The organism is Gottfriedia acidiceleris, from assembly GCF_002128425.1.
Taxonomy (GTDB): Bacteria; Bacillota; Bacilli; order Bacillales; family Bacillaceae_G; genus Gottfriedia; species Gottfriedia acidiceleris.
The window spans coordinates 1-57,671 of sequence record NZ_NESS01000005.1 but is presented as its reverse complement, the minus strand read 5'-3'; the positions used below and the strand labels follow the sequence as shown (position 1 = coordinate 57,671).

The window sequence follows — 57,671 nt, the reverse complement described above, 5'->3', positions numbered from 1 at the left end:
AGGCACACCAAAAAATCCAAAAAGAATATGGTGAACAGGATGTAAAAGAACGACCTATTTCTGGCACCATAACATTGGATCAATTGGCGTTTCAAATTGAAGGCCGTTGTGATGGATTATTACTTAAGGATGATCAATATATAATAGAAGAAATTAAATCAACAATGAAGGATTTGAGTGAAATAAATGAAAATTCATATCCTGTTCATTGGGCTCAAGTAAAAGTTTATGGTTATTTTATTTGTGAGGAATTACAGCTTGAAGAGATTAAACTTAGACTTACATATATTAATATTTTAACTGAGCAAAAAATCAGCTTCGATCTGTTATTTACAAAGGATGAATTAACAAATTACGTATACAAAATGCTGGAAATTTATTATCCTTTTGCAAAATGGAAATACGATCATATTGAGTTAAGGAATCAGACAATAAAAGAACTAAATTTTCCCTTTCCTTCTTTCAGAAAAGGTCAAAGAAAGTTAGCGGGTGCGGTATATCAAACGATTCAGGAAGGTAATAATTTATTTGCGGTAGCACCAACAGGTATTGGAAAAACGGTTTCAACTATTTTTCCAACTGTTAAAAGTATTGGCGAGAATAGTATAAATCGAATGTTTTACTTAACTTCTAAGACGATTACAAGGACTGTAGCAGAAGAAGCATTTAAGCGCATGACAGATCAAGGACTTTGTATAAAGTGTACGACGATTACAGCAAAAGATAAAATCTGTTTTAAAGAAGAGACGATGTGTCAAAAGGATTATTGTGAATTTGCCAATGGTTACTATGACCGGATAAATGATGCTGTTCTTGATATTCTTTCATCGGAAAAAGCGCTAACCCGAGAGAAAATAGAAGAATATGCTCGCAAACATACAGTCTGTCCATTTGAATACTCATTAGATTTATTAAATTCTTCAGATGCTATTATTTGCGATGTAAATTATATTTTTGATCCTCGAGTATCGTTAAAACGATTATTTGATGAACACAAACGAAGTTCAGTGTTATTAATTGATGAAGCTCATAATCTTGTTGATCGTGCAAGAGAAATGTATTCTGCGAGTCTATTCAAATCTAAATTTTTAGAGTTGAAAAATACATATAAAAATTCAAAAGATGAACTTTATGCCATTACAAATGAAATTAACAAGCGATTCATAGAATTAAGAAAGAAATGGAAGGACGTTGTAAATTCAGTTTCAAAGGAAATAGATGATGATTTACTAGAGTTTCTACATACATTTAATGAAATCGTAGAAATAAAATTACAAGAAATGGACGAGGATGAAAATAAACAGCTGCTACTGGATACTTATTTTGAGTCAATTAACTTCGTCAAAATTGCGGAGTTTTTTGATGAAAATTATGTATGCTACTATGAACTATATAAAAGTGAAGTTCATTTAAAGCTATTTTGCCTTGATCCATCTAAAGTAGTAAATGATGTAATAAAAAGATTTCGCTCTACAATTTATTTTTCGGCTACTTTAACGCCAATACAATATTTTCAAGATATGCTTGGTGACCAAAATCGCGATTATACAATTTCAATCGATTTTCCTTTTCATAGAGAACAACTGGAAGTAACAATTGACCCTCTATCAACCCGATATCAAGATCGTGAACGAAATTTAGAAAGATTAATTGATTCGGTTTATAAAGAAATTACGAAAAGAAAAGGAAATTATTTAGTTTTTTATCCGTCATATCAATATTTAATTCAAAGTACTGAATTATTTAAAGTTAAGTACCCAAATGTTAAAACAATTGTGCAAGAAAATGGTATGACTGAAATTGAACGAGAAGAGTTCCTTTTACATTTTGATAGTCTAAATGAAGATACGTTAGTTGGCTTTGCTGTATTAGGAGGGATATTCTCTGAAGGGATCGATTTAAAGGGGGATCGATTAAACGGTGTCGTAGTAGTTGGTGTAGGATTGCCACAGATTTGTTTAGAAAGAAACATTTTAAAGGAGCATTTTAATTCGGTTGGTAAAAATGGGTATTATTATTCATATGTCTTTCCAGGTATGAATAAAGTAATGCAATCGGGTGGAAGAGTTATTCGATCTGAAACAGATGAAGGGACTTTATTACTAATTGATGATCGATATAAGAGTACGCTTTATCAAAATTTACTACCTGAAGAATGGAAATGAAAAGTTAAGAAATAACTAACAAAAAAAATGATTGATAATTATCAGAGTTTTTAATATACTTAACAATATAATTTAATATTCTTATCAAGAGCGGTGGAGGGACTGGCCCGACGAAACCCGGCAACTCTAGTAAATACTAGAAAGTGCTAAATCCTGCAGGTGAAAAACCTGGAAGATAAGAGCGATATGTTTATTTTGCTGACATAACCACTTCTTATTTTTTAGGAAGTGGTTTTTTATTTGACTAAAATGGAGGATTTATAATGACTAACACAAAAGAGGCTTTAAACACGAATAAAAAATCGATTGAAACAGTAGCTGTTCATGGAAGCAAAGGTTATGATCCATTAACTGGTGCGATTAGTTATCCAATTTATCAATCTGCTACATTTAAGCATGCAGGACTACATCAATCAACTGGATATGATTATGCAAGATTACAAAATCCAACTCGAGAAGAAGTCGAAAATACTGTTGCAAAATTAGAAAGTGCAAATTATGGTGTTGCATTTGCAACAGGAAATGCAGCCGTTACTGCAGTATTAAGCTTATTTAAAAAAGGTGATCACCTAATTGTTTCAGATGATTTATACGGAGGTACATATCGTTTATTTGAAGAAATTTATTCGCCATATGGCCTTGAGCATAATTTTGTTGATACTACTGAAATTGAAAATATTCTTGATGCACTTAAACCGAATACAAAAGGAATTTTTATTGAAACACCTTCAAATCCAATGATGAAAGTAACTGATTTAAAAAGAGTAGTAGAGATTGCAAAAAAACGAGATATTATTGTGATCGTTGATAATACATTTTTAACACCTTATTTCTTTAGACCAATCGAACTCGGGGCAGATATTGTTGTTCATAGTGGAACAAAGTATTTAGGTGGTCATAATGATACTCTTGCTGGTTTTGTTGTGACTAATTCAGACTATACGAATGAACGAATTCGTTATTATCAAAAATCAACAGGTGCAACATTAGCTCCATTTGACTCTTGGTTAATATTAAGAGGTATAAAAACATTACATTTACGCATGGAATACAGTCAAAAAAATGCGATTGTTCTTGCCAAGTTTTTAGAAAATCATCCGAATGTTACTGAAGTTTATTATGTAGGATTACCAACGCATAAAGGGTATTCAATTATTAAAGAACAGGCAACTGGATTTGGTGCAATGATTTCATTTAAAGTGAAAAATTTAAGTTTAGTAGAACAAGTTTTAGGAAGTGTAAAAGTAATTACATTCGCAGAAAGTTTAGGTGGAGTAGAATCGCTAATTACTTATCCACATACACAAACTCATTCAGAAATGCCAGAGGAATTTAAAAGAAAGCTTGGTCTAGATGACCATACATTACGTTTATCAGTGGGTATTGAACATATTGATGATTTATTAAATGACTTAGAAAATGCATTGGGGTGATAAGAATGCAATTTGGAACTAAATTAATTCATAACGGAAATGAAGTAGATCAGGCAACAGGTGCATTAAGTATTCCTATTTATCAGACTTCAACATTCCATCAGTTTGATATCGAGAATTTTGGTAAGTACGACTATGCGAGAAGTGGAAATCCTACAAGAGAAGCGTTAGAAAATACAATTGCAAAATTAGAAAATGGTGTGCGCGGTTTTGCTTTTTCATCAGGAATGGCTGCAATCTCATCTGTATTGTCTTTGTTCTCAGCAGGGGATCATATCGTAATTTGTGAAGATGTTTATGGAGGGACATTTAGAATAGCGACAAAAGTATTAAATCGTTTCGGAATCGATTTTACTTTCGTAGACGCTTCTAATATACAAGAGATTGAAGCTGGCATAAAGCCAAATACAAAAGGACTTTATTTAGAAACACCGTCTAATCCTCTTTTGAAAATTACTGATTTAAGTAGTGCAATTAAAATAGCAAAAGAAAATGACATACTTGTAATTGTAGATAATAGTTTTCTATCGCCATATTTACAAAGACCATTAGACTTAGGAGCAGATATTGTCGTTCATAGTGCTACGAAATTTATTGCAGGTCATAGCGATGTAATCGGAGGATTAGCGGTCGTAAATTCGGAAGAACTTGCAAATGATTTATATACAATTCAAAATTCATTCGGAGCTATTTTAGGTCCACAAGACTGTTGGCTAACATTAAGAGGATTAAAGACCTTAAAAGTTCGTATGGATGCATATGAACAAACGGCATCAAAATTAGCAAACTGGCTTTTAGAACAAGAAGAGGTTGAAGATGTATATTACCCAGGACTAAAAAATCATCCTGGTCACGATGTTCATTTTGAGCAGGCTACTGGAGGAGGAGCAGTCCTTTCATTTACACTAAAAACGCTTGAACAAACGACAAGTTTCCTTCAATCTGTTGAAAACGTTGCAGTTGCTGTTTCACTAGGGGGAGTTGAGACAATTGTATCATATCCTGTAAAGATGTCTCATGCTGCAATACCGGTTGATGTTCGTGAAAGATTAGGCGTTAAAGATACATTAATAAGAGTGTCCGTCGGTTTAGAAGATATTGAAGACTTGATTGTAAGCTTCCGAAAAGCATTAAATGTAAGAGAAAAACAAGAAGTGCAAAGTGTAGGGAAAACAACTAATTAAAGGGAGAAGTAATAAGAGCAACATTTAAATTATATTAAAAATCCCACAATGAATTTTTGTGGGATTTATTTATTTTATATTTTTTAATTTTGCGTTTTTATTTTAGAAATATGTGTACGTTTTTAAGTAGTATTGTTTCTTATTTACTAAGACTATGATAGGAATATTTCCCCGTCACCAATTTCCTCTTGAATTACTTCAGATGCACCAATAAGTGCCAATGCGTTACCAACTAGTTGGATTGAATCAGAAAGCACTATTTTTCTTTGTAACTCAAGTAAATCTTTTTTATCTGAAGTGAATAATTGCTTAGAAACATGAAAAGCTATGGAAAATTGACCAGCTGTGCCAATCCACATTCCCGATAAGATATCTTTTTTCCCTTGAAAGATTGGATCTTTGTCAATTGTATACAATTTTGATAATGTAATCGTTTCATATAACTGTGCAACTGCTTTAACCCATGTTACAGCAACAATTTTCCTCTCAAGACTTGATTGTAATTCTTCATCTTCTAAATTAGTTTTTTGATAATGATCTTTACCATCCTTTTCCTTTATATTTTCTTCGAGCATATTTTCCATCTCCAATATAAAAAATCTGTTATTTATATAACTATTCAAGTTTGCGTGATTGTGTTTCTATCAAATAGGATATTTTCGTATATCAACAATTAACTTTTCGTTAAATTAGGATAAAATACTAAAATTGTTGAATGATCAATCGTTTGATGTCAAATTTATACTCAAGTTTGAATTGTCTAATATTGGATAAAAAAGCTAAATGGCAGATCGTTATTTATTATGAAAAGGTTTCACTTTGTCGATAAACGAATGTTTTTTTAAAAAAATACAAAAAATGTTCGTGTTTTTACTTGAAACGCATTCTTATTGATGGTATTCTATTTTAGGTTGATCAAATGAAATAATTTAAACCTATTTGGAGGTATATATAGATGTATGATGTAATAGTTGTTGGAGCAGGACCAGCTGGAATCTTTACTTGCTATGAATTGACGTTAAAAATGCCTAATGCTAAAGTACTACTTGTCGATAAAGGACATGATATATTCGCAAGACATTGCCCGATTTTACAAAAGAAAATTGAAAAATGTCCACCTGCTGCAGGTAAAAAAGATTTTTCAGGTTGCTTACCAGCTTGTTCAATTACAAATGGTTTTGGTGGTGCTGGAGCTTATTCGGATGGGAAATTTAATATTACAAGCGAATTTGGTGGATGGATGACCGATTACTTATCAGATTCACAAGTAGTAGAATTAATCAAATACGTTGATGAAATTAATTTAGAACATGGTGCGACTGAATCGATTACTGATCCTTTAACAGAAGAAGTTAGAGATATTGAACGTCGTGGATACGCAGCAGGACTTAAATTATTACGTGCACAAGTTCGTCATTTAGGAACGGAACAAAATTTAGAAATTCTAAAAAGCATATATGAGTATTTAAAAACAAAAATTGATATGAAATATAAAACTGAAGTAGAGGACTTATTAACTGAAAAGGTTGATGGGACTCATATCATAAAAGGAATTAAATTAAAAAAAGGTGAAGAATTACATGCCGAGAAAGTTGTAATTGTGCCTGGTCGTGATGGCTCAAAATGGTTAACTGATGTTATGAAAAAACGTCGTTTAAAAATGTCAACAAATCAAGTTGATATTGGTGTTCGTGTTGAGACTTCAAACGTAGTAATGGAAGAGATTAACAAGCACTTATACGAAGGAAAATTTGTATTTAATACTAGCGTGGGTACAAAAGTCAGAACATTCTGTAGTAATCCATCTGGACACGTAGTAGTTGAAAATCATTCAGGAATTATGACCGCAAATGGACATGCTTATAAAGACCCTAAATTAGGAAGTCCAAATACAAACTTTGCCTTATTAGTATCGCATCAATTCGCAGAACCATTTGATAAACCAAATGAATATGCACACGAGGTTTCACGTCTTGCAAACATGCTTTCACACGGTGGAGTAATCGTACAAAAATATGGAGATATTTTAAAAGGTCGCCGTTCTACTGAAAAACGTATTAAAGAAGGCTTCTTAGAACCAACTTTAAAAGAAGCAGTACCAGGGGATCTAGGATTAGTTTTACCATATAATACAATGAAAAGTTTAATTGAAATGATAGAAGCATTGAACCATGTTACACCAGGTATCGCTGCAGAACATACACTTTTCTATGGTGTAGAAGCAAAATTCTATTCAGCACGACCAAAGCTAAATGAACACTTTGAAAGCGAAATCTCTGGTTTATATTTAGGTGGAGATGGAGCAGGAGTTACTCGTGGTTTAGCTCAAGCAAGCGCATGTGGCGTATGGATCGCACGTGACATCGTTACGAAAATCGGAAGTAAACAAAAAGAATTAGTTACTGTTTAATACGTAATTAACAAACCTCTAGTGCAAGTTTTCGCTTTAGGGGTTTGTTTTGTTAAAGTAGGAAAATTATAGTTAATTTCTTGCCTATTTGCTTAATAAGTAATTAACGATACTTTTTTGAAGATGTATAATTTAATTAAAAACTTAAAGGTTGCTGATATCTTGAAATTAAAAGCTAAATATAAAACTTGGATTCGCGTATATAAATTGCTTATTTTTTTAGTAATTTCACTCATTTTAATATCAGTAACATTATTACCAGTTTATACATATGTACGTGTTCTATCTGGAATTTTAGCAGTGCCATTTCTATATATAACTTTCATACTTACTTATTCTGTGTACCAATTTGCACCAATTGGAGGGAATTATCAGTCAAAAATACATGACTTAATTGTGTCAAAACTGAATTGGGATGGAACTGGAAAACTTTTAGATATTGGAACTGGTAGCGGTTCACTGATTATTAAACTGGCAAAGACTTTTCCTACGTCTTTTTTAACTGGAATTGATTATTGGGGAGATAATTGGGAATATTCGAAAGCACAATGCCAACAAAATGCAGAAATAGAAGGCGTCTCTAATCAGATTGATTTTCTGAAAGCAAGTGCTTCAGAACTCCCTTTTAATGAGAATGAATTCGATGTAATAGTAAGCTGTCTTACATTTCATGAAGTAAAAGATCGAAGTAATAAAACAGATGTAATAAAAGAAGCATTAAGAGTGTTGAAACCTGGTGGGAGTTTCGTCTTTTTAGATTTGTTTTTGGATGAAAAAATATTTGGAGATGAAAAAGGGCTTTTAAACGATATAAAAAAATTTGGTCTAAATGAATTGAACAGCTCTAAACTTGAAAAAGAAATGAAATTGCCAAAAATCTTATTGAACAAAAAAGTATTAGGAAATGCCGTGATCTTGAGTGGAAGGAAACTAACATGATCTATTCGATGTACTATGTAGTAAACAACGTTAAAGAATTAGCTAAAATAAAAAAACGCCTAAACAGGCGTTTACAAATTTTTTCGATTTACATTAATTCCATCATAACTAAATAATACGGATTTTCCATCCATTCTTGTCTCAATATGAGTCGTTCTTCCCCATAATTGGTATAAATATGGTAAAACTTTCTCTAGATATTTAACGTCTAATTCAATCTCTTCAAATGAATGCTTTAAATACAATTCACCTTTTTTTTGATAATCTCCATCAATTACAGTTATATAAGGATATCCTCCATTCGTACGCATATTTACCAATTGATCACGTACATTCACCCAGCTTTTATCATTAATCTTATATTCTTTTCCTTGTTTATTAAACAAGTACAAGTCTTTGTTCATCACAAATTCTTTTGATAAATAGTTTCTAATGAAACTAGTATCTGATTCAAGCTCACGTACTTCAAAAATTTTTTCAGTTCCAGAACCAACTTTCACTCCATTTTGTTTCATTTCTTCAGTTGGATTGTTATATCTTTCTTCAATATCCTCAAACATTTTTAGTCCAAAATAGTAAGGGTTTATACTTGTTTTCGAGGGCTGTACTACACTTGCATTTAATTTTGCATATTCAATTGATTCACCAGATGTTAAATCTAACTCTCGCATAATACGTTGATGCCAAAGACTAGCCCATCCTTCATTCATAATTTTTGTTTCGAGTTGTGGCCAAAAATAGACCATTTCCTCTCGTAACATTGTTAAAATGTCTCGTTGCCACTCTTCTAATTCGCTACTAAAATGTTGAATAAATAGTAAAAGATCCTTTTCAGGTTGTGGTGGGAATTTCTTTTTTTGAGGTTTTACAGGAGTAATATTTTCATTTTTATTATCCAAGTTCCATAAATCATCATATGGTCCTACTCGAGGAAGAGGGATGATCATATCATCTTCTAATTGCCACGACAATCTATTTCTTACAATAGAAGGGTCAATATGTTCTTGGATAGCTATAACTGCATTCAAAAATTCTTCTACTAACTTTTTTCCATATTTTTGTTCATATTGTTTAATTCTTTCAGCTGTTGCAGCCATGCTTTCGACCATATCTCGATTTGTATTGCTAAATCGCACATTATTTTTAAAGAAATCGCTATGAGCGAGTACATGGGCAACTATCAATTTGTTTTGAATCAGGCTATTGGTATCAAGTAAAAATGCATAACATGGGTTAGAGTTAATCACTAATTCATAAATCTTACTTAACCCTAGATCATACTGCAACTTCATCTTATAGAATTTTTTTCCAAAGCTCCAATGTGAATATCTAGTTGGCATTCCGTACGCACCAAACGTGTAAATAATTTCAGAGGGGCATATTTCATACCTCATTGGAAAATATTCAAGCCCAAATCCTTTTGCAATTTCAGTAATTTCATCTATTGCATACTCTAATTCACGTAAATTATTTGAGTCCATTATTATTCCCCCTACTATGTGTATTGACAATGTATGATAATTTTTGACGATATATACTATGGAGTTTAAATTAATAATTTCAACATAAAATTTGTAGTTTAAATGAATCTACAAGACAAAACTTCTTTTATGTCGAATTAATCTAATTTAGAAGGGAAATGTGAAATAGAAATATCTAGATTTATTTGGTAAAGTTTTCATGACCAATATACGTGATAGTACGCTAAACCAACTATTGTGGACAATAGAACAGTGATGATAAAATTATTTACATAATAAAAATATGAATGAGGTAATAACAATGGGAAATTGTGCAGATGTTTTAATTGTGATCGATTTGCAAAATGGCGTATGTTACAGCGGTGAGCATTTATTTGAATTGGAAATTTTAATTAGTAAAGTAAATAAAAGAATCTCATTATATAGAGAGCTACATAAGCCAATTATTTTTGTACAACATTGTGATGAAGAATTAGTACAAGGAGAAGAACTTTGGGCTATAAATGCGAATCTAGATGTTCAAGAACAAGATCTATTCATTAATAAAGTACATGCAAATTCTTTTTACAAAACGAACTTAAAGAATCTTTTAGATCAATTAGCAGTCCGAAGAATAGAATTTTGCGGCGCACAAACTGAATACTGTATGGATGCTACAATTAAATTCGCTCATGGTTTAGGTTACGAAAATTTCATGGTACAAAAAGCAACATCTACATTAAATAATCCATTTATGTCTGCAAAAGAGACGATTGATTTTTACGAAAAAATGTGGAACTATAGATTTTTAAATTTCATAGAAGATGAATCTCAGAATATAGGATAAATAGAAGGGATTCTTTTGCGAAAATTTACCGGCTCCGGATTAAAGAGACAGATGAGAAATACTCTCTAGGACTATTTAAAAATCTAGTGAATATAATTTAGTAGATTTGAATAGAAGTGGGGGGATATAATGAAAAGAGTTGCATTTTGCATCTTCTGTTTCTTTTTGTTGTTTTTATCTAATGTATCAACCTCAAATGCAGCATCTGGCTATTTAGATCAAATAGATAAAAATAATAGTAAGGAAGTTCATTATTATGTAAAGAAATCAACTGTGATTGTCGAACAAAAAGAATTTAGTTTAACAAATAGGGACACAAACACAGACGAAAATGTAGTGGCAATTGCTGTAAAATACGATACAGTAAGAGATCATTTCTTTAAAACAGCAAATTATGATACGTATTTACTGGATGAAAAAACAGGAGAAATACTAGATCCAGGAAAATTTGTTTCATCGAAAATATATGATGAATTCATAAATCAACATAAAAATGATAGAGAAAATGATTTTAGATGGAAAAATTCATTAATCGTTTTAGCATTAATATTTATTACGATCATAATTATTCCAATTTTTGCTTCAAAATTAAATGAATAATACGAAGGCTGTTTCGGCAGTCTTTTTATTATGCTAAGTAATACATTGGTTGAACAAAATAAGAAGAAATTTTAAATGAAAACAAGTTAGGAGATAAGAAATTGATCCAGTCAATCGTTCATATAGCATTAGTCGTAAAAGATTATGATGAAGCAATAGAGTTTTATACGAAGAAACTTCATTTTAGTTTAATTGAAGATACATATCAGCCTGAACAGGATAAGAGATGGGTAGTTGTATCTCCGCCTGGTTCTACTGGAACGACCATTTTACTAGCAAAGGCATCGAAACAAGAGCAAGAGCCATTCATTGGCAATCAAGCTGGTGGGAGAGTTTTTCTATTTTTAGGAACGGATGATTTCTGGAGAGATTATAACGAAATGATTTCAAAAGGAATTGAGTTTGTAAGAGAACCGAAAGAACAAGATTATGGTACAGTTGCAGTATTTAAGGACTTGTATGGGAATTTGTGGGACTTAATACAATTTAGCGACATTCATCCGCTTGCAAAAAGAATAAAATAAAAAGTTGTTTGATTAATAAATTTAATAATTGGAGGAACCTTCATTTTGTCGAGGTTCCCCAATTTTCTTTACTAATTTCATAAACATTATAAATGGAATAAATGCATAAATAAAAATACAATAGGAGGAATCATTAAAGATGGTAAAAGATTTAATGTATTACATTTCTTAATCCCCAATATACTTAGTCCTGATGCTAAAATCAATATACCACCTACAATCGTCACTTCATTAAGAAGATCATTGCTTAAGGAATTCTTCATTAGCATAGCAATTAAATAGATGGAACCTTGCCATGTAAATAAAGCGATGCCAGCAAAAATTATTCCGATACCAAAAGTAGATGCTAAAACAATCGAAGTAATGCCATCCAACGTACCATTTGCAAGGAGATACGTATAGTCCCCCTTTAACGCTGCTTCCACAGGTCCTAAAATCGATAATGTTCCAATACAAAATAATAAAATAGCAGTTGATAAACCTTCAGCCAAATTACCTTTAGAATATTTATTAACTAAACTATTAAATCTTGATTCCAACTTGAGCTTTTGCCCAATTAATCCACCTATTGCTAAACTTACAATAAAAAGCACTGGATATTTGCTGGAAGGCAAATGTTGTACAAGTGCGTTTATTCCTAATCCAAAAGCTACTAATCCCATCGCCTGCATGAGTATTTCATGATATTCTTCTTTAATCCCCTTTTTAAAGATGCTTCCGATCATGCTACCTGCGACAATCATCAATGTGTTAAAAATCGTGCCAAACATACATTCATTTCTCCTTTTATAAATAGTATATTAATAAAAAATAAACCCTCTAGTAACTAGAGGGTCAAGTGAGTTTTTATCATTAAGTTTACTTATACGGCAATAAAATTTCTGTGACATACTTTTCTTTATCGTTAGTAAAGCCATAATCAATAAGAGTAATTTCAAAGGAATCATCTAACAGTTCATAATTATACTTTTTCATATAGGTCAATAATTTTTTATAATAACCAACTGCATCGTTATGCGTTCCTTTAAATCGAACTTTCAAATAGTCTCTTGGTGGAATAATTTTGCAAGAAGGAGGTATTTGATCCCCTTCTTCAAGTATCATGAAAATACTAGAATACTTATCCAAAACATTATTATTCAAATTAGAAGATGAGATCGAGATTCCAATTTTACCTAAAAAAATTTCCTCATTAATTCCAAAACTATTCCTTAATTCTGTAATAGGTAATTCAATGTCATCTCCTATAACATATTCATGGCGTAAATATGCTACATGCATTTCAGGAAGTTTTATTTCCGATATTTTATCTAAAGGTGTACTAACAGCATCTTCAATTTGCAAAAGTCGGCGTGATATTTTAGTTTCAATAATCTCTAATTCCTTCTTTTTTTTAGCAACTTCATCTTTTTGCTTTTTTAACATTTCAACAAGAGCATCAATTTCCCTATAATTAAAAAAATCTATAATCTCGTTTATTGGTAAATCTAAAGCTCTCAAATATTTTATTGAATTCAACCTTTCAAACTGCTGTGTTGAATAATATCTATAGTTAGTCTTTTTATCAATAAACTCTGGCCGTAAGAGACCAATCTGATCATAATACCTAAGAGTAGCAATTTTGACTTGGAATAATTTTGATACTTCTCCAATTGAAAAATACTCTTTCATTTTATAAAAACTCCTCTATTTGCCTTAAAACTGATATTTATAATACCCGAATATTTGTTCTTATACAATTATACAATCAATTCGAATAGTTCTCAATTAACCAATTAGGCAAAAAATGCTCAATGTATAAATTAGTAATGATGAAAGTTTAAAAAAAGGATTTGATTCATGATAATAGAAGTATATTGTGAGAACGAATTTGTAATCGAATCGATTAATAGTAGGAGCAGATAAAATGGAAAAAGAGATTTATATCATTAGACACTGTGAAGCTGAGGGACAGCCATATGAAGCGAAACTAACAAAGCGAGGATTTATACAGGCTAAGCATTTAGCTGATTTTTTCTCAAATATTAAAATTGACCAAATTATTTCAAGCCCTTTTTTACGTGCAATTCAATCGATCGAACCGACAAGCCATGCAAAGAATATCGATATTGTGGTCGATGAAAGATTATCTGAACGCAAGCTAAGCTCAAGTGATTTACCAGATTGGTTTGAAAAATTAAAAACAACATTTGAAGATATGGAAGTGAAATTCGAAGGTGGGGAATCAAGTCAAGAAGCTATTAATCGTGGGATAAGCGTTATCGATGAAATCATCAACAGTGAAAATCAAAAAACGATTGTTGTAACCCATGGGAATTTAATGTCTTTAATTCTAAACCAGTTTAATGCAGCATTTGGTTTTGAGAATTGGAAAAATTTAAGTAATCCTGACGTGTTTGTATTGAAGTTTAAGAATAATGATGTTGTTTATGAACGTTTGTGGCAAGTAGAATAAAAAGTTTAAATTTAAAAATACATAAGCTATTAAAAAGAACACTACATTTTCGTTACACAAAATGTAGTGTTCTTTTATTAATTTTTGAAATTATAATAGTTGTTAATGACTTTTATCGCTTTACACGAATTTCTAATTCCTCAAGCTTAAGTGACAATTTTTCTTCATCAATATTAATTTTTAAATCCTCAAATGTATATTCAGCAAAATGAGGTATATCAATTGTAATGGCAGAAAGCTCTTTACTAATAAAAGTAGAGTCTTTCCCAGCTTCTAATTTCTTTTTGTAGCGATTAAATTTAGAATCAAGATTTTCCATATTCTCATACAATTCTTCAACAGAGTTATATAGTTGAATTAATGGAATAGCTGATTTTTCACCTACTCCAGGGCAACCTGGTATATTATCACTAGAATCGCCAAGTAATGCTTTTACATCAACCCATTGTTTCGGATGGATCCCATAATCATTACTGAAGTGCTCTAGGGAGTATACAATTTCACCAGTTTTTTGAGCAATGATTTGAGATGTATGCTCGTTTATTAATTGTAGTAAGTCTCGATCATTACTATAAATATAGCACTTGTTTTTAACAGAATTAGACCAATTATTTGATAAAGTTCCCATTAAATCATCTGCTTCGTATGGTGCCATTTCAAGCTGTGCAATCCCGATTTCTTCTAATACTGTTTTTAAAGTGAAATATTGTTCGATAAGTGGGGTTGGTAGTTCTCCACGAGTTGCTTTATAAAAGTCATATTTATTTCGACGATCAGTTTCTTCACGTTTAACATCCCAAGTAATTGCAAGATGAGTAATGTCATGCTCTTTAATTAAGTTAAAAAGCTTTGGAATAAATACTCTTAATGCATTTATATAAACGCCATCTTTCGTTTTAGAAAGTTGTTCATCACTTCTGCCATAAGAAGTTGCAAAATAGCCTCTACTTAATAAATTAAAGCCATCAATTAATAATAAAGATTGATTTTCCATTTTATAAATCACCTAACATCTATTTATTTAATATAAAAATGATAGCATATCCTACTGTAAATGATAACTAGTGTATTACTGCCAATTACAATGTAAGAACCAATATTAGGCATATTTTATATCATTCATGCAGAGTGACATAAAACTTTCTTTAAAATATTGAATTTTCTGTTTATTATTTAATTAACTTTTACTATAATGGAATTTATATAAAAAAAATGCAAAGGGTAGGTAGTAATATGGAGAAAGTAAAAAGTACTGTTAAGATTGAGGATATTTTAGTTGCCTATAATACGCTGAAAGAAGTTACGAACAAAACACCTTTGCAGAATAGTACAATGCTAAGTGAAAAATATGATTGTAACGTATTTTTAAAACGAGAGGATTTACAAATAATCCGATCATTTAAGCTTAGAGGTGCATATTACAAAATTAGCAACTTGTCTTATGAAGAAAGACAAAAAGGGGTTGTATGTGCTAGTGCAGGCAATCATGCTCAAGGAGTTGCGTATACATGTAATCAATTGCAAGTGTATGCGAAAATATTTATGCCTTCAACTACACCAAATCAAAAAGTATCTCAAGTTAAATTCTTTGGTGGGCCATATGTTAAAGTTATATTAATTGGTGACACTTTTGATATTGCTCATCAAAATGCTCAAAACTATTGCAATGAAAATCAAATGACATTTATTCATCCATTTGATGATTTAGATGTAATTGCAGGGCAAGGTACCGTAGCAGTTGAAATATTGAATGAAATTGACCGTCCAGTAGATTATCTATTCGTAGCAATCGGCGGAGGAGGATTAAGCGCTGGAGTTGGTACATATATAAAAGGAATTAGTCCATCAACTAAGGTGATTGGCGTAGAGCCGATGGGTGCTGCTTCAATGGCCGAATCGATTGCAAATGGAAGAGTTGTCACATTACCTTTTATTGAGAAATTTGTTGATGGAGCAGCGGTTGGCCAAGTTGGTTATTTAACATATGAAATCTGTAGAGATGTACTTGATCAAGTAGTCGCTATTCCAGAAGGTGAGATTTGTACAACGATTTTAGAGCTTTATAATAAAAATGCAATAATTGCAGAACCCGCTGGAGCAATGTCTGTATCAGCTTTAGAATTATTTAAAGATGAAATAAAAGGAAAGAATGTCGTTTGTATCGTATCAGGTGGAAATAATGATATTGACCGACTTCAAGAAATAAAAGAAAGATCTTTAATTCATGAAGGACTTAAGCATTATTTCATCATCAACTTTCCACAACGTTCTGGCGCATTACGTGAATTTCTTGATAAAGTATTAGGACCAAACGATGACATAACTAGATTTGAATACACAAAGAAAAACAATAAGGATAATGGCCCAGCACTTGTCGGAATTGAATTGGCCAATAAATCCGATTACAAAGCATTGATTGAACGAATGAATTGTCACGAAATTCAATTCATGGAAATAAACAATAACCCAACATTGTTTAATTTACTCATTTAGACTTTACAGGTTCATTTCATCAAGTAAGATAGTGAAGAAACCCACAAGGATAATAATTTCCTTGTGGGTATTTTGATTGCATAAAACTAATAATTTGTACGTTTCTCTTCGAAGTTTATATTTTGTCTGCATTTTTTCCATAAGAATATTCTCGAAAAAATTCAACACTCTAAAAATAAGAGAACAATTTCTTACTTTACTCTACTATTAGGCAAATTCATTTTTAAAATTTTCATCTTTTTGTAATTTTACTTACTCATGGATACTTTATGAGTAAGTGTATTTCAAGTTTTCGCCTTTTTACTTACTCAAGAACACCTTATGAGCAAGTCGCTATTTTGCTTACTCATGGACACCCTATTAGAAAGTATTAAATAAAATCATGTCTCTTGACATCATAAATTAGTTAAATTACAATATTTCTAGAAATACTGAAATAAGTGCTGGTCTTTGAGAGGAGGTTAAAGTGGTGAACGATGATATTGCAGTAAAGGTTTATAAGGCATTAGGAGAATCAACGCGATTGCAAATTGTTAAAATACTTGCTAAGCAATCTGAATTAGCTTGTTCAGAAATGAAAGATCAAATAAAAGTATCGGCCAATTCTACATTGACACATCATTTAAAACCATTACTTGATTGCGGCTTGTTAACAGTCCGCAAAGAAGGAACCTTCAGATACTATAGTTTACAACGAGAAGTTTTGGAAAAATATGCACCCGCTTTACTTTAAAAATAAAGCGGTATAATTTTAATTTGTATTTCAGTATTTATAGAAATACCGAATAACTTAAGGGGGAATTGAATATGAGTTTAGTAAGCAAAGATAATACTAGTTGGGGAAAATTAGAAAATGGTCTAGAAAGTAAACTTTTTGAACCAGTAAAAATAGGTGCTTGGAATTTACGTAGTCGTACTGCAATGGCTCCATTAACAAGAAGTTTTGCAGATGATCAAACTGGTGTAGTTGGAGACGATGTAGTTGAATATTATCGTAAACGAGCTGCAGATGGCGTAGGATTGATTATCTCTGAAGGAACAGTTATTAGTTCACGTGGAAAAGGTTACCCAGGTATTCCAGGAATTTATTCTGAGGATCAAATTAAAGCTTGGAAAAAAGTAACTGATGCTGTTCATAAAGAGGGTGGCACAATGATTTCACAAATCTGGCATGTAGGACGTTTATCTCATCATGAGCTTGCTGGAAATATGCCACCACAAGCACCATCAGCGATTCCTGCAGAAGGATTAGTTTCTCGTTATCGTAAGCCTTATGATATGCCTGAAGAAATGACTACCCAGGATATTAAAGAAGTAGTCAATCAATATGCTCAAGCTGCTAAAAATGCTATTGAAGCTGGTTTTGATGGAGTTGAAATTCACGCTGCACATGGATACTTAATCGATCAATTTAATTCAGATATTACGAATCAACGTACAGATCAATACGGTGGTGATCTTCCACAAAGATTAACTTTCATGAAGGAAGTAATAAAAGCAGTTATCGATGCAATTGGTACTGAAAGAACGATGATTAGATTTTCTGCTCATAAAGCTGATATTCCGGGCTATATGTGGGAAGATCCAGAATTCGCAATTCGTACATTTATTGAAGCATTCAAAGAAGTTGGTGCAATTTTATTACACCCTTCAATTATGCAATTTGATCGTATACTTGCAGATGGTAAAACGATGCATCAGCTTGTAAGAAAGTACTGGGATGGAGTTATTATTGGAGTAGGAACGTTAAATCCTGAAATGGCAGAAAAAGCGATTGTTGAAGGAACAATTGATGTTGCTGCGTTCGGGCGTCCTCTAATTTCGAATCCAGATCTTTTACACCGTTTGAAACATGGTGAAGCAATTGAAGAATATGATGTTAAAAAGCATCTAAACGTTCTAATCTAAGTTTTGATTTTTTAGTAGATAGTAGGAAGGGAGTTAATCATGAGCTTCCTTTTCTAAAGTCTAATATTTCGGTATTTGTAGAAATATCAAATTATGTTGAAAGGAATTATTTTATGTCGAATAAAGGAAAAATTTATATTTTAGCAATGATTAGTTTTTTAGTTGGAACTTCACAATATGTTATTTCTGGTATTTTAGATAAAATGGCCGCTGAATTAGGTATTTCTATTGAAGCTGCAGGACAACTAATTACTGTGTATTCATTGATCTATGCAATCGGTACACCAATTTTAATGGCTGTATTAGCTAAAATGGAACGCCGAAAGTTACTTCTATTTTCTTTAAGTGTATTTATTTTAGGTAATTTTCTAGCAGTGGTCGCACCCGGATACGGCTTGTTTATGGTTGCGCGTATTATAATGGCGTTAAGTGCAGGAGTTACTGTTGTTACAGTACTAAGCTTGGCAGCTAAGATCGCACCAGCAGATAAAAAGGCAAGTTCAATTGCCACTGTTGTAATGGGATTTACTGCTTCACTAATCATAGGGGTCCCAATTGGCAGATTTATTGCAGCTGCTTATGATTGGAGACTAGTCTTTCTTGGAGTTGCTATATTCGTTTTAATCTCATTAGTAATTATCGTTAAAACAATTCCAAAAACACAGGGGGATCAACCGATTCCATTATTGCAGCAAATCGCATTAATTAAACAACCAAAAATTGCATTAGCTTTATCGATTACTTTTTTCTTAATGAGCGGATATGGAATCGTATTTACTTATTTATCACCTTATCTTATTCAAACCACTAAGATGAGCGATCACGTTTTAAGTTTTGCTTTATTATTACTTGGTATAGCTAGTTTAATTGGATCTAAATTCGGGGGATTCAGTGCAGACAAGTGGGGAATTACGCTTACTTTAAAACGAGGGCTAGTACTTAATATTTTATCAATCATATTATTATCTTTCATTTCTAGTTCAATCAATACAGTGATCATAATCCTTACATTATGGTCATTTTCCGGATGGTCTTCTGGTGCAACACAACAATTTAACTTAGCAACAATTTCTCCAAAATCATCTGATGTTTTATTAGGTCTAAATCAGTCAATGATGCAATTAGGCTTTGCATTTGGAGCAGCAATCGGAGGGCTAGCAGTTAGTCAACTGTCCATTCGTTCAATTACATGGATGGGTTCAATTCCAGTTATGGTTTCTTTACTCATAACATTTGGATTATCACGTTATTTAATGATTGAAAAGAAAGTCAGACAAGGAGTTAGCACACAAATAAGGGCTTGAATGGACTAATTAGTAATTGAGGGGATTTTTACTTAGTTTTGTGAAAAAATAAATTTACAACTTATAGGGTTGTTTCATATGTCAGATAACTGGCATATGGGCGACCTTTTTTAATGTAATAAAATCTTTTTAGAGAAACTAAGGTTATATTTATCAAGTTTTTATTTGATTTAGTAAGAATAAGAGCATATTTGCCATTTTTTCATTTGAAAGTACTTACTGCTGTATCATTTTAAGCTTAAATACCTTAACAGGTATGGGTAATTTTTTATTTTATTGGCGATTCTTTGTGATTTATTTGTAGATTTACTAATTTTAATTACGGTTTTCAGTTTTTAATTGCTGTTTTGCTAATTTTAATTGTGATTTTCGGATTTTAATTACAGTGCAATGTTTATTTGCAATGCTTCATCTTTTATTTGCACTTCTCAAAAACATAGTTGCAGTACTTCACCATTTATTTGCCCTTCTCAAAGACCTTATTTGCAGTTCAAACTTAAATCGATGTGATTCTTCGCTTAACGCTTTTAAACCACTAGATGTTTTACTAAAAAAACAAATTGAATAATATTGTAATTATAAGAATTTTTATAATAATTTAAATTCAATCTTTTTCGAATAAAAGTATTCCTAATGCAATGTAACCGATTTATAATTAAATTCGGAAAGCCTCAAATAAGTAAAAATAGTACATAAAAAAATTTCCTCTTACAAAAATGGAAAATAATAAAACGATAATTTTTTATATTTATTTAATAATAAATAATAGATGTAAAATGGGGGCTTACTCCTTTTAGATAAATAAAATTAATTAAGGAGCTGGTAATTATGTCAAGCAAGACATTAGAAGCATTTTTAACTCCACAATTAGCTGAGTTAAAAGAGAAAGGGCTCTATAATGAGATTAACTCTTTAGAAGGTTCTAACGAGGCTACTATACAAATTAGTGGTAAAAAATTTATAAATTTATCTTCAAATAACTATCTTGGTTTTGCGACTCATCCTCGTTTAAAACAAGCTGCTATTGAAGCGACTGAAAAATATGGAGTTGGTGCAGGAGCTGTACGTACGATTAATGGTACGATGGATATCCACGATCAACTTGAAAAAGCGATTGCAGAATTTAAACATACTGAGGCTGCTATTGTATTCCAATCTGGTTTTAACTGTAATATGGGTGCTATTTCAGCAGTAATGACAAAAAAAGATGCAATTCTATCTGATGAATTAAACCATGCTTCAATTATCGATGGTTGCAGACTTTCAGGGGCAAAAATTATTCGTGTAAAACACCAAGATATGGATGATTTACGTGAAAAAGCAAAAGAAGCTACAACTTGTGGTTTATATGAGAAAGTTATGTACATTGCAGATGGTGTTTTCTCTATGGATGGAGATGTAGCAAATATTCCTGATATCGTAAAAATTGCTGAAGAATTTGGCTTAATAACATATATCGATGATGCACATGGTTCTGGCGTTATGGGTAAAGGAGCTGGAACAGTTAAACATTTCGGATTATCAGATAAAATTGATTTCCAAATTGGTACACTTTCTAAAGCAGTTGGGGTTGTAGGTGGATATGTAGCTGGTTCACAACAATTAATCGATTGGTTAAAAGTTCGTGCACGTCCTTTCTTATTCTCTACATCATTAACACCAGCAAATGCTGCTGCATGTATTGAAGCAATTCGTATTATGTCTGAAGAACCAGAAAAAATCGAAAAGCTTTGGGAAAACGGAGATTACTTAAAAGCTGGATTATCAAAACTTGGATTTAATATTGGTGATTCTGAAACACCAATTACTCCATGTATTATCGGTGACGAAAATCTTACTCAAGAGTTTTCTAAACGACTATACGAAGAGGGAGTTTATGCGAAGTCAATTGTATTCCCAACAGTACCACTAGGAACTGGTCGTATTCGTAATATGCCAACAGCTGCGCATACTAAAGAAATGCTAGATGAAGTTTTAGCTATTTATGAAAAAGTTGGTCGCGAATTAAACGTTATTAAATAATTTTAAGAATACATTCGATATTTTATTACTATAAGGTGGACTAAGGAATGAAAAAAATATTAATTACCGGTTGTTTTGGACAAATCGGTTCAGAATTAACTATGCGTCTTAGAAGTGAATATGGTCTTGAAAATGTTGTTGCGACAGATATTCGCCGATTAGAAGGAAGTCCAATTTTAGAAGCTGGTCATTTTGAAATTTTAGATGTAATGGATAAAGAAAAAATGTTAGAGATTGCTAAAAAGTATGAAGTTGATACATTCATTCACTTAGCTGCTCTATTATCAGCAGTTGCAGAAGCAAAACCTACATTAGCTTGGGACTTAAATATGGGTGGATTAGTGAATGCTCTTGAAGTAGCGAGAGAATTAAGCTTAAAATTCTTTACTCCTAGCTCAATTGGTGCATTTGGTCCAGCAACTCCAAAGGATAATACACCACAAGATACAATCCAACGTCCAACTACAATGTATGGTGTTACAAAAGTAGCTGGTGAATTATTATGTGATTATTACTTTGAAAAATTTGGCGTAGATACTCGCGGCGTTCGTTTCCCAGGCTTAATCTCTTACGATACAGTGCCAGGTGGAGGAACTACTGATTATGCTGTTGATATTTATTACGAAGCATTAAAAAATAAGAAATATACTTCATTTATTGGTGAAGGAACATACATGGATATGATGTATATGCCTGATGCGATTGATGCAATTATTAAGTTGATGGAAGCAGATCCTACAAAACTTAAACATCGTAATGCATTTAATATTTCAGCGATGTCATTTGAACCAACTCAAATTGCGGCATCAATTCGTAAATTCATCCCTGAATTTACATTAGATTTCGATATTGACCCTATTCGTCAAGGAATTGCAAATTCATGGCCAAATTCAATTGACAGCTCTGCTGCAAAAGAAGAGTGGGGCTTCGATCCTAAATTTGATTTAGACCGTATGTCTGAAGATATGTTAAATAAATTAGCTGCAAAGTTAAACGTAACTCAAGCTTAATAACGAAGAAGGAGACAACAATTGTCTCCTTCTTTTTTTCGATTTCTTTACTAATTCCTTTTTTTGTATTTTGTTAAGTACTTTGACACAAACTTATCATGTATCAAGAATGATAAAGTAAAATGCTGATAAAAAGGAAGTTAGTATATGAACAATTTAGATCAGAAAGCATTACCACTTACAATTAAAGATATTAAAACTGCATATGAACTTTTAGAGGGTAAAGTACGAAAAACACCTTTAGTTAAATCATTTTATTTAACATCAAAGTCGGATGGAGAAATTTATTTAAAACTTGAAAATATGCAATTAACAGGCTCTTTTAAATTTCGAGGTGCATTTAATAAAATTTCGCATTTAACTGAGGAAGAAAGAAGTAAAGGCATTATTGCCTGTTCGGCTGGGAATCATGCACAAGGTGTCGCTTTATCATCAAAGCTACTACATATTAAGAGTAAAATTATCATGCCTTCATCTGCTCCAAAAGCAAAGGTCGAAGCAACAGAAGGCTACGGATCAAAAATCATATTACACGGTGAAACATTTGATGATGCGAAAGACTATTGCGCAAAAGTACGTGACGAAACAGGTGAAACATTCATTCATCCTTACGATGATATTTACATTATGGCTGGTCAAGGGACAATTGGTATCGAAATTTTAGATGATCTATGGGATGTAGATACTGTAATTGTTCCAATTGGTGGTGGTGGTCTAATTTCTGGGATTGCAGTCGCATTGAAATCATTTAACCCTTCAATCGACATTGTTGGTGTACAAGCAGAGAATGTACATGGCATGAAAGCATCGATTGACGCAGGAGAAATAGTAAGTAACTATACTGCTTCAACGATTGCCGATGGATGCTCTGTTAAAGTTCCAGGGAAATTAACGTTTGACATTGTAAAAGAATTAATTAGCGAAATAATCCTTTTGAGTGAAGATGAAATAGAAGTTGCAATGAAGGATTTACTACAGCGCGGTAAAGCAGTAGTGGAAGGTTCTGGTGCACTAGCTACAGCAGCAATCCTTTCAAAAAAGGCATCAAAATATATAAAAGATAAAAAAGTAGTAGCAATCATTTCAGGTGGAAATGTTGACTTAGAAAGAATATCTAGTGTTTGTGAACATTTCTTTGGAAATGAAGTTAAGTGATCATGTTAATTAAAGCCAAAAGAATGGGTGGTCCTCTTGTCGGAAAATAAACTAAGAAGAGAAATGGGGTTTATTGCAGCGTTAACGACCGTAATCGGTACTGTAATTGGTGGTGGGGTTTTCTTTAAAGCCACAGCTGTATATGGCGCAACTGGTTCTGCAAGTTTAGGTTTATTAGCATGGATTATTGGAGGCATCATTACAATTTGTGCGGGATTATCAGGTGCTGAGCTTGCAGCAGCAATTCCAAAAACTGGGGGAATGGTTGCCTACTTAAAGCACACATATGGAGATCTGACTGCTTATTTACTTGGATGGGCACAAACAATCATCTATTTTCCTGCTAATATTGCCGCGCTTTCGATCATATTTGGTACGCAAGCAGTTTCAATTTTTGGGGTCCCTGCCAATTCTAATAAATTCACTGTAACGATTATTGCAGTAGTTACTGCAGTATTTATAACATTAATGAATTTCTTAGGTGCAAAAACTGCTGGTAGTATTCAATCACTTTTTACGTTTTGTAAACTAATACCTCTGGCGATTTTGATCATATTTGGTTTATTACATGAAGGACATGTGACATTTCAATTTTTTCCAATTGAAGTAGGAAGCGATCGAAGTTTTTTGCCAGCACTTGGTTCAGCTTTACTTGCAACGATGTTTGCATATGATGGTTGGATACTCGTTGGAAATATAGCCGGAGAAATGAAAAATCCTAAAAATGATTTGCCAAAAGCAATCGTCTTTGGTTTAGCAGCAGTAATGGCAGTGTATCTTTTAATTAACATATCCTTTTTATTTGTATTAACCGCACAGCAATTAGCTGGTACATCTACCCCTGCTACAGAAGTTTCGAAAGCTTTATTCGGTAATTTTGGTGGAAAACTCGTCTCAATAGGAATTTTAATTTCTGTATTTGGTACGATTAACGGCTACACAATGACAGGAATGAGGGTACCATATGTAATGGCTAGAGAACAAAAACTTCTTTTTAGTAGTTGGTTTGGTAAATTATCAAAAACTGGAGTTCCATATAATGCTGGTCTATTTATCCTAATAGTTGCGATATTAATGATGTTTATAGGTGGATTTGACTTATTAACTGACATGTTAGTATTTGTCATTTGGATTTTCTATACTTTAACATTTATTGCAGTCTATATTTTACGAAAACGGGAACCAAATCTAAAAAGGCCATATAAAGTACCTTTTTTACCTTTCGTTCTCTTAATCGCAATAATTGGGGGAATCTTTATCGTCGTTAATACTCTAATAACGCAAACTATTTTGGCATTTTGGGGAATTGGTTTAACGTTAATTGGACTTCCTGTTTATTACATGTTACGGAAAAAACATGTTGTAGTAGATGATGAATGAAAAGGTAGGAAATTCTCCTACCTTTTTGACTGCTTTCTAATGTAACAAAAGCACCCGTTTATTATCTTGATTCCAAAAGGATCGAAATTGCACTGAACATCAATAAAAAAGCCATAACGATATTGAACTGAGTATGATAGTTTGATAAGAACTTTCGGAAAATTGAACCAAACACACCCCAAGCGTAAGTACCTAAAAAACCAACAAAAGCTAGAAAGAATGAATAGAATAGTAGGCTGACATTGGAACTGTGATATGGAAGGACAAAGGTTGATATAGTAGTTATGCCATATAAAATACCTTTCGGATTTATGAATTGTAACAGCATACCTGTTAAATAACTGTAATTCTTGTCTCCATCAGTGTGATGATCATCATTCTTACTACTAATAATTTTGATTGCCAGATACAACATATAGATTACCCCTAGAATAGTCATTATAAATTCAACTTTTGGAATGAAGTTTTTAAGCAAAAGACTAAAATAAGCACAAAATAAAATAAGTACAAAGAAACCAGAACCTACCCCTAACGAAAATCTAACTGCCCTTTTTAATCCAAATTTGTTAGCAACTAACAATGCCATAATATTATTTGGACCTGGGGTAAAAGCTGTAACAAAGATATATAACAAAAATGATAATAAAGCCAAAATGGAACCCTCCTTTGATTGTATGTTATAATGATTGAAATAGACAATATAACGATTTACTTTATATTGTATGGTATGTACGTTATATTGTAAATACTTTGTTTAGGAGTGTTTTTATGGAAGAAATAAATCAAATCATTGCAAAAAACTTAAAAGCTTATAGAGAATGTAAAAAATTAAGTCTTGAAAAGGTAGCAGAATTTACTGGTGTAAGTAAAACAATGATTGGTCAAATTGAAAGAGGTGAATCCAGTCCTACTATTACAACGATCTGGAAAATAGCAAATGGATTAAAAATTTCTTTTACTTCATTAATCAATAATCCGCAGCCAGATACAAAAGTTATTTCTATGAGCGAGGTTCAAACTCTTGTAGAGGATAATGGGAAATATAGGCTTTATCCATACTTTCCTTTTGAAGATGAAAGACGTTTTGAAGTATATTCTGTTGAGATTGAAAAAGGTGGTTTCCTAAGTGCTGATGCGCATAAGGAAGGAACTGAGGAATTTTTAACTATTTATGATGGTGAATTAACAGTCCGAGTAAATAATGTTGAACATACAGTGAAAAAAGGCGATTCAATTAGATTCAAGGCTGATCGACCTCATTCTTATCATAATTCTGGAGAAACTTTAACTCGATTAAGTATGCTTTTATACTATCCAAATTAAAAACCCCGTTTAATTAAAACGGGGTTTTACCATTGTTTTATGATAGCTTAACTCAGCCAATTGTTAAGATTTACTTATATCATGAAATTTGTTTTCATAAGAATTTTCCACTGTAACATGCAAAAATTTATAAGATGTAATAACACCGATCAGTAAAAACAAGCTTGCAATGATTGGTGGTAAAAGATGATAAAAATCTGTATATCCAATCATAAAATGGACGGCAAAAGCAGTGATAAACGCAGGTAAGCTCCCTAACAATAATGTCCAAAAGATCCATTTTTGATTTTGTCTAAACCCCCATAATGAAATCATGAGTACTAGTAAGCCAACACTTACTAATCCACCTCCAAAACCGGCGCGATCATGTGAAATAACAGGAATTAGGTGTTGATTAAATGCATTCAACTTAGAAGGTGTTATACATAAATAATTTAAATCTGTTTTAACAAAAGTAGTAGTGACGCCTACAAATGAAATAATACATCCTCCGATCATAATCGAAAAACCTAATATAATAAAAAATAATTGACCGATTAAACTAATCTTCCAATCTCTATTATTAGTTAAATTTTGAGATTCTGGACTTCTATTTATACCTCTGGTTTTAAAAAAGCCAATTAAGAATGGTATTAATAAAACTACCCAAAATAAAGCGTGTAACCAGTCAAAGTACCCATATCCTATAAATAAGAATATCGCTAAAAAACCTACGAACGCACTAGTATTAGATGCTTTCTTTGCCCAATGATATTGATGTTTAATTCCATTTCTGGCTAATGACATGAACAAGATTCCACCAGACATAATCGTCCCAGAAAGTGTCATCCGATCATGTGACATAAAGGGGAGAATTCGATCATTAAACTGTAAAATTACATTTCGATTAATCGTTAAAAATTGCTCATCATATGGAAGGACAATGGAAGTTAAACTAATAAATAGAGCAAGTAATCCTCCAATAAACATGAAAAGTCCAAATAAAAAGTACCATATCCATCCATCACTTAAACTAGTAACTGCTTTTTTCCTTCTATACATTATTGCTTCATTGATCCGTTTTGGTAGACCAGGACCACTGAGCACATATCCATGAGTCAAAAATACTAATGCTGCTCCAGTATCAATTAACTCAATTGCATCAATAGGTTCAACGATTCCGCCTTTTGTAAAAATTGGTTTCTCAAACTGACTTGATTTTAACTTTTGAATTGTATTGATTAAATTATTTTTTTGCTCTAAATCAGTAGTAATTGGAATTTCTTCAATCAATATGGAATCGAATGGGGAATTTTCTTGTTTAAGAAAAACATCTATTTCATTTGAATAAATTGATAGACAAATAGGTTTAACAGAAGTCCAATTATTTTCTAATAAGTCTTTGGCTAAGTGAAGATCTACGATGAATACATCAACAAAACTAGAAAGCCTCGATTCAATCATTTTAAATTCATCAAAACTCCCAACTATTCTAGCAAAAATAGGAACCTTTTTATGTAACTTTGAAAGTTTATTAATTGTTTGTTCTACGGTTAATACTTTATTTTCTTCAGATCCGATTATTTGATTATGTTTCAAATCAATGAGCGGGCTTTTGCTTGTAGTAGTGTCGTGTATAGAAATAGGGCCAATTTCAATCACACCAAATCCTAAATTCATAAAAGCATTTGTGCCAGTAAGATATGGGTCAACCTTAGATGCTAATCCAATTTGATTTTTAATTCTTAAATTATGAATCTCGTTTTCAAGTGAACTGTCAGTATTTAAATGACCGAGAAATTCGATTAGATTCGGACCAAATGGTATAGTTGAGATTTTATTCATGCTACTATGAATGAATTCTCTTGATGCTTTAGATGGAAGCTTTGAGAGCATTGGTTTAAAAATTGTATGATATGACCAATCAGGCATAGTATAACCTCATTTATTTTAAGATTACTTATAGTTTACTTTGACAAATATAAAATGAAAACACTTTCTTGTAAATTTGTGAATTGATTCACAACGCGTTGGAATTTTTGTATAAATATGGTATAAATAAAAAGAGTTACCTACTTTCAAAATTAGTAGGACAAGTAAGGAAAAGGTTGTATAGAAAGGCGTATATGTGATTACAATGGTAAATATGCAAAAAGTGATAGTCATCGTTGGTCCTACAGCAGTAGGGAAAACAAAACTAAGTATTGAACTTGCAAAAGCTCTTGATGGAGAAATCATTAATGGCGATGCGACACAAGTTTATAAAGAATTGAATATTGGAGCAGCTAAAATTACAGAAGACGAAAAAGAAGGAATTCCTCATCATTTAATTGATTTCCTTGATCCAAAAGATTCTTTTACGGTTGCTGATTTTCAAGAATTAGCTAGAGAAAAAATTAAGGAAATAGCAAATCGAGGTAAAATTCCAATTATTGTTGGAGGTACGGGATTATATATCCAAAGTGTATTAACTAAATATGAATTTGCTGAGCAAGAAGGTGATGAGCTTTTAAGAAACCAATTAGAGGGCTACGCGATGGCCTTTGGGAATAAAGCATTACACGATCAATTAAAAGAAATTGATCCAGAAAGTGCAAAGCAAATACATATGAATAATGTCAGAAGAGTAATCCGTGCAATAGAAGTTTTCAGATTAACGGGACAAAAATTTTCAGAGACCGCATTTAAAAAAGAGCCAGAGTATTTATATGATGCAGAAATAATAGGATTATCGATGGATCGAGAGCTACTATACAATCGAATTAATTTACGAGTTGATCTAATGTTGGAAGCAGGACTAGTAGATGAGGCAAAATTGCTCTACGACAAAGGTATTCGAAATTGTCAATCTGTGCAAGCGATTGGCTATAAAGAGCTTTACGATTATTTTGAAGGAATCTTAACGAAAGCAGAAGCAATCGATTTAATTAAACAAAGCTCAAGAAGGTATGCAAAAAGGCAAATGACTTGGTTTAGAAATAAAATGAACATCCACTGGTTTGATATGGATGGACACAATTTTGATATAAAAAAACTGGAAATTTTAGCTCTACTTGAAGGAAAGGGCTATTTCATCTCGAATAAATATATGTAGAGGTAGAAGAGGAGGAAAAGGACATGAAAACATCAATCAACATTCAAGACCAGTTCTTAAACCAATTACGTAAAGACAATCTAGCGGTTACAGTATTTTTACTAAATGGATTTCAAATCAAAGGTAAAGTAAAAAGCTTTGATAACTTTACGGTATTGTTAGATGTTGAAGGAAAGCAACAGTTAATATATAAACATGCAATTTCAACGTTTGTACCATCTAAAAATGTACAAATTGAAATGTAAAATAAATTGTAAAAAAGAGCATTGATCTTATGGTCAATGTTCTTTTTTAATATGTAGAAATGTAAAACGAATAATTATATTATGTAAACTAAAGAGGAGAATTCAAATGTATGTTCCAAAAGAATTTAAAGAAACGGATCTAAATCAATTAATAACTGAAATGAAGAAAAATAGCTTCGGAATATTATTATCAAATAATGACGAGGCAAAAATAAATGCAACTCATTTACCATTCATCATTCAAGAAGAGCAAGAGAAATTAATTTTAATTACACATTTAGCTAGGCCAAATCCTCAATGGAAAACGATGAATGGAAAGGAATCTTTAATAATTTTTCAAGGGCCTCATGCATATGTTTCTGCTTCATGGTATGAAGAAAAAAATACAGTTTCAACTTGGAACTATACAGCAATTCATGCTTATGGAAACGTAACAACAATTGAAAATAAGGATGAAATGAGACAAATCGTATTAAAAACAACCGACTATTTTGAAAAAGGACAATCAAAACCTTGGAAATATGAAGACCACACAGATTATGTTGAAAAATTACTTTCAGGAATAGTTTGTTTAAAAATAGACGTAACAGAGTTAATTGGTAAAAAGAAGTTAAGTCAAAATCATTCGAATGAGAGAAGAGAAAAAGTAATTAGAGCTTTGGAAAATGAAGAAAAATATTCTTCGAAAGAAATCGCAGAACTTATGAAAGCTAAACTAAATGCAAGTTCTTAAAAAAGAAGTATAGAAGGAGTTATGATTATAGAAATCATAACTCTTTTTTATTTGGGCGTTCATTTTCTTCAAAAAATTGAAAGTACCTTTTTAAAGAAACTGATGTCTTTAGTCCAACTAATTGTTGAATATCTTCCACTAATAATCCTTCTTTTATTTTCCGTAGAATAAAAGTGTTTCTTAAATGTTGAGAACAAAGTCCTTTTCTAAGCCCGGCTCTTTTGACTTCTAACCTAAGCATTTTTTGAAATGCAATTTCAGTTAGTGCTTTTGGGGAATCAATATCGTAAACCCAATGGAATGTCATACGGTTAAAATCAAATGCAACAAAGAGCGGATGAGTTGAATGATAATGAGGTCTTACTGGCTCGGGTATCGTGACAAAATAATTATATAAGAGCATTCGATCTTCTTTTGTGAGAATTACTGTTCTTTTAATCCCTTCCTTGCTATGGACAACAAGTTCATTTAAAGCGAAGTTTATGTCTCTCATTTGTAAATCAATTAATTCCTTCAAAGTTAGTCCATAAAAAAGCATAAAACGAATCATAATTTCGTTGCGATCCATTAAAAATGGTCTAACTTTTAATTGTTTTTCTGACAAATCTGTAGTGGATTGAACAATTGATAGTAATTTTTTTTCTTCTTCTTGTGTGATAAAATCGTCCGTTGAAAGAGCGCGTGAAGGTCCAGCTAAATAGTTAGTGAATGGAATGATATTTTCGATTGTAGAATTTTTAGAATGTAAAAACTTATAAAATTGATTTAGTACGACATAAATTCGGTGCATCGTTTTCTCGTTATATCCACGTTCAGATGTTAAATAATAGAAATAATCATTAAAATTTTGAACTTGTAATGTACTAAAACTGTCATTAACTTTTTTAAAATATCGGAAACATTCTTCCAAATCATAGCAATATCGTTTTATAGTAGATTCTTTTCTTCCCTTACTATTTAAGTGAGAGGCAAATTGCAAGATGACATCATGTAAAGTAGCAGTCGTTAAGTTTGGGATTGTCAAATTTATCAACTCTTCTCTTTTTCTATAATTATATCAAATAAGTTAATAGAATTTAGTAAAATTTAGCAATCTTAACCATTTAAAAGTAAGTCTTTAGAATAAAAGTTTTGAATTTAATTGTTCGTACATATAATAGTAAAAACGTAATGTAGGAAATTCCTTACAAAAAGCGAATAAACGAAAAATAATGAGACTTTCGTGGAGAGCTATTTATAGATGTAAAATAAATGTGCGACAGAATAAAGAGAGGTGTCATGTTTGGAGCAGCCAATTCGATTAAAAGATAACGGCCAAATAAATGTTGTACTTAATACAGTGAAAAGGGGAGAGGTTTCTCCAAATCCAAGTATCGAAACAGTGAAACAGCCTAAACATGAATTATTAGTTGAAATAGAGGATCAATTAAGGCATTTAATTGGGATGGATGAAATAAAAAAAATGATTCATGAAATTTATGCTTGGATATTTATTAATAAAAAAAGAGAAGAATTAAACTTAAAAGCTGAAAAACAAGTATTGCATATGTTGTTTAAAGGCAATCCAGGGACTGGAAAAACGACTGTTGCAAGGATTATCGGTCAATTATTTTTGAAAATGGGTGTATTGTCAAAAGGCCACTTAATTGAAGCTGAACGAGCTGATTTAGTCGGTGAATACATTGGTCACACTGCTCAAAAAACTAGAGATTTAGTAAAAAAAGCAAATGGTGGCATTCTTTTTATTGATGAGGCATACTCACTAGGCCGTGGTGGGGAAAAAGATTTCGGAAAAGAAGCGATTGATACACTTGTTAAACATATGGAAGATAAGCATGGTGACTTTGTACTGATCTTAGCTGGTTATTCTTCTGAAATGGATTATTTCTTAAGTTTGAATCCTGGACTAAAATCAAGGTTTCCATTCATTTTAGAATTCCAGGATTATTCAGTAAAGGAGCTTCTAGATATATCAAAAAAGATGTTTGTTGACCGAGAATATATTCTATCCCGGGAAGCGGAATATCGATTACGAGACTTTATCCAAAAGGCAAAACTTGAAAATCGGGCTCATTTTAGCAATGGACGATTTGTCCGTAATATTGTTGAAAAATCGATCAGGACACAAGCTACAAGATTAGTATCTGAAACCGAATTTAATCGAGAAATATTAATGAGAATAGAAGAAAAGGACTTATTTACTTCAGACAAAATCGACTCGATTAATTGAACCCTTGGCTATTTTACATGATGCTTTCTTCCCCACCAGCCTTTCATGTTAAAATAAATTGAAATAATGACCCCAATTAAAATATTGAGGATAATACAATATAAATAACCATACTTCCATTTTAACTCAGGCATATTTATAAAATTCATGCCGTAAAAACCTGCGATAAAAGACATCGGCAAAAATATCGCACTTAATTAGTGTTAAAGTTTTCATAATATCATTTGTACGGTCAGATTTTAAGGACATTTGTAATTCTATAATGCCTGCCATATTTTCTTTAAAATTATCAAGGGCATTAATAATACGTTCATAATTCTCTTTCAATTCATTAAAATAAAAACCTGCATCCTGACTTAAGAATGGAAAATCTGCTTCTACAATTTGGTAATGACATTTACTTGCGGTTCGACTAGTTGTCTTAGATCTTGAAGTTGCACTTTCCAATTGAAAATTTTGTGATCTAAATCTTTTCGAAATGGGTCATTAAAAAGGTCTCGTTCAATTTCTTCAATCTCATTTGCAAACCGATCAATTGAAATAAGGAACTTCTCAATAACTTCATGAAAAATTTGATATAAAACATGACCAGCATGATCCACCTTAATATAATTTTGATTGAACTCTTGAGTTACATATTTGAATAGGTCTATTTCATGATCTTCTATATATGAAATAATTAACTTACTACAAACAAGAATATTGATTTTTGTAGGTTTAAATAACTTAGTTAAAGCATAGAGGGAAAGTACTGCCTCGTTTTTAAAAATATTTATTCTTGGCATATATTCACTATGTAAAAGTTTCTTTTTTGCTAATGGATGAATCGTTAAACTTTCAATAATAATAGATAACTTATCAAAGGATTTATTATTGAAGTGATACCAAAGAATTTCATCATTAGTAGGAAGCAAAAATTCATCAATTGTCTCGACTGAATGGTTTGTTATATTATATCTCTTTAAATGAAATTCCACTTTTAAATAAATTTCTAAAATAGTGTTGGCAAGTATAGGTAAATTATGTGAAGAAAACAAACGCTTTTTTAGGTTTGTTTTTTCGTGGTAATGAAAAATGAGACAGTTGATTGTTGCAAAGAAGCGAAAGATCCGAGGGGGAATAGATCAACTATTTGTCTTACAATATAAAAAAACAAACCAATATTTTAAAAGGTTTGTTTTTATTGGACTTATTTATTTAATTTAATTTTTGAGTGTTTGATTCGTTTAAACTAATTGTAGAGCTAGAGTCTTTAAATGATCTTTTAGGTAGACTCCAATTATAATGTACAGATAATAGTCTAAGAAGAACAATAACAATGAATAATAATAATAGTTCAAAATTTGTATCAACAAATTTATTACCAATTAAAACGCCTACAAGTATTGCCCAAAAAGCATAGACTTCTGAATGTAATACCATTGGTTTTCGTTTTGCTAGTAGATCTCGCACGATTCCTCCACCTATTCCAGTTAAAACAGAAGCAACGATAACAGCGCTAACAGGTAATTTTAGTTCCATTGCATAATTTGCTCCGAGAATTGCAAAAGCGGATAAGCCGATTGAATCGAATAAAATATCTAATTTTTTAAAAGGTTTATTTGATAATTGCGGAAAGAAAAAGATAATTGTCATCGCAACTAAAGCAATTGTAAAATTTGTTGTTTGATTCCATAAATAGTTAATTGGATAACCTATTAATAAATTACGTAATGCACCGCCACCAAAGGCTGTAGCAAAGCCTAGAATATAGACACCAAATAAATCATAGTCTTCTTCCATTGCGACTACTGCACCACTTAATGCAAAGGAAATAGTACCAATAATGCTAAATAACTCCCATGTTTCCAAAAAGCAATTCCCCTGCCCTCCAATAAAAAGATGAAAAATAGTCCAGATATCATTATAATAAAGAGACAGTTAAGAGTAAAGAAGATTTAATTGCTTATAATTGTTTAAAGTAAAGGTGGAATTTTGTGTCGAAAGAATTAAGAGAAAAAGCCATATTAGTTGGATGTCAGCTTCAAAATGTAGATGATGATCGTTTTAATTATTCAATGGATGAATTAGCATCACTTACGAAAACGGCGAATGGAGAAGTAGTTTTAGTTACCTCGCAAAAAAGAACTAAGTATCATTCAGCGTTATACATAGGAACAGGTAAAGTAGAAGAGTTAGAAGCAGCAATCGCAGAGTTGGAACCAGATGTTGTTATTTTTAATAATGAACTGACTCCTTCTCAAATACGTAATTTATCAGCAAGATTAGAAAAAAGAGTAATTGATCGTACGCAGTTAATTTTAGACATATTTGCACAGAGAGCAAAAACAAAAGAAGGTAAATTGCAAGTTGAATTAGCTCAATTACAATATTTAATGCCAAGACTAGTTGGTCAAGGGACAGAGTTATCGAGACTTGGTGGAGGTATTGGTACAAGAGGACCTGGTGAAACAAAGCTAGAATCTGATCGTCGTCATATTCGAAAACGAATTGATGATATTAAACAGCAATTAAACGTAATCGTTGAACATCGTAAGCGCTATCGTGAGCGACGTAAGAAAAATGAAATGTTTCATATTTCGTTAGTCGGTTATACAAATGCAGGAAAATCAACATTATTTAACCGTCTAACTAAATCTGATGTGTATGAACAAGATTTACTATTTGCGACATTAGATCCCACAACAAGAAAATTTGTTTTATCAAATGGAATGACAACTTTACTCACTGATACAGTTGGTTTTATTCAGGATTTACCAACTTCACTTATTGCAGCATTCCGTTCAACACTTGAAGAAGCAACTGAAGCGGATTTCATTCTGCACGTTGTCGATGCATCTCATGAAAATTATAAAAGCCATGAAATGACAGTTTCTAAATTATTGAATGATTTAGATGTTGAAAATATCCCAATATTAACGGTCTATAATAAAATAGATCAAGTTCATGAGGACTTTGTACCTTCACCATCTGAAGGTTTTATTGAAATGAGTGCTTTAAATGAAGAGGATTTAGGAAAATTACGTCAAAGAATTGAATTTGAATGTAAGCAATATATGGAATATTTCGAGGCATTTGTACCAGCATATGAGGGCAAATTGATTCATGAAATCAAAAAATTAACGATGATTGAATCGATCAACTTTAATGAAGAAACAGAAATTTACCAAATTACTGGGTACGTTTTCAAGGAACATTCAATTTATGATACAGTTAAAAGATATAGAATACATAAGGAGCAATAATCAATGCTAGAATTTTTATCAAACGGGGAAAAAATTGCACCATTAGTGGAAGATGTTGAAAAATTAATTTCAGAAGCTCATAAAGAAATTGACGAAGTGATTGAATATAACCAGTTCAAAGTTTTACAAAGCTTTCGAAAGCATAAAGTAAGTGATAGTCATTTTATCCCAACAACTGGATATGGTTATGATGATATCGGAAGAGATACATTAGAGGAAATTTTTGCTGATGTTTTAGGTGGGGAAGCTGGTTTAGTTAGACCACAGATCATTTCTGGAACTCATGCAATTTCAACAGCTTTATTTGGTGTACTAAGAACAGGGGATGAGCTTTTATACATAACCGGGAAACCATACGATACATTAGAGGAAATTGTAGGGATTCGTGGTGAAAGTGGAAATGGCTCATTAAAAGACTTTGGGATTGGGTATGAATCAATCGAATTAGTTAATGACGAACGAATCAATTATGAAAAAGTAGCCAATCGAATGAATAGTAATACGAAAGTAATCGGTATTCAGCGTTCAAAAGGTTACGGAACAAGACCTTCATATACAATTGAACAAATTAAAGAGATGATTGATTTTGTAAAAGAAATTGATCCAAATGTCATTGTTTTTGTAGATAATTGCTATGGTGAGTTTGTTGAAAAACAAGAACCATGCCATGTAGGAGCTGATTTAATGGCAGGTTCATTAATCAAAAATCCTGGTGGTGGACTTGCAAAAACAGGTGGATATATTGTTGGACGAAAAGATTTAGTTGAAAAATGTGGCTATCGTTTAACATCTCCAGGTATTGGACGTGAAGCTGGTGCTTCTCTTTATGCGTTACAAGATATGTATCATGGATTTTTTATGGCACCACATATTACAGGTCAAGCATTAAAAGGTGCTTTATTTACTGCAGCGTTTTTAGAGAAGCTTGGAATGAATACAAACCCTTCATGGGATGCTGTAAGAACAGATTTAATTCAATCTGTTCAATTTGATGACAAAGAAAAAATGATTGCATTTTGTCAGGCAATTCAAGCGGCTTCCCCAATCAATGCACATTTTACGCCAACAGCAAACTATATGCCTGGATATGAAGATGATGTAATTATGGCAGCAGGGACATTTATCCAAGGTGCAAGTATTGAATTAACGGCTGACGGTCCAATAAGAGCCCCATATGTTGCATACGTTCAAGGTGGCTTAACTTATGCTCACGTGAAAATTGCAATTTGTTCGGCAGTTAACTCTTTAATTGAAAAAAATCTATTAGAAATTTAAAACAAAATAGCTCATGACATGATCGTCATGAGCTATTTTATATATGAAAATAATTGGGGACTTATTTTCATAATGAAGAAGGTTCTATCTATATCTTTATCTTACAGGTCAATTCTTAAATTAACCTTAACAATATAATTAAAATTTGATAATGATATTTTAATCTTGTATTAATAATAGGGGTATGCCAGTATATAGAGGTTAAGTAAACAGTAAAGATTTGATCAACGAGCGGAGGAAAAACAATGGAAAATCTACCTAATTGTCCTAAATGTAATTCAGCATATACATATGAAGATGGAAATCTTTTCATTTGTCCAGAATGTGGTTATGAATGGACAATGGAAACAGAAAATAAGAATGACGAAACAAAAGTAGTGAAAGATGCAAACGGAAATATTTTAAACGATGGCGATTCTGTAACGGTTATAAAAGATTTAAAAGTAAAGGGAACATCACTTGTTGTTAAAATTGGTACAAAAGTGAAAAGTATCCGATTAGTTGAAGGCGATCATGATATTGATTGTAAAATTGAAGGTTTTGGTGCCATGAAGTTGAAGTCAGAGTTTGTTAAAAAAGTGTAGTATCGTTATTTTTAATTTCGATGAATAGAAAAATGCATCAAGTCAAAAGGCTCGATGCATTTGTTTTATATGTTAACTTGAATAATATGATGCTCAATTTTTAAATTACGAAAGAAAATAAAAATAATAGTTTGATATAAATAGATATTTGTTAAAATAAAAGAGATGTAATTAAACGGTTACATTTATTAATATTATTGCAATTATTTTTTAAAATCGCACGACAGAAGAAGGTGTATAAATGAATAATCGAGCGCATAATTTTGCAATGGATTATGTGAATTCAGAAGAAAAACAAAAAATGCTATATAAACGGACATTATTGATGGTTAGCATTTCGCAAATTTTTGGTGGAGCAGGGTTAGCTGCCGGGGTTACAGTCGGTGCACTGCTAGCTCAACAAATGCTTGGTACAGATGCTTTTACTGGTCTTCCAGCATCCCTTTTTACATTAGGTTCAGCAGGAGCGGCATTAATTGTCGGTAGGCTTTCTCAAAGATTTGGTAGACGAATTGGGCTTGCGGCAGGATTTTTTACTGGTGGACTAGGAGCAATCGGTGTAGTAATTGCGGCAATGACAAACAGTATTATCTTATTACTTGCTTCACTATTGATTTATGGAGCAGGAACAGCAACTAATTTACAAGCCAGATATGCTGGAACAGATTTAGCAAATAATAAACAACGTGCAAAAGCAATCAGTATTGCAATGGTTTCTACAACATTTGGTGCTGTTGCAGGTCCCAACTTAGTAGGACCAATGGGAAATTTTGCAGTCTCAATTGGCGTGCCAGCACTTGCAGGTCCATTCATTTTATCCGCAACTGCTTTTATTTTGGCCGGCCTTTTTCTTTTTCTAATGCTTAATCCAGACCCGTTGATTTTGGCAAAAATAATTGAATCAAATAAAACACAAAAAGTGGATGTAGTTCATTCAACACAAATTGAAAGTATGAAAGCAAAGAGGGGTATTGCTGTAGGAGCAACGACGATGGTACTAACGCAAATTGTTATGGTTGCTATTATGACAATGACACCCATTCACATGAAACATCACGGTCATGGACTAAACGAAGTAGGTATAGTAATTGCGTTCCACATTGGCTCAATGTATCTTCCTTCACTCATTACCGGAATTCTTGTAGATAAAATAGGTCGAACGGCAATGTCAATCGCAGCGGGATCCACTTTATTACTAGCAGGTGTATTAGCCGCATCAGCGCCAAGCGATTCTATGATTCTCCTAGTGGTTGCACTTTCATTACTAGGATTAGGTTGGAATTTTGGACTAATCAGTGGTACTGCTCAAATCGTTGATTCAACAGATTCTACTACACGCGCAAAGACTCAAGGAACTGTGGATGTATTAATCGCACTAGCTGGGGCTTCAGGAGGCGCATTGTCTGGAATGATTGTAGCCAATTCAAGTTACGCAACATTATCATTAGCTGGTGGAATTTTGTCCTTAATCCTTATACCGGTTGTAATTTGGTCACGTGGAGGAAAGAAAGAACGTGAACAAGGGCTTCATATGTAAAATGAATTAAATTTATAATGAAGAATAATAGGAGCTGATTTATCAGCTCCTATTTCATAACGCTTGTAAAGAAGTTAAATAATTTCCTAGTATAATAGTACATTTAGGAGGAATTATGAAAAGATTTCTAGCTTATTTCATACTATTATTATTGATTAGTTTAACAAGCTGTACATTAAACAAAAACTCAAGTAAAGATATTTTTCATTATAAAAATGCTAATATCGGTAATAACAGTGCTGTAGGAAGCATTATAAAACAATTACCTAATCATAAAGAATTCAACCAAATGTCACTCCAAACAAAAAAGAAGCCTTATGGTATGACGATTTATTATAAGAATTTACCTGCTAATACTAATAATATAGTAATAAACAATGCAACTTACTTATTTGCTTTGATTAAAAATGTCGATTGGATTGTTTTTGATTTTGCTGATCAAAAATTTACTGTGAAAAGACAACAACTTGATGAATGGTATGGAAAAGATTTAAGTTCTTATACGAATGAAAAGGAACTAGAGGAACTGATCCACACTAATTTAATAGATAAAAGCAAGGTAAATCAGCTATTTAAGAAATAAAGTCTTTAGTTTAATAACTATCCTTGAAGTGATTCAAATATAGAGGTGCCAATAATGAAGTGTAGCATTTGGCTAGGGGAGAACGACTTATATACATTAGAACCATTAACGGACAAGATGATAAAAAAGGTCGAAGAAAAGCTTAAATTTATCTAAGGGATACATAGAAAACCTTTAAACAACAAAACGGGGGAGTCATTGGCTGATGACCATGTTAACGAGGATCATATTTTAGGAATTGGTGGGGAAACCGGCATTTTAGAAAGTGCGTATCTTATTAAGGAATGGGGTTTGCCTAGAAATATTGTTCTAATCTCAGGTGATGGACATTCTTGGATTGCACTTGATGATAAGGATACAAAACAAGAACCAACTGTCATATATATTGATGTGGATGATGATCAAATAATAAAAATTACCCCTTACTTTGAAGCATTTTTAAAGGGTTTAACGAATAGCTAACTTTTAAATAGGCTAATAGATTGAGAAATAATCGTAAACAAAGGGGTAAACGAGATGTCTATTTTAACAAATCAATCGGAATTTAAGATTTTAATTGAAAATGAATTAATAACAAATGTAATTCTCAAGAGTGAACATCCAAATGACCCAATAGTAGTTAGGAATATACCTGAAGGTTGGAAATGCATCGGATCAGGTAATTATGCTGCTGTTTTTATACACCATTCTGAACCAAATGTAGTTGTTAAAGTGTATGGAAAAGATATAGATGGGTTAGAAAAAGAAGTTCAAGTCTATAAAAAATTAGGTGAGCATCCAGCTTATTCGAAATTGATACAATTTGGTGATAAATATCTAGTTTTAAAAAGATTAGAAGGAATTACTTTGTACAATGCCGTTGCGAATGGCGAACGAATACCAGAGAGTGTGATTAAAGATATTAATATTGCACTTAAGTATGCGAAAAGTCGAGGGTTAAATCCATACGACGTTCACGGTAAAAATGTGATGATGAAAGATGGTAAGGGGTACGTTGTAGATATATCTGATTTTTACAAAAAAGGAAAAGATGAAAAGTGGGAAGATCTAGTCAAAGCTTACTATAAACTATATATAAAAACTTTGTATAAAGTACCTATTAAAATCCCGCTAAAATTCCTAGATTTTACAAGACACTCTTACAGATTCTACAAAAAATTCAAAAGGAAAATTAAAGATGGATAACGGTGGAAAATGGTATGACAAGTGCAATGTGGTTGATAATCGGACGAGTACTAAACAAGTAAAGAGATAGAAGATTACACACAAGAAGACTAGCTTTCGGGCTAGTTTTCTTGTGTATATGGAATTTTTTGCGTGCTTTTTCATTTATCCAAAAGTTTACTCTATATAGAAATATCTTGATTATTATCATAATTTAACAGTTGTTTTTGATCATAAAACTTCTCAAAAATGATGCCCATTAAATAGTAAAATACTAAGCCTAAACAAATATGAATGAGTGTAAATTTAACGCCAAATGAAGCAAATTCATATATAATAACAGGTAGTTTAGCCGTAGTCCATACTCCTAAAAAGAAGACAATATAGCGAATACTTGCTCCTTTTTTCAATAAAAGTACAGCGATTGGAAAAGCTAGATAGAGAGGACCAGCTGCGATGCCTCCTAGTAAGAGAGAAAACAGAACACCGTAAATACCAGATTTATCTCCCATATATTTAATAAGAGTTTCTTTTTCAACCCATTTGTCAAGTAAGCCAACAAATATTAAAACAGGAGGGAGGAGAAATAACATATTTAATATACTATTTCCAGTTAATTGAAATGCTTTCATTCCAAGTGAGTGATTTATTAATGTTAGAACAATAAACGCTACTAATAAAATAAAAAAGAAACGATATTTTTTTAACTGACTCATACCATCACCAACCAAATAATATATGCAAAAATAAGCGACATTAAAAGTCCACTAGCATTACGTGCATATGCAAAACTTCTTCCAAATAATTTTTGTTCCATTGGTAAAGTGATAACTCCTACTGACATTAATGTAGACATTAATACTGCTACTTGAGGCAGTCCAGCACCATTTTGAACTAATGTTTCTCCAAGTGGAAAAACGATAAAACTAGGAATTAGACCAATTGAACCAATTAATGTTGAGATCATAATCCCGGTTATTCCAGAGTGTTCCCCAATAATTGAAGAAACGAGCGAAGGCGTTAAGATGGATAAGGAAAATCCTACAAAAAACATAACAGTTAAAATTTCAGGAAAAATATTATAAAAAATTTTCCATGACCTTAATAAAGCTTCTTTAGTTTTATTTCGATCCTTAAAAAAAGAGATACCAGTAAGAATTATTGCTAAACTGTATAGGATCGATGCATTAATCATAATCCTTCTCCTTCCTTCCATTCATTATATTTGTTTATAAAAAATGTTAAGTTCTTAAGTTTTTCTTCAATGTTTATTTGAAATTCTTCTAATTTTGCGATTCCTCCTTCAGTAATTTTGTACATTTTGATTGGTTTATCTTGTTCGGATGTACCTAAATAAGACTCAACAGCACCTTCAGTCTCTAATTGCTTTAGAGTGCGATATAATATGGAACTGTCAATTGGATTGATTGGAAGTTCTTCCTCACATTTTTGCAAAAGCTTCCCACCATAGCTATCCCCCTGTGTTAAAAACAATAAAAGAAATGCACCAGTATGTCGTCCTGTATGTTTCATCTTATTTAACCCCTCCTAAATTCGTAATGTTCCTCATAAAGTAATTATTATACTGTTATTAACATTATACTGTTAATGACAGTGATGTGTTACTAACAGTATATTTAATATATTAATTTATTTCAACTTTAAAAAATTTTTTAGGTAGCGAGGATTTAGAGGATTAAGGTTTTACAAGTGAATTTCTTTAGATTAGAATTATTTTTCACTTTTTTTAAAATGTAAGGATATTTCTATAACGATAATAATACAATAAAAAACAACAATAATTTATTGTAAAACGATAAATTATGTGTTAAATTCAAAATGAAAATAATTTAGTGAGGTGCTTTTATGAAACGAGGGTCAACTCTCTTTTTAAAAATAGTAGTGTTTCTTATTGGGATGCCAGTACTTGCATTGTGTATATTTGTGGTCCCTAGAATAGCGGATTTTGCAGCAGATCTATACCCTAAGATTGCTTTAATGAAATATTTCATTTTTATTGATCTATATGCAGCGGCGATTCCTTTTTATTTTGCTCTTTATCAAGCATTTAAACTTTTAAGCTATATTGACAAAAACAAAGCTTTCTCAGAATTATCGGTTAATGCTTTAAAGAATATAAAGTTTAGTGCAATAGCAATTAGTGTACTGTATGTTCTAGGAATGCCACTCTTTTATTTAATTGCAGATATGGATGATGCTCCGGGGATTATTGTCATTGGAATGGTCTTGATTTTTGCTTCATTGGTAATTGGAGTCTTTGCAGCCGTTCTCCAAAGGCTTTTGAAAGAAGCGATTGATATAAAATCAGAAAATGATTTAACGGTCTGAGGTGAAGAACATGGCAATTATTATCAATATTGACGTGATGCTGGCAAAAAGGAAAATGAGTGTAACTGAGCTTTCCGAGAAGGTTGGTATTACGATGGCGAACCTTTCTATATTGAAAAACGGAAAAGCAAAAGCGATTCGTTTTGCAACCTTAGAAGCGATTTGTAAGGCTTTAGAGTGTCAACCTGGTGATATTTTAGAGTACCAAAATGAAGAAGAAAACAAGTAGATATTTATGATATAAATTTATGAAGGGGAGTTAATTGTGAATTTAACACTTCAAAAGGCGGAATCAAATTTTATAAGAGCGGTCAAACAACTTGTTCGATTTGGTTTGGAGCAGGCATTATCATGTGTTTTTCCCGTTGTGATTTTTGCCTCTTTAGCTTTTACTAAAATTGTGCCACTTCCATTTCTACCACGATATGATTGGCTGCTAGTGATTTGTATTTTGATGCAGTGGTTAATGGTGCGCACTAAACTTGAAACAATGGATGAATTAAAAGTAATCAAAATGTTTCACTTAATTGGACTTGCGCTTGAACTTTTCAAGGTACATATGGGCTCTTGGGCTTATCCTGGGGAAGGATACTCTAAAATCTTTGGAGTGCCACTATATAGTGGATTTATGTACGCAAGCGTTGCAAGTTATCTATGTCAAGCGTGGAGAAGGCTGAATGTTGAATTAATTAATTGGCCACCATTTTTTGTAGTTACTTCACTTGCAACAGCGATTTATTTAAATTTCTTTACTCACCATTTTTGGATGGACGTTCGTTGGTGGTTATCGGGACTTGTCATAATTGTCTTTTGGAAATCTTGGGTAACTTATGAAGTTAATGGGATACGATACCGTATGCCAATCGCGCTTTCGTTTGTACTAATTGGATTTTTTATATGGATTGCCGAAAATATTGCAACGTTTTTTGGTGCATGGCAATATCCGAATCAAACCGCAGCATGGAGTTTAGTACATCTAGGAAAAGTAAGTTCATGGCTTTTATTAGTAATTGTTAGCTTTCTGATCGTAGCTACGTTAAAGCGAGTTAAAGGAAATAATTTCACTAAAAAGAAAGAAAACTAAAAAAGTAAAAATGTAGAAATATATTTGTTTAGGATCATAAAAAATAACCTGTATCTTTGATTAGCTAGTAATCGGATACAGGTTTATTTAATAATTTGTATCATTAGTATATTTTAAAATGAATTCCTAAACCTAATATTCTTCCTACTTACCGATAAGGTTCATAAAGCCTTTATATATTAGGAAAAGGGAGAAAATTAAAATAGCTAAAATACCAATTAAATCAGTTAATGGCTCTACACTTGATAAGAATGTGCCTGCTAAAGGCATTTTGATTAAAGCAAAACCAGCAATAATACTAGCTAACATTAAAAAAATTCTTTCCATTCATTCATCCCTCCATTCAATATATTTTATGTACAATTAAAATGTAAGTGCTTTCAAATGTAATCTTTTATAAAAAATGTGCGTTTGTCACGGTAATTTTATATTGTAAATCATAAAAAATACACTATATTATTTCGGATGAATATGGAAAACTTATTGATATAAAGAGGAATGAGGCGTTGATGATACAATTTAATAGAATTGGTTTTCTAGTTCTTTTTATATAGGTTTGTTGAAACAATGAAGGTCATTTCATTAAAGGAATTGAATACTATGTAAAAAAGACTATTTTTAAGGAGGTTTTAATGAAAAGAGTTCGTCTGTTCAAGTTATCGTTTCTATTATTGCCTTTACTACTTGTCGCTTGTCGGTTTACCTCTTCAGAAAGTCAATCAATTATTGAATGGGTAGACTTTGTTAGATGGAATGGGGTTGAGTATAATGGTGTACAATCAGGAGTTTTAGCCAATGAAAATTTTATTGATGAAAAAGTAGGAGAGGTAAAATTCAAGGTATCAGATCATATTACAAATCCAAGATATAAAATAAAAGATGGAGATGCAGCATTCCATGAGAAGGGAACGGAAATTTATTCAATTAAAGGAAATCCCGAGTTACTTGCTCTAAAAGATAAAACTTCAATCAACGGATATAAAGTCTATTTTGCAAAAGGAACAACTGAATATAAGTGGTATTTTAAAGATGTACCAATTGAAAAAGTAGATTTAATTGAAATCTATCAATCTTATTCGCCTAACAAAAAAAAGATATCAGAGATTAAAGAGAAAGAAAAAATCATTAGCTTTCTGGATATCTTAAAAAATAGTAAGGAAGATTCAAATTTTCAACCAAGTAATGCGAATACAGATCCTACTCATTATGAAATTGTATTGTATACAGATGAACCAATCGCATATAAGTATGATATTGAATTTGATGGTGCTAACTACTATTGGTATCCGTGGGATACATCAATTTTGTCAAATGAGATCGGAAAATTTATTCCAAAGTAAATTCTATACATACATACTTTATACCAAAAATTAACTCGCTAATTTTTTTAGCGAGTTTTTACTTTACATAATAATTGCACTACATGTCACTTGAAAAGATAGACAAAACTCAAATCAATCATGAGCTCGTGATATGTTATCTAGTAATCAAAAAACAATTAGTAAAATCTGTGCAATAATATGAATCTAAAACATTTTATTTTATATTAATTTTTTTATAAAAATGGTAAAATATGGTTATATCATTTTGCAAGCGGATTTTTTTATACGGAGGGGCAATAGTTGAGGAAGCCATATATTATTTTGATATTCGTAGCAATCCTAGCAATAGGTTTAGGTGAATTTTATTATGAAAAAATGAAGTATACAAAATCAATCAATGAAATATGGATCGGTTATAATTACACAAAGTTCGGGAAAAATGTAATCAAATTTAAACCAGTAAATATAGAAAAACAAGAAAAATTAAATCAACTAGAAGAGATATTTTTATTTAGTAAAAAAATTGAAAAACCAATTGTTGATTTAGCAAAATATGATGTTCAGTTATCATTCAGAAGTCCTATTGATAAAACAGTTGAGTACAGTTCATTACTGTGGTTTACAAAAAGTGGTGCAATTATTAAAATTAATGGATTTAACGGGTTTCGAAGTGTAGGGATTGAGAATGCCAAATCAATAAAAAATATAATAAATTATATAGAATTGTGATGATTAAATAAGTTTTTTTAGTAAATGGGTTGTCAAGGCAACTTATTTTTTTTATGTTTTTGGAAGAATTGATAAGATATTTAGTTGCATTTAATGAATTGACAGTTTAGTAGTAGAAGAAATGATATAATTTTATAGTAGTTTAAATGGTGTAAATGTTTATTGATTTTGAATTTGTAAATTCTATTTGTGCTAATTTAGAGTTGCTTGTTAAAAATTTTGGATAATAGGAAACAATGTAGTAGGAATGTAGAGAAAGGAAGTGTAAAACAGTGGAATTGGAAACGGTTATGCAGGAGCTAGAAGCACTTGGTAAAGAACGGACAAAAAACACATACATATCAAACGGTGCACATGAGCCACTATTTGGGGTTGCAACAGGGGCGATGAAGCCGATCGCTAAGAAAATTAAAATGAATCAGGAATTAGCCGATCAATTATATGCAACAGGTAATTACGATGCAATGTATTTTGCTGGGATTATTGCAGAACCATTGAAAATGACTGAAGAAGATTTTGAGCGTTGGATTGATGGTGCTTATTTTTATATGCTTTCAGATTATGTTGTTGCAGTTACTTTAGCTGAAGCTGATATTGCGCAAGAAGTAGCCGATAAATGGATCGCAAGCGGAGATGAACTTAAAATGTCAGCAGGTTGGAGCTGTTACTGCTGGCTTTTGGGTAATCGCTCGGATACTGAATTTAACGCTAACAAGATTTCAAGTATGCTTGACCAAGTAAAAAATACAATCCATGATGCTCCTGAACGAACTAAATCTGCAATGAATAATTTTATTTATACAGTAGCCATTTCATATTTACCCCAACATGAAAAAGCTGTTGATACTGCTAAAGCTATTGGGCCTGTTGAAATGAAAAAGGAAAAGAAAAAAAGTACTATTTTACTTTGCTCTGAAAAAATCCAAAAAGATTTAGATAGAGGGTTATTAGGATTTAAGCGTAAACATGTAAGGTGTTAATGTTTTATGGTTGTGATATGTGATTTTAATAAATTCACAAAATGTATCGGGTAGATTGTTAGAATAAATTTGAGAGCCGAACAGCGGCTCTCATTTTACTTTCTCGTAGACTAGTTCTGAAAGGGTTAGAAGAGAAAAAGGTGAAACTTCTCATTTAGTATAAAATTGGATTATCTCATTAACAGCCTGGTGATACCCTCCCGCATCCCGAAAAGATTTCTTTATACTGTCGATGGCTTTATTGTAAGACGAGTTATTATTTAACACTTCCTCTGCGGCTTCACGCAGTTGAGTTGGTGTCAAATTTTGCATTTGTAATTTTATACCCGCTCCAATCTTTGCTACTTGTTCTGCAATTATTGGCTGATCAGCGCTTTGCGGAATTACGATTAATGGAACTCCGTAATAGAGACCTTCACTAGTACTATTCATTCCACCATGTGTAATAAATAATTTAGTATATTTAAGCACCTCGGTTTGTGGAACATATTGTTTTACAATAAAGTTTTGAGGAATAATCCCTAAATCATCGAGATTGGTTTGTTTACCAATCGACATTACAACTGAGTGTTCACAATTACCAAATGCTTCAAAACATAGCTTATAAAAATCAATAGAGCGGTTAAAAACAGTTCCCAGAGAAATATATATAGGACTTTTACTTTTAATAGTAGAAAGGTCAAAGGTATCCTGTTGTAAGCGAGAACCGATAGATGGGCCGACAAATTTGTAAGTATTATTAAAGGCTTCCCCATCAGGTTGGAACTCTCTTGTTGTATATACGATTGTTAATGGTGCAGGATTACAAAATATTTCATAATATGAATTGATCTCTACATCATATTTTTTCTTGATCTTCAATGACAGGTTATTAAATTCATCTTTGATCGGTTGCATTATTTCTTCAGGAATATTCTTTGACTGCTTTTCCAATATTTTATCGAATGTTTGTTTTGTCTGTGCAAATGAAGTACAAGAACTGATTGCAGGAAGATTAAGAATTTGAGCAATTAAACGTCCACAACCAAACATAGAATCGTGAATGATGTAATCAAAATGCTCTCCTTTAATCTGTTCAAGAACACTAGGTATAACAACTTCTGCTGTATGTAATAGACCATTGATCCTTTCTAGTAAATGGGTTCGACCACCTGAGAGAAAGGCATATATAAATTTTTGTTCATCAATTGACCGCACAGTTGCTCCTGTCTTTTCAATTCGATCTCGAAAAGACTCGATCGAAAAATAGACAACCTCTTCACCGCGTGAAATAAGCTCATTTACAACTCCTATAGTAGGATTGATATGGCCTTCGGAGCCCGCATTAATAAATAAAACACGTGCCATTACTAACACTCCTTCATTCAATTTAATCGAAAAGTGAATAAGCTCAACTATCCAATACCATTGTATAATGCTAATCTTAAAAATAAAAATAGTTAGATCAAATTACTAAATACAGGTGATTAACTTGAAGAAGTATTAATTAATTAAGCAAATATAGAAGTACTGGTTTGCATGTGGTAGCATAAGATTACAAAGACACTTATGTGGTTTTATTTTTTATAGGAAGTGAAAAAATGTTTACATATTATTTAATGCTCATAGTAGGAGTCTTTTTTGTAATAGGAGCAGTATTTATATTTATTCCAATGTATATTAATCGAGTTTATACATTAGTGAAAATTGGAAAAAGCTTTGGAAGCCTACTAATTGGTCTTTTACTTTTAGCGATTACTCTACCTAGTCTTAAATATATTGTGTTTAAACAATATGATGTTGTCAGCGGAAAATGTGTGATAGAAATTGATACTTCAGGCCGTACTTCTGAAGCAGACTTTGATATGCAAGATACAGATGAATTATTTACTTTCAGCGATATTCCTAAACTGGATGCTTATGGGAAATCAATTCCTTATTATTGTATGGTGACTGTTACAAAAGACCATAATTTTGAGATTAGTTACAAAATATATGATATTAAAACTAGAAAGTTACTATTAACTAGTAAATAGTCCATTATAAAAGGGCTAGTTATTCTGAATCGATGTATTTATTAGTTTTTTAATTATTTATATTAATCTCGTTAATACTCTATTAAATATAAAGACTCAAGGGAGCGTCGTATGAATTAAATTACACTTGCTGAAGCTTTAAATATATTCTTACAAAAAGAATACTTAAGGAAAATTAGTTCGAAAACTCTAAAGGCTATTGTGATTTTATAATTGAATATATATTAAAAATAAAAATAATAAAAATATAACAGGAGATTATGATGAAACAATTAATTTCTGCTTTGTATATTTTGTTTGGCTTATTAATTGTAACATTAACTTACTATACTAATTTCACTGGTCCTACATATCTCACAAATATAGGTTGGTTTCTTGTTGTAATCGGGGTTATATATCCTTATTACAGTCGCGTTGTTAATTATTTTAAGCTTGAATTTGAAGATGAAAAAAATAGTGTTTGACTACAACATAAGGCTGCTTTGGTAGTCTTTTTTATATGAAGAATTATCTAATTAAAGAACTTTAATTTAGGCTGTATTGATCAAAAGATAAGGCGTGTCAGAGAACTTTGTGCAATTAATTAAAGACGTTGAAAATCAGGCGAATTTATAATTTGTTGTAAAAAAATGCCTAAAATTAAAAAAAATAGAGGAATATCCTCTATTAATAGCAGAAACTTATAACCCACCAAGTGCTTTGATTGTAGCAGGTCCTACAATACCATCTACTTTTAAATGCCGGTCTTTTTGAAATTTGCGCACGGCTTTGTCTGTATTGTTCCCAAAGATACCATCGATACCTTTTGTGCTATATCCGAGAGACGTAAGCTTTTGTTGAAGTTTTTTAACTGTAGTACCACGATTTCCCTTTTTTAATACAGTCCCGCCTGGGATAACAGCATTCGAACCACCGTTAGAACTTGTTACCTTGTATCCATTTGCAGTTGCGATTGAGTTAAATGACTTACTTGAAGTTGTAATGACAACAGGTGTGCTCAATTTTACTCTACTAAAAAGCCATTCTACTTCATTATCATACATTCTAACACAGCCATGACTGACGTATTTTCCAATCGAACTTGGGTTATTGTTACCGTGTATTGCATAAGTAGTTCCCCATGTACCACGGGCATTTAATCCAAGCCAGCGGTTTCCAAGTGGATTTCGTGGATCGCCACCAGGAATGTGACCTGTATAGTAAGGTCTATTTACAATCTTATTTACAATTTTAAATTTACCTTCTGGCGTCAAGGATGGACTTTTACCCGTAGCTACCTTAAAAACTTTGTAGAGTTTACCATTTTCATAGTAAGCTAGTTGATTTGATGCTTTGTTAATAATAATGAATTGACTTGTAGCTGCCTGTGTAGGTTTTATACCAACTCCAACAATCATAAGACAGGTTAAAATTAAAACGGCAAGCCATTTTCTAATCAATACCTTCCCTCCCGAATCATATTTTCAAAGTCTTAATCAATTAATCCTATGATTGTAGAAGTTGTCCATGTGTCATTTTTTTCAAATATGCTTAAAATAGTTTAAAAAATGAAAAGTTCTTTTGACCTATAAGATTAGTTGGAAATATCATTACAAAAAAAATAAAGTTAGATATACATATAGAAATAAAATTTAGGAATATAAAAATGGTAAAATAAAGCAGAGGGGGCGAAATGATGAAAATTAATACTTATTTACTAAAACTATCAATGCTTATCATACTTATTTTTGGCGGAACACTTATTATTCACTTAATTCGCACAGGTGAACTTTTGATAGACCAAATTATTGGATTTTTTGTAGGGATTGTTATCTTATTGTTTTCTTTAATTTGGAGAAAAACTAGGAAACTGTCTTAAGGCATGTAAAATTTGTTAGATATTAAGGAAAATAAAATTGGGGAATTGAATTTACTTAAATAGTGAAAATTGTAAAGTATTACGATCTCTCATTACAATGTAGACAAATAGTAAACAAATTTCAAATTTTGTAGTAGAATGAATCAATATGAGTTTAAGAAAATAATTATGTGCAAGGGTTGTGTAAGAAAATAGATTCTATATTTAAGAATAAAAGGTAAATAGAAAGATTTATAAATAGATAGATATGAGGGGGAACGATTTTGTTTAAACGCATTTCTTTCTTTATTTTTGTAAATATTTTAGTTTTAATTACAATTACGACGATTACAACATTATTAGGTGTACCTCGTTATATAGGTAATGGTGGCTATTGGGCACTGCTTGCTTTTAGTGTAATTGCAGGATTTAGTGGAGCGATATTTTCATTATTATTCTCTCGTATAATGGCCAAATGGGTTATGGGTGTAAAATTAATTGATCCTCGTTCTCCACAAACTGATCGCTTAAATTTTGTACTAGAAGAGACATATCGTTTAGCAAAAATTGCTGGGTTAAAAAAGATGCCACAAGTAGGAGTTTATGATTCAGTTGAAGTTAATGCTTTTGCTACAGGACCTAGTAAAAGACGATCTTTAGTTGCTGTTTCAAGTGGAATGGTAGAGACAATGGATCGACCAGCAATTAGTGGTGTTTTAGCACATGAAATTGCACATATAAAAAATGGTGACATGGTTACTACAACCTTATTACAAGGTATAATTAACACTTTTGTCATTTTCTTCTCCCGTTTAGTTGCAAAAATTGTTTCTAATTTTGTTAGAGAAGAGTTATCTTATTTAGTTTATTTTTTATGTTCAGTAGTATTTGAAATCTTATTTAGTATTTTAAGTAGTCCAATTATTTTCTGGCATTCAAGAAATAGGGAGTTTAAGGCAGACAGATATGCCGCAGAACTTGGTGGAAAAGATAATATGATTCATGCTTTAGAATCATTAAGTAGAAATATTAGATTAATTGATGATCGTCAAAAATCGATTGCTGCTTTTAAAATTAGCGGTAAAGAGAAATTTGCAAGATTATTCTCAACACATCCGCCACTAGAAAAACGAATAGAACGTTTAAAATCATTATAAAAGATAGAGGCTTTCTACATTTAACGATGTAAAAAGCCTTTTTTTGCATGTATTTGAAAGAAGGATTTCATTTATTTTTAGGGAATTTAGATACTAAAAAGGTGAGGTGTACTTTAATTTGGAGAAAGATAAAATTGAAAAATTGAAAACATCTGGAATTATTATAGCTACGTTTATCTTCACCCTTGGAATGATCATATCTATTGCTATTATTAATTTTAATCACGCTAAAGCACACCCAATTGTTGTCAAAATTCCTAAATCAAAAAGAATCATTACACTCGTTAATAAACAAGAATTAATTAATGTAGATTCGAATTTAAAAACTCATGTATGCGAAGTTGTCGACCTTGCAAATAAAGAGAATAAAAGCCAGTATCAAATAATTTGTGATGATTCTGGGAAATACGGATTTACGGAGAAAGAATTAATAGACAAAAAATCTAACCCTCCATTGAAACTTGGCGACACTGTTTACTTAACTATTTATGCAGATGGTAAATTAATGGTAAAAATTGAAAATGAATAAGAATCTAGTAGTCTAACTAAACTGTTACGAAATTGACAATGTGAATGGTATTTTTTTTCAACAAAATGTAATATATTTCTTTGGAGGTTTCACCATGAAAAAACTTCTTCTTGCTTTCCTATTTCTTGTCTTTCTTAGTGCATGTAGTCACCATGGGGCTGAAAGCAAAATGTACGGAAAATGGATTTATCAAACGTCAACGAATCAATCGAACGAACAGGTTGACTATACGATCGAGTTTAAAAAAGACAAAAAAACGGATCTGGTTCTTTTTCGATACAAGACTAAAATGGGGTCATATGAGCAAACCTTCTATCGTCATTACAAGATTGTCTCATCAACCGACAATGTTGTGAAATTGAGAATTAAAGGATCCAACAACATCTTAACAGTCCATTTGACGGACTCAAGCATGTTTTTTTCATCTGATAAGGACATTATCTACAAACGAATTACCAAGAACTAACACTATACAATGAAGAAAGGAACTTCAAATTAGTGAAGTTCCTTTTATTGATCTAATTATAGCTTTTCTCCATTTGAAGCAATTACGTCTTTGTACCAGAAGAAGGACTTTTTCTTCTTTCGCTCTAATGTTCCACTACCGTCGTCGTGCTTATCGACATAAATGAATCCATAACGTTTTGAAAATTCACCTGATGATGCACTTACAAGATCGATACAACCCCAGCTAGTATAACCCATCAATTTAACGCCATCTTGAATCGCTTCACCCATAGCATGAATGTGCTCACGTAAATAATCAATTCGATAATAATCATTAATTGTTCCATCATCTTCAACTTTGTCGTATGCACCTAAGCCGTTTTCTACAACAAATAATGGTACTTGGTAACGGTCATACAATTTATTTAAACTAATACGTAAACCTACCGGATCAATTTCCCAACCCCAGTCACTTGCCTTAAGGAAAGGATTTTTAACTCCACCAATCAGATTGCCTTGTGAACTTTCTAGGTCAGATTTTTCCTTTTTCTCTGTTCTAGACATATAATAACTGAATCCAATATAGTCAACAGTGCCTTCTTTAATTAATTCTAAATCGCCGTCTTTCATTTCAAGTTTTATATTATGTTCTATAAAGAAGCGATTAATAAATGCCGGATATTCGCCACGAACTTGAACGTCTGCACAGAAGTAATTAAAAAAGCGTTCTTCTTCAAGGGCATACATCACGTTGTTAGGATTAGAATCAAATGAATAAACCGGAGCATATAAAATCATACATCCAATTTGAGAATCAGGAATAATTTCATGACAAGCTTTGACAGCAATACTACTTGCTACAAATTGATGATGAAACGCTTGAAATGTTGGTTGGTATTTATCTTTTTCTTCTTTGATTGAAAAACCAAGCCCCATAATTGGCATAATTAAACCACTATTAATTTCATTAAAAGTCATCCAATATTTTACTTTGTTTTTATAACGATTGAAAATTGCATTGACATATCGCTCAAAGAAGGTTACAACTTCTCGATTTCTCCAACCACCGTATTGTTTTACAAGATTTACTGGCATTTCATAGTGTGAAATTGTAACAACTGGTTCAATGCCATATTTGTGTAGTTCATCAAAAACACTGTCATAGAATGCCAACCCATCTTCATTTGCTTCTAATTCATTTCCATTTGGAAAAATTCTTGTCCAAGCAATTGACATTCGGAAAACTTTAAAACCCATTTCAGCAAATAAAGCAATATCATCTTTATATCGGTGATAGAAGTCTATTCCTTCGTGGTTTGGATAATTATACTTTGAACGATCAATCTCAAAATTAAATCCAGGTGACTGTAAAATGTTCAGTCTTTCCTTTCCGCCTGGAAGAACATCGGCTATATTTAAACCCTTATTTCCTTTATAAAATCCGCCTTCCATTTGATTAGCAGCAGTAGCGCCACCCCATAGAAAATCTTTAGGAAATTTAAACTGATCCATTTTTTTACCTCCTAATATCTTTTTAGTTGTTAACATAAATCCATATTTTTAATGAATGAGAATATAAACGAATCATAACGTTAACGGAGATGTTAGTAAATAAGTGAATCGAATCTAGTTTCTAATCACAAAAGTAAATAATTGTTTCATAAATGTAACGCTGTGTTTTTTATTTTGTATGTTAAGATAAAAAAATAGTTGTATCTATTTAGTACTTAGTTATAAAAGGAGAATTAGATAAAATGTTTTCAAATGATCAAATCGCATCTTTTAATGAGTTAGAGTTATCTTTATATAATTACATTTCACAAAATATGGAAAAAGTCGCTTACATGCGTATACGTGAAATTGCAGATGAAACCCACGTATCAACTTCAACAATTTTACGTTTTTGTAGGAAACTAAATTGTGACGGTTTTTCTGAATTTAAAGTGAAGCTAAAAATGTATTTGGAAGAGGAGAAACGGACATTCGTAAAAAGCGCTCAACATACTTTATTGGAATTTTTTGAGAGGTCCCTAAAAGGAGATTTAGAAGATAAAGTTAAAGAGGCTGCAATTGAAATAAATAAGGCTGAAAATGTAATTTTTATTGGAATAGGTAGCTCTGGTATTCTTGCTGAGTATGGTTCGAGATACTTTTCAAGTTTAGGGAAATTTTCACTTTATATAAAAGACCCACATTTTCCAATCCATTCTAAATTAACAAAAAATAGTATAGCAATCGCTTTGTCAGTATCAGGAGAAACTATTTTCACAGTGAATCATCTAAATTTACTTAAACAAGAAGGTTGTAAAATTATAAGTATCACGAACAACAAATTATCAACAATAGCCAAGATTTCTGACTTAAATATTCCCTATTATGTGACAGAGGAGTATTTTGAAAAAGCTATTATTACTACTCAAGTTCCAGTGGTTTATATAATTGAATCAATAGCCCGCGAAATTTATAGAATAAATCAATAGATCAAAAAGGATTATTTTTACTTAAAATAAGAAGGGATTTCCCATGAAATGAGGAATGTTATTTATTCTGATTAAGTGTAAAGGAGAGTTAATATTGATGAAATTAATCGATCCTATATTACATAAAGATTGGGTAACACCTCATTCAACAAAGTGGTACGAACAAATAGGTACATTATATGGGGAATACACTTATCCATGGAATTCAACAATTACTGAGCCGAATGGGGAATTATTATTTAATAATGAAGTATTTGAAATGATTAATAACCAAGTTGTATTAGATGTAGGGTGTGGACATGGAGAATTCACTATTCAATGTAGTGAAAAAGCAAAAGAAATTGTAGGATTTGATCTTATAAATAATTTTATTAAAAGAGGAAATGAAACGAAAAAACGAAATGTGTCATTTATGGCTGGCAGTACAAAAAATGGATTGCCTTTTGAAGCCGGACAATTTGACTGTGCTTATAATCGAAAAGGACCTACATCGGCTTATCCAGAACTTAAAAGAGTAGTAAAAAAAGGAGGGAAAATCTTTGGACTTCATCCTGGTGATGATATTGGAATTGAATTACCTAGGTTTTTTCCTAATCTTTTTGAATCAATTAATAATGAGAAACCGATTTTAAGAACGATAAAACAAAGACTTGATCAAAGTAGGTTTGAAGGTGTAGAAATACAAGTTGTTAATAGTATTGAATTTTTACATACACCCATTGATGTTTTAAAACTAAGATGCTTTGGTCAAAAGCAATCTCTTTTAAAGCAGCAAATAGAAGATAATTTATCAAAAGTAAGACGATTATTTGAACAAAATGCTACGAATGAAGGATTGCCGATAACGTTTTCACGTTACATCGTTAGAGCAAGGGTTTAATTTTTGATTAGAGGGTGATTAAACATCCTCTTTTTTTATTTGAGACTCGAAGAATACTTATTTTCTAATTTGAAATTGTAAAAAAATACCAGATAATTTTTTGGTCATATATAATAATCTTATTTTAATGTAGGTACATAGTATTATATTGGTATGAAAAATGGACAAGATTTTTTGCTAAAATGGTTTTCTAGTTGGAAAAGGTGATAATTTGGGGAAAGAAAATAAAGAAAATAGAAAATCTTGTAATTGTAAGAAGTGTAAGTGTAAAGATTGTAAGGAATGCAAATGTAAGGACTGTAAGTGTAAAGGATGTAAGAAATGCAAATGTAAGAAATGCAAATGTAAGGATTGTAAGGACTGTAAATGTTGTGAAAAATGCTGTCGAGGTCCAAGAGGTAAAAGAGGTAAAACTGGTCCTCAAGGGCCGACTGGAGTAACGGGATCAACTGGATCGAATGGCCCAACAGGTTCAACTGGAGAAAGAGGAGTAACAGGGTCGACAGGGGTAACAGGATCGAATGGGCCAACAGGTTCAACTGGAGAAAGAGGAGTAACAGGGTCGACAGGGGTAACAGGAT

The 57,671-nt window shown here is 31.8% G+C and carries 62 protein-coding genes and 1 riboswitch (1 of these 63 running past the window's edge); of the genes, 43 read left to right on the top strand and 19 right to left on the bottom strand.

Annotated features, from left to right (window positions below; all coding sequences use genetic code 11):
• The 3 genes from B6K90_RS10905 to B6K90_RS10895 form a co-directional block, all read left to right on the top strand.
• Positions 1 to 2,165 carry the 3' portion of an ATP-dependent DNA helicase gene (locus B6K90_RS10905; RefSeq protein ID WP_088012762.1) on the top strand. 109 nt of this gene lie to the left of the window's left edge, so 2,165 of the gene's 2,274 nt are visible here — the last part of the coding sequence; its start codon lies off the left edge, out of view; its stop codon occupies positions 2,163 to 2,165.
• A gap of 78 nt (positions 2,166 to 2,243) precedes the next feature.
• Positions 2,244 to 2,347, top strand: a riboswitch (SAM riboswitch).
• An 81-nt stretch (positions 2,348 to 2,428) separates the two neighbouring features.
• Positions 2,429 to 3,598, top strand: coding sequence for a trans-sulfuration enzyme family protein (locus tag B6K90_RS10900; RefSeq protein ID WP_088012761.1), 1,170 nt, complete (start codon positions 2,429 to 2,431; stop codon positions 3,596 to 3,598).
• Between the two features lie 5 nt (positions 3,599 to 3,603).
• Positions 3,604 to 4,782, top strand: coding sequence for a trans-sulfuration enzyme family protein (locus B6K90_RS10895; protein WP_088012760.1), 1,179 nt, complete (start codon positions 3,604 to 3,606; stop codon positions 4,780 to 4,782).
• Between the two features lie 152 nt (positions 4,783 to 4,934).
• Here the strand turns inward: B6K90_RS10895 and B6K90_RS10890 are convergent, their stop codons facing one another.
• Positions 4,935 to 5,357 (bottom strand): hypothetical protein, encoded by a 423-nt coding sequence (locus tag B6K90_RS10890; protein WP_088012759.1) that lies wholly within the window; start codon positions 5,355 to 5,357, stop codon positions 4,935 to 4,937.
• Between the two features lie 380 nt (positions 5,358 to 5,737).
• Between B6K90_RS10890 and B6K90_RS10885 the strand changes: the two genes are divergently transcribed.
• Together B6K90_RS10885 and B6K90_RS10880 are read left to right on the top strand one after the other, a co-directional pair.
• Positions 5,738 to 7,192, top strand: a complete 1,455-nt coding sequence (locus B6K90_RS10885) for an NAD(P)/FAD-dependent oxidoreductase (RefSeq protein ID WP_088012758.1) — start codon at positions 5,738 to 5,740, stop codon at positions 7,190 to 7,192.
• A 159-nt stretch (positions 7,193 to 7,351) separates the two neighbouring features.
• Positions 7,352 to 8,131 carry a class I SAM-dependent methyltransferase gene (locus tag B6K90_RS10880; RefSeq protein WP_088013100.1) on the top strand — a complete coding sequence of 260 codons (780 nt, stop codon included), beginning with the start codon at positions 7,352 to 7,354 and terminating at the stop codon, positions 8,129 to 8,131.
• A 71-nt stretch (positions 8,132 to 8,202) separates the two neighbouring features.
• On the opposite strand, the gene B6K90_RS10875 is transcribed toward B6K90_RS10880, so the two are convergent.
• Positions 8,203 to 9,612, bottom strand: coding sequence for a SpoVR family protein (locus tag B6K90_RS10875; RefSeq protein WP_088012757.1), 1,410 nt, complete (start codon positions 9,610 to 9,612; stop codon positions 8,203 to 8,205).
• A 301-nt stretch (positions 9,613 to 9,913) separates the two neighbouring features.
• On the opposite strand from B6K90_RS10875, the gene B6K90_RS10870 reads away from it, so the two are divergent.
• From B6K90_RS10870 to B6K90_RS10860, 3 genes are all read left to right on the top strand, one after another.
• A complete protein-coding gene (locus B6K90_RS10870; protein ID WP_088012756.1) occupies positions 9,914 to 10,438 on the top strand; it encodes a cysteine hydrolase family protein in 525 nt (174 codons plus the stop codon).
• A 129-nt stretch (positions 10,439 to 10,567) separates the two neighbouring features.
• The gene (locus B6K90_RS10865) at positions 10,568 to 11,038 is read left to right on the top strand and encodes a hypothetical protein (RefSeq protein WP_088012755.1); all 471 of its coding nucleotides are present in this window, start codon (positions 10,568 to 10,570) and stop codon (positions 11,036 to 11,038) included.
• 101 nt (positions 11,039 to 11,139) lie between these two features.
• Positions 11,140 to 11,562, top strand: coding sequence for a VOC family protein (locus B6K90_RS10860; RefSeq protein WP_088012754.1), 423 nt, complete (start codon positions 11,140 to 11,142; stop codon positions 11,560 to 11,562).
• An 86-nt stretch (positions 11,563 to 11,648) separates the two neighbouring features.
• Here the strand turns inward: B6K90_RS10860 and B6K90_RS10855 are convergent, their stop codons facing one another.
• Positions 11,649 to 12,332 (bottom strand): DUF554 domain-containing protein, encoded by a 684-nt coding sequence (locus B6K90_RS10855; protein WP_088012753.1) that lies wholly within the window; start codon positions 12,330 to 12,332, stop codon positions 11,649 to 11,651.
• 88 nt (positions 12,333 to 12,420) lie between these two features.
• Complete coding sequence (locus B6K90_RS10850) at positions 12,421 to 13,233, bottom strand: MerR family transcriptional regulator (RefSeq protein WP_088012752.1); 813 nt, start codon at positions 13,231 to 13,233, stop codon at positions 12,421 to 12,423.
• Between the two features lie 235 nt (positions 13,234 to 13,468).
• Here B6K90_RS10850 and B6K90_RS10845 point away from each other — a divergent pair, with 235 nt between their 5' ends.
• Positions 13,469 to 14,017 (top strand): histidine phosphatase family protein, encoded by a 549-nt coding sequence (locus B6K90_RS10845; RefSeq protein WP_088012751.1) that lies wholly within the window; start codon positions 13,469 to 13,471, stop codon positions 14,015 to 14,017.
• 112 nt (positions 14,018 to 14,129) lie between these two features.
• On the opposite strand, the gene B6K90_RS10840 is transcribed toward B6K90_RS10845, so the two are convergent.
• A complete protein-coding gene (locus B6K90_RS10840; RefSeq protein WP_088012750.1) occupies positions 14,130 to 15,011 on the bottom strand; it encodes a 5'-3' exonuclease in 882 nt (293 codons plus the stop codon).
• A 239-nt stretch (positions 15,012 to 15,250) separates the two neighbouring features.
• Here B6K90_RS10840 and ilvA point away from each other — a divergent pair, with 239 nt between their 5' ends.
• The 8 genes from ilvA to B6K90_RS10800 all read left to right on the top strand — a co-directional run bounded on the left by ilvA (position 15,251) and on the right by B6K90_RS10800 (position 25,289).
• Positions 15,251 to 16,510 carry a threonine ammonia-lyase IlvA gene (gene ilvA / locus B6K90_RS10835; protein ID WP_088012749.1) on the top strand — a complete coding sequence of 420 codons (1,260 nt, stop codon included), beginning with the start codon at positions 15,251 to 15,253 and terminating at the stop codon, positions 16,508 to 16,510.
• Positions 16,511 to 16,979: 469 nt separating this feature from the next.
• The gene (locus tag B6K90_RS10830; protein WP_088012748.1) at positions 16,980 to 17,243 is read left to right on the top strand and encodes an ArsR/SmtB family transcription factor; all 264 of its coding nucleotides are present in this window, start codon (positions 16,980 to 16,982) and stop codon (positions 17,241 to 17,243) included.
• Positions 17,244 to 17,317: 74 nt separating this feature from the next.
• Positions 17,318 to 18,418, top strand: a complete 1,101-nt coding sequence (locus tag B6K90_RS10825; RefSeq protein ID WP_088012747.1) for an alkene reductase — start codon at positions 17,318 to 17,320, stop codon at positions 18,416 to 18,418.
• A 113-nt stretch (positions 18,419 to 18,531) separates the two neighbouring features.
• Complete coding sequence (locus tag B6K90_RS10820; protein ID WP_088012746.1) at positions 18,532 to 19,722, top strand: MFS transporter; 1,191 nt, start codon at positions 18,532 to 18,534, stop codon at positions 19,720 to 19,722.
• A gap of 828 nt (positions 19,723 to 20,550) precedes the next feature.
• The gene (locus B6K90_RS10815; RefSeq protein WP_088012745.1) at positions 20,551 to 21,744 is read left to right on the top strand and encodes a glycine C-acetyltransferase; all 1,194 of its coding nucleotides are present in this window, start codon (positions 20,551 to 20,553) and stop codon (positions 21,742 to 21,744) included.
• A gap of 47 nt (positions 21,745 to 21,791) precedes the next feature.
• Entirely contained in the window at positions 21,792 to 22,754 is a 963-nt protein-coding gene (locus tag B6K90_RS10810; protein ID WP_088012744.1) for an L-threonine 3-dehydrogenase, read from the top strand.
• Between the two features lie 147 nt (positions 22,755 to 22,901).
• A complete protein-coding gene (gene tdcB / locus B6K90_RS10805; protein ID WP_088012743.1) occupies positions 22,902 to 23,909 on the top strand; it encodes a bifunctional threonine ammonia-lyase/L-serine ammonia-lyase TdcB in 1,008 nt (335 codons plus the stop codon).
• Positions 23,910 to 23,972: 63 nt separating this feature from the next.
• Positions 23,973 to 25,289, top strand: coding sequence for an APC family permease (locus B6K90_RS10800; RefSeq protein ID WP_407920514.1), 1,317 nt, complete (start codon positions 23,973 to 23,975; stop codon positions 25,287 to 25,289).
• 61 nt (positions 25,290 to 25,350) lie between these two features.
• Here the strand turns inward: B6K90_RS10800 and B6K90_RS10795 are convergent, their stop codons facing one another.
• Entirely contained in the window at positions 25,351 to 25,941 is a 591-nt protein-coding gene (locus tag B6K90_RS10795; RefSeq protein WP_088012741.1) for a LysE family transporter, read from the bottom strand.
• Positions 25,942 to 26,057: 116 nt separating this feature from the next.
• On the opposite strand from B6K90_RS10795, the gene B6K90_RS10790 reads away from it, so the two are divergent.
• Complete coding sequence (locus B6K90_RS10790; protein WP_088012740.1) at positions 26,058 to 26,612, top strand: helix-turn-helix domain-containing protein; 555 nt, start codon at positions 26,058 to 26,060, stop codon at positions 26,610 to 26,612.
• Positions 26,613 to 26,675: 63 nt separating this feature from the next.
• Here the strand turns inward: B6K90_RS10790 and B6K90_RS10785 are convergent, their stop codons facing one another.
• On the bottom strand, positions 26,676 to 28,523 hold the full coding sequence (locus B6K90_RS10785) for a dihydroorotate dehydrogenase (RefSeq protein ID WP_088012739.1): 1,848 nt from the start codon (positions 28,521 to 28,523) through the stop codon (positions 26,676 to 26,678).
• Positions 28,524 to 28,722: 199 nt separating this feature from the next.
• On the opposite strand from B6K90_RS10785, the gene miaA reads away from it, so the two are divergent.
• The 3 genes from miaA (at position 28,723) to B6K90_RS10770 (ending at position 30,663) form a co-directional block, all read left to right on the top strand.
• Complete coding sequence (gene miaA, locus B6K90_RS10780; RefSeq protein ID WP_407920513.1) at positions 28,723 to 29,685, top strand: tRNA (adenosine(37)-N6)-dimethylallyltransferase MiaA; 963 nt, start codon at positions 28,723 to 28,725, stop codon at positions 29,683 to 29,685.
• 23 nt (positions 29,686 to 29,708) lie between these two features.
• Entirely contained in the window at positions 29,709 to 29,930 is a 222-nt protein-coding gene (gene hfq, locus B6K90_RS10775) for an RNA chaperone Hfq (protein ID WP_056470298.1), read from the top strand.
• 106 nt (positions 29,931 to 30,036) lie between these two features.
• Positions 30,037 to 30,663, top strand: a complete 627-nt coding sequence (locus B6K90_RS10770) for an FMN-binding negative transcriptional regulator (RefSeq protein ID WP_088012737.1) — start codon at positions 30,037 to 30,039, stop codon at positions 30,661 to 30,663.
• Positions 30,664 to 30,697: 34 nt separating this feature from the next.
• Here B6K90_RS10770 and B6K90_RS10765 read toward each other — a convergent pair whose 3' ends face one another.
• Entirely contained in the window at positions 30,698 to 31,687 is a 990-nt protein-coding gene (locus tag B6K90_RS10765) for a tyrosine-type recombinase/integrase (protein WP_235821781.1), read from the bottom strand.
• Between the two features lie 258 nt (positions 31,688 to 31,945).
• Here B6K90_RS10765 and spoVK point away from each other — a divergent pair, with 258 nt between their 5' ends.
• Positions 31,946 to 32,893, top strand: coding sequence for a stage V sporulation protein K (gene spoVK, locus B6K90_RS10760; protein WP_088012736.1), 948 nt, complete (start codon positions 31,946 to 31,948; stop codon positions 32,891 to 32,893).
• A gap of 8 nt (positions 32,894 to 32,901) precedes the next feature.
• Here the strand turns inward: spoVK and B6K90_RS24550 are convergent, their stop codons facing one another.
• The 4 genes from B6K90_RS24550 to B6K90_RS10745 form a co-directional block, all read right to left on the bottom strand.
• A complete protein-coding gene (locus B6K90_RS24550; RefSeq protein WP_407920512.1) occupies positions 32,902 to 33,081 on the bottom strand; it encodes a CorA family divalent cation transporter in 180 nt (59 codons plus the stop codon).
• The gene (locus B6K90_RS24545; RefSeq protein ID WP_167555345.1) at positions 33,020 to 33,340 is read right to left on the bottom strand and encodes a CorA family divalent cation transporter; all 321 of its coding nucleotides are present in this window, start codon (positions 33,338 to 33,340) and stop codon (positions 33,020 to 33,022) included. Before B6K90_RS24545 ends, B6K90_RS24550 begins: the two co-directional genes overlap by 62 nt.
• The gene (locus B6K90_RS10750; RefSeq protein ID WP_167555344.1) at positions 33,271 to 33,870 is read right to left on the bottom strand and encodes a CorA family divalent cation transporter; all 600 of its coding nucleotides are present in this window, start codon (positions 33,868 to 33,870) and stop codon (positions 33,271 to 33,273) included. Before B6K90_RS10750 ends, B6K90_RS24545 begins: the two co-directional genes overlap by 70 nt.
• A gap of 220 nt (positions 33,871 to 34,090) precedes the next feature.
• Complete coding sequence (locus tag B6K90_RS10745) at positions 34,091 to 34,744, bottom strand: trimeric intracellular cation channel family protein (RefSeq protein ID WP_235821780.1); 654 nt, start codon at positions 34,742 to 34,744, stop codon at positions 34,091 to 34,093.
• A gap of 125 nt (positions 34,745 to 34,869) precedes the next feature.
• On the opposite strand from B6K90_RS10745, the gene hflX reads away from it, so the two are divergent.
• From hflX to B6K90_RS10710, 7 genes are all read left to right on the top strand, one after another.
• Positions 34,870 to 36,138, top strand: a complete 1,269-nt coding sequence (gene hflX, locus B6K90_RS10740) for a GTPase HflX (RefSeq protein WP_088012733.1) — start codon at positions 34,870 to 34,872, stop codon at positions 36,136 to 36,138.
• A gap of 3 nt (positions 36,139 to 36,141) precedes the next feature.
• Positions 36,142 to 37,413 carry a methionine gamma-lyase family protein gene (locus B6K90_RS10735; RefSeq protein ID WP_088012732.1) on the top strand — a complete coding sequence of 424 codons (1,272 nt, stop codon included), beginning with the start codon at positions 36,142 to 36,144 and terminating at the stop codon, positions 37,411 to 37,413.
• Between the two features lie 245 nt (positions 37,414 to 37,658).
• Complete coding sequence (locus B6K90_RS10730) at positions 37,659 to 37,997, top strand: zinc ribbon domain-containing protein YjdM (RefSeq protein ID WP_088012731.1); 339 nt, start codon at positions 37,659 to 37,661, stop codon at positions 37,995 to 37,997.
• Between the two features lie 241 nt (positions 37,998 to 38,238).
• Positions 38,239 to 39,534: an MFS transporter gene (locus tag B6K90_RS10725; RefSeq protein ID WP_088012730.1), complete on the top strand. Its 1,296-nt coding sequence runs from the start codon at positions 38,239 to 38,241 to the stop codon at positions 39,532 to 39,534.
• A gap of 115 nt (positions 39,535 to 39,649) precedes the next feature.
• A complete protein-coding gene (locus B6K90_RS10720) occupies positions 39,650 to 40,117 on the top strand; it encodes a DUF4825 domain-containing protein (RefSeq protein ID WP_088012729.1) in 468 nt (155 codons plus the stop codon).
• Positions 40,118 to 40,315: 198 nt separating this feature from the next.
• Complete coding sequence (locus B6K90_RS10715; RefSeq protein WP_167555343.1) at positions 40,316 to 40,579, top strand: SMI1/KNR4 family protein; 264 nt, start codon at positions 40,316 to 40,318, stop codon at positions 40,577 to 40,579.
• Positions 40,580 to 40,633: 54 nt separating this feature from the next.
• On the top strand, positions 40,634 to 41,302 hold the full coding sequence (locus tag B6K90_RS10710) for a protein kinase family protein (protein ID WP_088012727.1): 669 nt from the start codon (positions 40,634 to 40,636) through the stop codon (positions 41,300 to 41,302).
• Between the two features lie 161 nt (positions 41,303 to 41,463).
• Here the strand turns inward: B6K90_RS10710 and B6K90_RS10705 are convergent, their stop codons facing one another.
• From B6K90_RS10705 to B6K90_RS10695, 3 genes are read right to left on the bottom strand one after another with little or no spacing between them, the layout of a single operon-like run.
• Positions 41,464 to 41,997, bottom strand: a complete 534-nt coding sequence (locus B6K90_RS10705; RefSeq protein ID WP_139840713.1) for a permease — start codon at positions 41,995 to 41,997, stop codon at positions 41,464 to 41,466.
• Positions 41,994 to 42,476, bottom strand: a complete 483-nt coding sequence (locus tag B6K90_RS10700) for a hypothetical protein (protein WP_088012725.1) — start codon at positions 42,474 to 42,476, stop codon at positions 41,994 to 41,996. Before B6K90_RS10700 ends, B6K90_RS10705 begins: the two co-directional genes overlap by 4 nt.
• A complete protein-coding gene (locus B6K90_RS10695; protein ID WP_088012724.1) occupies positions 42,473 to 42,814 on the bottom strand; it encodes a PadR family transcriptional regulator in 342 nt (113 codons plus the stop codon). The genes B6K90_RS10700 and B6K90_RS10695 overlap by 4 nt, the downstream gene beginning before the upstream one ends.
• Before the next feature lie 333 nt (positions 42,815 to 43,147).
• On the opposite strand from B6K90_RS10695, the gene B6K90_RS10690 reads away from it, so the two are divergent.
• The 3 genes from B6K90_RS10690 to B6K90_RS10680 all read left to right on the top strand — a co-directional run bounded on the left by B6K90_RS10690 (position 43,148) and on the right by B6K90_RS10680 (position 44,714).
• The gene (locus B6K90_RS10690) at positions 43,148 to 43,630 is read left to right on the top strand and encodes a DUF2975 domain-containing protein (RefSeq protein ID WP_088012723.1); all 483 of its coding nucleotides are present in this window, start codon (positions 43,148 to 43,150) and stop codon (positions 43,628 to 43,630) included.
• Positions 43,631 to 43,640: 10 nt separating this feature from the next.
• On the top strand, positions 43,641 to 43,859 hold the full coding sequence (locus tag B6K90_RS10685) for a helix-turn-helix domain-containing protein (RefSeq protein ID WP_088012722.1): 219 nt from the start codon (positions 43,641 to 43,643) through the stop codon (positions 43,857 to 43,859).
• 72 nt (positions 43,860 to 43,931) lie between these two features.
• Positions 43,932 to 44,714 carry a DUF817 domain-containing protein gene (locus B6K90_RS10680; RefSeq protein WP_088013098.1) on the top strand — a complete coding sequence of 261 codons (783 nt, stop codon included), beginning with the start codon at positions 43,932 to 43,934 and terminating at the stop codon, positions 44,712 to 44,714.
• Between the two features lie 144 nt (positions 44,715 to 44,858).
• Here the strand turns inward: B6K90_RS10680 and B6K90_RS10675 are convergent, their stop codons facing one another.
• Positions 44,859 to 45,041, bottom strand: coding sequence for a hypothetical protein (locus tag B6K90_RS10675; RefSeq protein WP_069034392.1), 183 nt, complete (start codon positions 45,039 to 45,041; stop codon positions 44,859 to 44,861).
• A gap of 305 nt (positions 45,042 to 45,346) precedes the next feature.
• Between B6K90_RS10675 and B6K90_RS10670 the strand changes: the two genes are divergently transcribed.
• From B6K90_RS10670 to B6K90_RS10660, 3 genes are all read left to right on the top strand, one after another.
• A complete protein-coding gene (locus B6K90_RS10670) occupies positions 45,347 to 46,054 on the top strand; it encodes a hypothetical protein (RefSeq protein ID WP_088012721.1) in 708 nt (235 codons plus the stop codon).
• Positions 46,055 to 46,336: 282 nt separating this feature from the next.
• Positions 46,337 to 46,765: a hypothetical protein gene (locus tag B6K90_RS10665; protein ID WP_088012720.1), complete on the top strand. Its 429-nt coding sequence runs from the start codon at positions 46,337 to 46,339 to the stop codon at positions 46,763 to 46,765.
• Positions 46,766 to 47,037: 272 nt separating this feature from the next.
• The gene (locus B6K90_RS10660; protein WP_088012719.1) at positions 47,038 to 47,745 is read left to right on the top strand and encodes a DNA alkylation repair protein; all 708 of its coding nucleotides are present in this window, start codon (positions 47,038 to 47,040) and stop codon (positions 47,743 to 47,745) included.
• Between the two features lie 150 nt (positions 47,746 to 47,895).
• Here the strand turns inward: B6K90_RS10660 and B6K90_RS10655 are convergent, their stop codons facing one another.
• Positions 47,896 to 49,092: a macrolide family glycosyltransferase gene (locus B6K90_RS10655; RefSeq protein ID WP_088012718.1), complete on the bottom strand. Its 1,197-nt coding sequence runs from the start codon at positions 49,090 to 49,092 to the stop codon at positions 47,896 to 47,898.
• Between the two features lie 233 nt (positions 49,093 to 49,325).
• Between B6K90_RS10655 and B6K90_RS10650 the strand changes: the two genes are divergently transcribed.
• Together B6K90_RS10650 and B6K90_RS10645 are read left to right on the top strand one after the other, a co-directional pair.
• The gene (locus B6K90_RS10650) at positions 49,326 to 49,760 is read left to right on the top strand and encodes a hypothetical protein (RefSeq protein ID WP_088012717.1); all 435 of its coding nucleotides are present in this window, start codon (positions 49,326 to 49,328) and stop codon (positions 49,758 to 49,760) included.
• Between the two features lie 263 nt (positions 49,761 to 50,023).
• Positions 50,024 to 50,224: a hypothetical protein gene (locus B6K90_RS10645; RefSeq protein ID WP_088012716.1), complete on the top strand. Its 201-nt coding sequence runs from the start codon at positions 50,024 to 50,026 to the stop codon at positions 50,222 to 50,224.
• Between the two features lie 216 nt (positions 50,225 to 50,440).
• On the opposite strand, the gene B6K90_RS10640 is transcribed toward B6K90_RS10645, so the two are convergent.
• On the bottom strand, positions 50,441 to 51,199 hold the full coding sequence (locus B6K90_RS10640) for a L,D-transpeptidase family protein (RefSeq protein WP_235821779.1): 759 nt from the start codon (positions 51,197 to 51,199) through the stop codon (positions 50,441 to 50,443).
• A gap of 233 nt (positions 51,200 to 51,432) precedes the next feature.
• Here B6K90_RS10640 and B6K90_RS10635 point away from each other — a divergent pair, with 233 nt between their 5' ends.
• The 3 genes from B6K90_RS10635 (at position 51,433) to B6K90_RS10625 (ending at position 53,283) form a co-directional block, all read left to right on the top strand.
• Positions 51,433 to 51,618, top strand: coding sequence for a hypothetical protein (locus B6K90_RS10635; protein ID WP_235821778.1), 186 nt, complete (start codon positions 51,433 to 51,435; stop codon positions 51,616 to 51,618).
• Positions 51,619 to 51,881: 263 nt separating this feature from the next.
• Complete coding sequence (gene htpX / locus B6K90_RS10630) at positions 51,882 to 52,754, top strand: protease HtpX (protein WP_088012714.1); 873 nt, start codon at positions 51,882 to 51,884, stop codon at positions 52,752 to 52,754.
• A 118-nt stretch (positions 52,755 to 52,872) separates the two neighbouring features.
• Positions 52,873 to 53,283 carry a hypothetical protein gene (locus B6K90_RS10625; RefSeq protein WP_088012713.1) on the top strand — a complete coding sequence of 137 codons (411 nt, stop codon included), beginning with the start codon at positions 52,873 to 52,875 and terminating at the stop codon, positions 53,281 to 53,283.
• A gap of 522 nt (positions 53,284 to 53,805) precedes the next feature.
• Here B6K90_RS10625 and B6K90_RS10615 read toward each other — a convergent pair.
• Positions 53,806 to 55,242, bottom strand: a complete 1,437-nt coding sequence (locus B6K90_RS10615) for a glycoside hydrolase family 1 protein (RefSeq protein WP_088012711.1) — start codon at positions 55,240 to 55,242, stop codon at positions 53,806 to 53,808.
• A gap of 242 nt (positions 55,243 to 55,484) precedes the next feature.
• Here B6K90_RS10615 and B6K90_RS10610 point away from each other — a divergent pair, with 242 nt between their 5' ends.
• The 3 genes from B6K90_RS10610 (at position 55,485) to B6K90_RS23975 (ending at position 57,530) form a co-directional block, all read left to right on the top strand.
• Positions 55,485 to 56,210: a MurR/RpiR family transcriptional regulator gene (locus B6K90_RS10610; protein ID WP_088012710.1), complete on the top strand. Its 726-nt coding sequence runs from the start codon at positions 55,485 to 55,487 to the stop codon at positions 56,208 to 56,210.
• 97 nt (positions 56,211 to 56,307) lie between these two features.
• A complete protein-coding gene (locus tag B6K90_RS10605) occupies positions 56,308 to 57,090 on the top strand; it encodes a methyltransferase domain-containing protein (protein ID WP_328588120.1) in 783 nt (260 codons plus the stop codon).
• A 194-nt stretch (positions 57,091 to 57,284) separates the two neighbouring features.
• Positions 57,285 to 57,530: a hypothetical protein gene (locus B6K90_RS23975; protein ID WP_217348753.1), complete on the top strand. Its 246-nt coding sequence runs from the start codon at positions 57,285 to 57,287 to the stop codon at positions 57,528 to 57,530.
• Positions 57,531 to 57,671: the final 141 nt, after the last annotated feature.

What these genes read in the sequence shown, in the direction of transcription:
- B6K90_RS10895 (WP_088012760.1), top strand. Translation starts at nt 3,604, where the DNA reads ATGCAATTTGGAACTAAATTAATTCATAACGGAAATGAAGTAGATCAG.
- B6K90_RS10885 (WP_088012758.1), top strand. Translation starts at nt 5,738, where the DNA reads ATGTATGATGTAATAGTTGTTGGAGCAGGACCAGCTGGAATCTTTACT.
- B6K90_RS10730 (WP_088012731.1), top strand. Translation starts at nt 37,659, where the DNA reads ATGGAAAATCTACCTAATTGTCCTAAATGTAATTCAGCATATACATAT.
- B6K90_RS10710 (WP_088012727.1), top strand. Translation starts at nt 40,634, where the DNA reads ATGTCTATTTTAACAAATCAATCGGAATTTAAGATTTTAATTGAAAAT.
- B6K90_RS10610 (WP_088012710.1), top strand. Translation starts at nt 55,485, where the DNA reads ATGTTTTCAAATGATCAAATCGCATCTTTTAATGAGTTAGAGTTATCT.
- B6K90_RS10840 (WP_088012750.1), bottom strand. Translation starts at nt 15,011, where the DNA reads ATGGAAAATCAATCTTTATTATTAATTGATGGCTTTAATTTATTAAGT.
- B6K90_RS10855 (WP_088012753.1), bottom strand. Translation starts at nt 12,332, where the DNA reads ATGTTTGGCACGATTTTTAACACATTGATGATTGTCGCAGGTAGCATG.
- B6K90_RS10820 (WP_088012746.1), top strand. Translation starts at nt 18,532, where the DNA reads ATGTCGAATAAAGGAAAAATTTATATTTTAGCAATGATTAGTTTTTTA.
- B6K90_RS10790 (WP_088012740.1), top strand. Translation starts at nt 26,058, where the DNA reads ATGGAAGAAATAAATCAAATCATTGCAAAAAACTTAAAAGCTTATAGA.
- B6K90_RS10825 (WP_088012747.1), top strand. Translation starts at nt 17,318, where the DNA reads ATGAGTTTAGTAAGCAAAGATAATACTAGTTGGGGAAAATTAGAAAAT.
- B6K90_RS10810 (WP_088012744.1), top strand. Translation starts at nt 21,792, where the DNA reads ATGAAAAAAATATTAATTACCGGTTGTTTTGGACAAATCGGTTCAGAA.
- hfq (WP_056470298.1), top strand. Translation starts at nt 29,709, where the DNA reads ATGAAAACATCAATCAACATTCAAGACCAGTTCTTAAACCAATTACGT.
- B6K90_RS10785 (WP_088012739.1), bottom strand. Translation starts at nt 28,523, where the DNA reads ATGCCTGATTGGTCATATCATACAATTTTTAAACCAATGCTCTCAAAG.
- B6K90_RS10800 (WP_407920514.1), top strand. Translation starts at nt 23,973, where the DNA reads ATGGGGTTTATTGCAGCGTTAACGACCGTAATCGGTACTGTAATTGGT.
- B6K90_RS10605 (WP_328588120.1), top strand. Translation starts at nt 56,308, where the DNA reads ATGAAATTAATCGATCCTATATTACATAAAGATTGGGTAACACCTCAT.
- B6K90_RS10900 (WP_088012761.1), top strand. Translation starts at nt 2,429, where the DNA reads ATGACTAACACAAAAGAGGCTTTAAACACGAATAAAAAATCGATTGAA.
- B6K90_RS10890 (WP_088012759.1), bottom strand. Translation starts at nt 5,357, where the DNA reads ATGCTCGAAGAAAATATAAAGGAAAAGGATGGTAAAGATCATTATCAA.
- B6K90_RS10735 (WP_088012732.1), top strand. Translation starts at nt 36,142, where the DNA reads ATGCTAGAATTTTTATCAAACGGGGAAAAAATTGCACCATTAGTGGAA.
- B6K90_RS10770 (WP_088012737.1), top strand. Translation starts at nt 30,037, where the DNA reads ATGTATGTTCCAAAAGAATTTAAAGAAACGGATCTAAATCAATTAATA.
- B6K90_RS10615 (WP_088012711.1), bottom strand. Translation starts at nt 55,242, where the DNA reads ATGGATCAGTTTAAATTTCCTAAAGATTTTCTATGGGGTGGCGCTACT.
- B6K90_RS10675 (WP_069034392.1), bottom strand. Translation starts at nt 45,041, where the DNA reads ATGGAAAGAATTTTTTTAATGTTAGCTAGTATTATTGCTGGTTTTGCT.
- B6K90_RS10635 (WP_235821778.1), top strand. Translation starts at nt 51,433, where the DNA reads ATGATGAAAATTAATACTTATTTACTAAAACTATCAATGCTTATCATA.
- B6K90_RS10690 (WP_088012723.1), top strand. Translation starts at nt 43,148, where the DNA reads ATGAAACGAGGGTCAACTCTCTTTTTAAAAATAGTAGTGTTTCTTATT.
- B6K90_RS10685 (WP_088012722.1), top strand. Translation starts at nt 43,641, where the DNA reads ATGGCAATTATTATCAATATTGACGTGATGCTGGCAAAAAGGAAAATG.
- B6K90_RS10670 (WP_088012721.1), top strand. Translation starts at nt 45,347, where the DNA reads ATGAAAAGAGTTCGTCTGTTCAAGTTATCGTTTCTATTATTGCCTTTA.
- B6K90_RS10845 (WP_088012751.1), top strand. Translation starts at nt 13,469, where the DNA reads ATGGAAAAAGAGATTTATATCATTAGACACTGTGAAGCTGAGGGACAG.
- B6K90_RS10645 (WP_088012716.1), top strand. Translation starts at nt 50,024, where the DNA reads ATGAAACAATTAATTTCTGCTTTGTATATTTTGTTTGGCTTATTAATT.
- B6K90_RS10705 (WP_139840713.1), bottom strand. Translation starts at nt 41,997, where the DNA reads ATGAGTCAGTTAAAAAAATATCGTTTCTTTTTTATTTTATTAGTAGCG.
- B6K90_RS10865 (WP_088012755.1), top strand. Translation starts at nt 10,568, where the DNA reads ATGAAAAGAGTTGCATTTTGCATCTTCTGTTTCTTTTTGTTGTTTTTA.
- B6K90_RS10695 (WP_088012724.1), bottom strand. Translation starts at nt 42,814, where the DNA reads ATGAAACATACAGGACGACATACTGGTGCATTTCTTTTATTGTTTTTA.
- B6K90_RS10850 (WP_088012752.1), bottom strand. Translation starts at nt 13,233, where the DNA reads ATGAAAGAGTATTTTTCAATTGGAGAAGTATCAAAATTATTCCAAGTC.
- tdcB (WP_088012743.1), top strand. Translation starts at nt 22,902, where the DNA reads ATGAACAATTTAGATCAGAAAGCATTACCACTTACAATTAAAGATATT.
- B6K90_RS10720 (WP_088012729.1), top strand. Translation starts at nt 39,650, where the DNA reads ATGAAAAGATTTCTAGCTTATTTCATACTATTATTATTGATTAGTTTA.
- ilvA (WP_088012749.1), top strand. Translation starts at nt 15,251, where the DNA reads ATGGAGAAAGTAAAAAGTACTGTTAAGATTGAGGATATTTTAGTTGCC.
- B6K90_RS10700 (WP_088012725.1), bottom strand. Translation starts at nt 42,476, where the DNA reads ATGATTAATGCATCGATCCTATACAGTTTAGCAATAATTCTTACTGGT.
- B6K90_RS10875 (WP_088012757.1), bottom strand. Translation starts at nt 9,612, where the DNA reads ATGGACTCAAATAATTTACGTGAATTAGAGTATGCAATAGATGAAATT.
- B6K90_RS10870 (WP_088012756.1), top strand. Translation starts at nt 9,914, where the DNA reads ATGGGAAATTGTGCAGATGTTTTAATTGTGATCGATTTGCAAAATGGC.
- B6K90_RS10650 (WP_088012717.1), top strand. Translation starts at nt 49,326, where the DNA reads ATGTTTACATATTATTTAATGCTCATAGTAGGAGTCTTTTTTGTAATA.
- B6K90_RS10815 (WP_088012745.1), top strand. Translation starts at nt 20,551, where the DNA reads ATGTCAAGCAAGACATTAGAAGCATTTTTAACTCCACAATTAGCTGAG.
- B6K90_RS10725 (WP_088012730.1), top strand. Translation starts at nt 38,239, where the DNA reads ATGAATAATCGAGCGCATAATTTTGCAATGGATTATGTGAATTCAGAA.
- B6K90_RS10655 (WP_088012718.1), bottom strand. Translation starts at nt 49,092, where the DNA reads ATGGCACGTGTTTTATTTATTAATGCGGGCTCCGAAGGCCATATCAAT.